The organism is Azohydromonas lata NBRC 102462, from assembly GCF_001571085.1.
GTDB classification, from domain to species: domain Bacteria; phylum Pseudomonadota; class Gammaproteobacteria; order Burkholderiales; family Burkholderiaceae_C; genus Azohydromonas; species Azohydromonas lata.
In genome coordinates, this window is the sequence record NZ_BCTC01000048.1 from 1 (window position 1) to 47,554 (window position 47,554).

Sequence of the window (47,554 nt, forward strand, 5' to 3'; positions counted from 1 at the left end):
GCGCCCGCTGCGCCGCGGCGCGCCTGGTGCTGGCGCCGCAGGCGCCGCGCCGCACCAACTCGTGCCCCGGGCGGTGATCTGGCTCAGCCGGGCCGGCACCAGCGCCTACTGCGCCGCGGCGTGCCTGGTGCTGGCGCCGCAGGCGCCAAGCTAGGTTAGCTCGTGCCCCAGGCGGTGGTCTAATTTCGCTAGGCCGGCGCTCGCGCGCTCGCTTCGATGTGGCGGGCGTGGTTCTGGCGCTGCAGGCGCCAAGCTGGACGCCGGATGGCGCGGGGCCGCTCTTTGCCCCGCTGGCGCTGGCGCTGGCGCTGGCGCCAGTTTCGTCTGCACACTGTCCTTATTGACAGGGTGACGGCCGTTTCAACGCGGTCAAACCACAACACCGGCTTCAGTCCGGGACTAATTTCAAAGATGTACCGTCACCTTCTTGCAATTACTGTTGCTGTCCTCGCTTCCAATTCAGCCTACGCCGATTTTCCAGGTTACTTAAAAGAACCAAGCGCCCTTGAAGGGCCGGTTACCGTAGAACGCTTGAAGTCAAAATTCGGCGCGCGACTGAAGGAAAGCAATTTCATCTGCACCTTGTCTCCGAATGCTGTATTGCGTCAGCCGCTCGAATGGGACTGCAAAACTTGGAGCGCAGAAAAGGTTCTGTTTGGAGACTTTATTCCGATGGACTCGGTTTCCTACAGAGCCCGTCCTGACGGCAAGATCGTGAGCAGCGCCTACGGTGTTAAAACTGATTGCGCCACTGCACTGAGCTATATGCTGACGGTGGGCGACACCGACCGCTACAAGAAAAGGTACAGTGCAGTCGGCTTGGAGTTTAATAAGGATTCACAGGTGCGCCAGGGCTTCATGAAGACCGACTCTGAAACCAAATTCGGCACCAACCATATTGAACTGGAACTCAACGACGGCAGGTGCGAGTTGTCAATCAGCTATGAGTCAAAATAGCTTTGCGTGAAGCAGCCCATGGCGCGCAGCGCCAGGCTGCTCTGCCCCACGATACCGGGATCAACGCTGTACGGCGTCAACCGTCTGATCCTGGTGCCGTTGATGTCCAACGGGAACACTGGGAGGCCGCCATGGCACCTGCGGAGTACACCCGGCTGCTTCGGCTGGCGCAGTTGATGGGCAATTACGGCGTCGGGTACGGCCGCGGCCTGCGGCGTCACTTTCTCGGCGAAGACGGCTTGCTCGTACCGCATACCCGCTGGATGACCTTGGCATCCAGCTCGAACCCTCGGTTCGCGGCTGCAGGCCGTGGCTACCGCGATGGCTTAGCCGGGAGCCTGCCGGCGCCGGGAGCAGATGAGGGGTCCTCGGAGACCTCGCGCGCGGCCGTGCCGCGGTGCCCCGTCCCAGACTGCCGTTGACGAGCGGCAGACCGGAGGGCTCACGGTCTCTACGACGCGGCGCGTGCTTGGTGCCGGCGCCGCAGGCGCTTCGCTAATTTGGGCCACAGCCGGTGGGCCGGTGCCCGCGCCCGCCTTCAACGCGGCGCGCCGGGTGCTGGTGCTGTAAGCGCCTCGCTGCGCCAACTCGCGCCCGGGCGGTGAACCGGCTTGGCCCACCGACGCCAATTCACCTTCCGGTGTTTTCATCGCCGAAGAGAAGCTGGTCTTGCCCGTCCATGGTTTGGTGTTCATGGCGTCGCCTGAGCCCGTCAACCAAGTCGCCGTGAAGTACGAAGCCGGGACAGTCCTTCAAGCGCTCCGCGCCGCCCCGGACGTATTCGCCGATGATCTCCGTGGTGACCCACGGCCTGCCGAGCTCTTCACAGACCGCCGCAGTAGTTTGCGAGCCCGCGCAGAAGTCGGCCACCGTGTCACCGGGCTTCGTCATGAACTCCACCAGGAAGCGAACCAGCGCCTCCGGGAAAGGTGCCCCGTGTGCACAGGCAGCCCCAACGCCCTGGCGGCCCGCTTGTACGCCTGCTGGCCAGCGCAGGCATGGCCGAAGCTCAGCACGTTGCGGGCGATGCGTCCTGGCGTGTCGTTGGCGAACGAACGGCCGGAGCGAAGCGTGTACGCGCCATCGCTGAAACTGCGCTGGCGCTGCTCACCCCCCGCGTCGATGAGCTGCTGCTGGCGCCGGGTGTGCTCGATCAGCACTCGCCTGTTGTCGGATTTGAGCCGGCGCGGGTCCGTCGTGAACCAGTAACACGGTTCCCAGCCGCTGTTGAGATGAGTGCGCTCAAGGCTCGCATAGCGCACCGGCCCAGGCGGCTTGGACAGGTTGACCCACGGCAGCCGGTCGACCAGGTGCAGTCCAAGCCGGTCCACCAGCGCAACCACCAGCCGCTCCAGGTAGATGGAGCGTGCGGGCATTTCAGGCTCGAAAACGTCGTTGCTCACGTTGAGCACCAGCGACCCGCCAGGCACGAGATGGCGCACGATCGGTTCCGTGAGCTTGCAGATGAAATCCACGTAGTCGCTCAACGGCGCGCGGCCGTAGGCCCGGCCCTTGGCAATCGGGTACGGCGGGGACGCCAGTGCAAGGCACAACGGCACGTCGATCACGGAGAAGGCGTCCTCGGCTGAAGCCCACAGGGCGATCCCGAGTTCTGTCGAGAAGCCCAGCAGGACCTTGCGGGGTGCTGGGCGCACGAACTGCCGCTTGCCCTCCCCGGTAAGGCGCCACACCCCGCGGCGCTGGGGATCACGCTCCAGCAGCCCGAGGTGCTTGAGCGTCTGTTGATGCCAACGCAGCTGGCGCTGCATGACGCTGTGCCGCCGCCCTGCTCGCCCCACTGGGCTTTTGCGCGCAAGCTCGTCCCGCGCAACAACCTGCTCATCGGCCAGCATCTCGAACAACGTCCGGTTGTTCATCGTACTGCTGTCGGCCTTTGCATAGGCCTTTGCCACAGCGTCCAGGAGCAATGACTTCATGACGGGCGTCCCTTCTGGAGATCGGCACACCCCTGTAATGTAGTGCAAAACTTCGCCATTGTGGGATTGTTTTGCAATACATTAGTGTTGCACTTTCCAAAGGAGTTGCCATGCCTACCTGCTCACAATGGGTCGATCCCGAAGTCTTCATGGAGCACGCCGGCGTCACGGTCTATCGGACGTATGTTGATGACGACACATCGCAGGGCCCTTCGACTTACAGCTTCACGCTTGACTGCCTCAGCGATGACAACCACTTCGACGTCCGCGATTTAGCGCTTCCATCGCGGCGAAAGCTTGACGAGCATCCGCCCTTCCTGGGCGAATCATTTGAGCATTACCGCCTTGCCAGTGCGCAGCAGCGCGAGGAATGGCGCAACGCCTGGACGGCGTGGCAGGCGCCCGGTGGCGGCCAGGACCAGGCCATCCAGGTGGTCTTGCGCGATGCCATTGACCGAGGATTGCTGGTGCGTCCGTCTCAGCCGTGACACGCGGCTGATTGAAAGCAGTATGCCGTTTGGTGGCCTGTAAGGTATTGCAAAACAAGACCATATAGCCCGTGTTTTGCAATACTATAAAGGCCACGGTCCACACCAGGAGCAGCAGATGAACGAAGCGGCACCCTTGAGCGCCGGGCAGTTGGAGCAGCACGCCGCCGACTGCATGCAGGCGATCTTCGACGCGTATTGCTCCGGCCCCGAAACGCTGGCTGGGCTGCAGCGAAGCATGCAGTCCCACACATCGGCCGGCATCGGCGTCCTGTTCGAGCTTGACGACGGATCGTGCATCGGCTGCGCAGACAAGCGGGGCAACAACGGGACGCTGGTGGAACGGGTCCGGCGCATCGGCTTTTGCCTGGGGCCTCAAGCGCCTGCGGTATCGGCCCGCTGGATGGACCTGGCCCGCCAGTCCTGCCCCGAGTCGGCGCTGATCGAATTCACCCGCCTCGTCAGCGATACCGCCACCAGCGCGCAGCGCTTGGCCGGTGATGTGCTGCGCGGCAATGACGCGACGGCGTGAAGTATCGACCCCAAGCGAAAGGGCACTGCGATGTGCGACGACTTCGACGCTTCTTCGCCACTGCTGGCGGTGTTGAACACGAACTGGACCCAGCCCGGTCACCGGGATGCGGCTCTGCGGGAAGGCTGGATCTTGAGCCCAGCTGACGGCAGCACGCATGGCGTGCTGCAGGTGCAGCGTGTCGACGACCCGCCGCTCATCGACCGGACCTGGGGCCTTCCCTTCACTGTCCCGGCGCTGGCATCCGACAGCGAGGCCTGGGCACTGGTGCGCGACGGCACGGCACCGCACCACCTGGCCGCGCATGCGTTGCTGGCGCAGTTCAACCCGGCGGAACTCGGCTGCATTGGCCTGGGCGCCCCGGCCGTCACCTGCCCTGCTCGCGCACCGGAGCAGCCGTGAGCTCCACGCCCTCCGCCGAAGCTCAGCGCGCAGCGTTGGTGCATGCCGCACGGGCTCATGCGGCAGACGCTGTCTGCCGCGCCGGGGCCACTGATCCCTTCTCGCCGGCGTGTGACGCTGCGGTGCTCGTGCTGCGGTACGAACTGCAACGCATCGAGCGCATGCCCTGCGAGCAGCTGGCGCACAGCGGCCCGCTCAAAACCGTCTGAAGCCTGCCCTCAGCCTTCTGAGCATGCCCGCTGTTCTGCATAGGCCTCAGCAGGACTGGTCGGCCGTCGCTCCATTGCCACCCCTTCCCAGGAGGACATGACCATGCCAGGGATTGCCATTTCGCCTTCCGCGGACGCGGCCGATCTGCTCGACAGCGAGCAGCTGACGGACACCGACTTCCACATCCTGTTGGACGCGCTCAACGCTCGCGACACCGGCGACGTCGAACGCTGGCGCCAAGCGCGCGACGGCTCTGCGCTGCAACGTCATCACGCCACTCGCGTGAAAGCCAGCGCCAGGCTGGCCGAGAAGCTGCGCCGCATGGCCAGCGCCCCCCGCAGCGTGTGATCAAGGGGCTTGCCATGCGTGAATTCACTGCGTGCGTTCGCACCGGCTGCGGCACTCAAGCCGTCGTGATCAACGCCTACGACGTGGATGACGCGCGCGAGCGGCTGCTGAAGTTGGGCTACCTGGAAGTGATCTGGGTTTTGTAAGGACCTGTCGATGCGCACCACCTACACCGTCACGGGCCGCTGGCCATTTCCTGCCGACATGCTGCGCTACGACGAAGCGCAGCCCGCAACGCCACACGATGCGGCGCTGATCGAAAGATTCTCGAATCCTTCCGAGTCCCCGTATCTGCCGGGCAGCAAGGAGGAGCGCGAGGTTTCGATCACGCTCGTTTCCGAGCGCCGCACCTTCTTCCTGCGTTCGAACTGTGCGCACCGCTGGCGTTCCTACGGTTGGCGCTCGTCGCTTGATGAAAGCCCTCAACCCGGGCCGCCGGCCGATGCATCCGGCCCGATGCTGCGCCGACGCTGCGTGCACCCGAGCGGCCGTGGCAGATACCGGGTTGTCGAAGTCGATGGCTCGACGCAAGGCCGGCTGCTCGCGGATGGGCTCAGCGCGCAGGCAGCTGCAGAGCTCGCCGCAGTCCCCGCGATGCTGGCGCTGCTGTCCTGTGCAACGGCGCCGGGCGGCATCGGCGCCCATGAGTTCAGCCGGCCAGGCGGCTGGCGTGAACAGGCCCTGCGCACCATGGGATTGGCCTGCCCCACCGAGTGAGAGCACTGCCATGTTTGTTCGCCGCAGTGCTGCGGGCGCTGCGCCAACGCTGCTCTGCGAAGCGCGCTATCGCCTGATGAGGCGCACGGCTTGAGGGGCCGCACGCGGGACGGTGCTCCCACACATGAAACGTATTGCAAAACCGACTTGGCCGCAGGTGTTTTGCAATACAATATAGGGCGTGGGCGAGAGGTTGTTTCTGTGCTTGCCCGCTGGCGTTTTACACGCCCATAGGAGGCTGTGATGGAGTTTCCAGAGAATCTTTCGGCGCAGGATATGTCGCTGCTGTGCGAGGGCATGGACAGCGTCATCGCGCGTTGCCGGGCAGCGTTTCACCTGTGCGTCAAGGCCCAGGACTGGAACAACGCTTTCCTGTGGCGCGAGCGTGCTGTTCGCGCGAGAACCTTGCAGCAGGTGGTGCGCGCGCGCTCCGCGCAGCCGCATCAACACGACTACCTTGAACCCGCCAGCCAGCAGGAGTTGCAGCGCGCGCGGGATCTGTACGCCTGCAGCGAGGCCCGGGGCATCGAGTTGGACGCGAATGCGCTGTCGGTGCGCTTACCGCAGGCCGTCTGGGTCCAGGCTTGGCTTCGACTGCCTGAGCAACGCTGAGGCACGGCATGTCCGCCCGTCGTGCTCGGCCTGCGTGGAGCAATGCTGCGGCGGGCCAGCCGGAGCCCGATCTCTTCAGCGACCAGGCGGAATGCAATCAGCGCGTGCTCGACATGCAAGAACTGCTGGCCGAGACACGGCGCTATGCGTCTGGCATGTCCCGGCTGCAGGACCTCGTGCGCGGTGGCCTTGCAGTTGGAGGCGCCGCGCTGGGCGGCATCGGCGTGGAAGTGGGCGAGCTTTCGCGTCCTGCCATCGCCGCGCTGGTGGACGCGGTGCTGCTGCACCATGCGGCCGTGTTCGTCGACTCGGGCGCGTTTGGGGCTTTCCGCCGGGGCGTCAAATCCGGTCGCTTCCAGCCGCTGGACTTCAACGCCATCCTGGCCGCGTATGACGGCCTGCTCGACGGCATCGACGACTTCAACAACTACGACCCGTACTTCGACCCTGCAGCCGAGACCGACGAAGAGGGTTTCACGGATCTGCACCTGCAGGACAGGTACGAGTCGCGCCGTGGCGTGCAACAGGAGGACTATCCGCGGCCCCTGCTTGTCATGCCTGACGTCGTGGGCGATCAGGCTCAATCGCTGGCGCTGGTGGAGCACCATCGGCGGTGGATCAGCGCCCAGCTCCAGTCAAATGCCGCGCGCATCGTCATACCTCTGCAGAAAGGCGCGCTGACCCTGGCTCAGGCCTACAGGCGCGCTGTGCGAGTGCTGGGCAACGACACCTTCATCAGCGGCATCCCTTCCAACGCCGCGGCGGTCTCCCGCAGTGAGCTGACCGCTTTCCTGCGCGAGGCCCGTCCGGCGGCGATCCACGTCCTCGGCGCGGCATCCGCGCGGCGACTCGTGCCCCGGCTGGGGTGCGTCATCGACGCCGGACTCGTTGGCCAAGTGCACGTCACTGCTGACGCCTCGCCGATGCGCTCGCACGTCCTGGGTGCAGTGCAGGACGGTGCCCGCCGCAGCGACGCCATCGCAGCCGTGCTGTACGACGACACGGACCCTAGTCATGCAGACCCGGCCGTGATGCCGCCACAAGCGAGGCTGGGTGGGCGAAGGGCATGGCAGCACGTCTGCGGCACCGCCGTGTCGCAACGCTGGCGGACCCGGGTCTTCTGCAAGCCGCCGCGCCCGTCTGGCATCACCCCTTGCCCGCCTCACGCTGCGGCTGGCTGCTGAGCCGCACTAACCGTCAACAGGAGAAGCCGCCATGCCGCGCGCACGCATCACAACGCTGTCTACTGAGGGCAGCACCCGTACCGCAAGGCTCACCTTCAGCGAAGGCTGCTACACGGTCGAGCTGTTTCTGAGCGACGCGCCTGCCCAGGATCCAGGGACAGAGCACTGCTGCACCGACCGCGCCGAGGCGGTTCGAGTCGCAGCGCGCTGGGTGTGGCCTGTCGTGGCACAGCACGGCATCGAAGCCGCACTGGGGCGGTTCGCCGCAAGACATGGCCGCGGCTGGATCGAGCAGCTGCAGGCGAACTGGCTGGCCGCGCACGCGCACGGCGATGACGGCGCCCGGCTGCAGATTCTGAGGAACAACTACGGCGTCGAGCTGCTGGCGCAGGCCGGCGCAGCGTTCAGGCCCTGACACCCTGTGCATTGTGGCCACGCTTCATCCCTCGGCCTACGACTTCAAGTCCACCTTCCCCGTGCCACGCGACGCGGATATGCGCCGCGCCGGTCGCCAAGGACTGCTGGACCAGAAAGAGTCGCGCGACGTGAGCGACGGCGACTGGGTGGCCTTCCAGCACCAGTGCTGGGCTGCGGAGATGCAGTCCTTGCACGGTGAGGTGCGCTATCTGAAATACGCCGCGGCCCGGGGCATTGATCCGGCCACGGGCCGCACGCTGCGCAATCCGCAGCACTGGCCACAACGGCTGCAACATCTGCAGCGAGAAATCCGCCGCATTGAGGCCCGGCTGCACGGCCTGCTCGGCGACTACTCGAACTACTTCGACTGGCGTGCTGCCGACGCCTTCGGCCAGTTCGTCATCGAGCAGAGCAGCGACGCCGCTGCCCTGCCGGCCCAGGCAGAGCTTTTCTGAGGACGCCAGCATTTCAGCGCCCGCCGCTGTGACATGCCTGGCCAGCGCGTAAGGTATTGCAAAAGCCAGGCGCAACAGATTTGTTTTGCGCTACTTTAGCCGGGACATCAAGGTTCAAGGAGACCGACATGACTGAGGATGACGTGGCCAAACTCAGCACGGCACGCCGAGCAGCTCGTAGCACTGAGGCGCTTCGCGAGGTTCTTCATTGCGGTCGCAACGGTGCGAGCGCGTTCTACAGGCATTTCGGCCGCTTGCGCTACAGCGATGGTGCCCGCGACGCTGCCCAGGCCAGCCAGAGCTACTGGTTGTTCGACCTGCTCGCCGCTGAAGTGGCACCGCTCATGATCCTCAAGATCAATGCCGGCGAGCTCGGCATCGCGGTCGTGAATGTCAACGTGTCGAACAGCAAGGCACTCGTGGAAGTGGTCTGCCACGCCGATTTACCGCCGCTGTGGCGCAAGGAAATCTCCTGGACGGACTTCCCGGAAGGCGAATGGTCGCTGTACGAGCTTGGCGCCCTGGAGTTCGATGGCGAAGCGTGCATCAGCATCGCTGCGGTGCTGCGCTCGGAGCAGTGATGCGACCGTACCGGGGCCGCCAATGCCCTTTGATGGCCGTGATTCACTTGCTGCTGCGCTGGCGTGTGCGGATCGCTTCTGGAGAGCGCGCCAACCCTCAACGTGGCCCGGTGTCGTACCGCCACCGGCCCAAGCGCTGAACATGCCGGGCACGCAGGTGCCGGCACCGCCGGTCCAAGATTTGGTTGCAACTGGTCGATGCAACGTGCAGGGAAGAAGGCACGCAACTGAAATGGTTATGCAATACATTCGTGGCGCAGTGCATTTGGAGAAACTTGTGCCCACGACGAAAACAACGGGAGCGAAGGCTGCGGCCACGCCGGCGGCAACCAGCGACGCCACACCGCGGCCGGCACACCGGCCGCCGAAGCATCCTGGTCAGGACATGGATTCGCTGCCAGTGCGGCTGCCTGTGGACTACAAGGAGCGCCTGCTGGCTTACTGCAACAGCCGCGATATTTCAGTGGGCGACTGGATTGAGAGCCAGATCGAACACAAACTCGAAGAAGAAATTCCAAAGGTTGATCGCCTTCCCCGAAACTCTGGCGTGTCGACCACGCTTTCGATGCGCCTTTCTACCTGGCACAAGGACCGACTGAACGAGCACTGTCAGGAGAAGGGGATTTCAATGGCTAACTGGGTTAAGGCTCGCATCAAGCGGGTTTTGAAAATCCAGTGATGAATAGTCAACCGGTTTTTTGAAAACACGCTGAACGGTTCGCTATTCAAGAATATTGCTATCGCGAGGAATTGCCTCGTGCGTTGCGCTTCGGCGGCGCAATCCAGTTCTCGCCGTTCCACACGCCTGGCCGCTCTTCGAGAGCGGGCTGCAACTCAGGAAATAGAAAACCGATGAAGTCGTCGTTTTTTGGATTGCGCATGTAGTAGTGCCGCTCGGGATCATCTTCTCTTGTCAAAAGAGCATGCACCTGCTGAGACCACTTCACCAGCCTTTCCCATTGATGCGGCTTGAGGGTGATTCGCGGCTTGAAATACTTTAGGCCCAGGATGTAAATGACATGCCAGCGCCTGCGTTCACCCTGCTCTCCCAGCACGGTATTCATGACCTCATAGGCTGATGTCAGCCGGTAGCCGACACAGACGTCCTGCTGTAGCGACAACAGCCTGTCCAACGGGCAGGCATGGCGTCGGAAAAGCTCTTCGTCTTCAGCCTGTGTCCAGCCATGGGCAGCCAGCGCGAATGCGGCTCGCCGCACCGCATCCAGCGCGCGCGCGGTTTGGTCGTCAGTGGCCTCCCCGGCCTCCCGAGCCGCACGCAAGTCCGAATGCTCGCGCACGGCGCTCAGGTACACGCCGCGCCAGTAGTCGGCGGGCTGGGCCAGCGCCTCACGGTGCTGTTGCGCGTGCTCGCTGAAGCGCTCCTCGCGCGGGCGCGCCTCCTCATTGAGCAGCGCCGCCAGCGCCGCGCGCGCCTGGACTTCGGCCGGGTGGTGTACCCACTTCTTGAAGCGTAGGTCCTTGATGACAAGATCGGCCAGCGCTTGGCGGTCGATGCGCCCGCCCAGGCTACTGAGGTCGATCTCCAACGTGGGCAGATTCACGGCCTGGATGCGCTGCAGCCGCTCGGCATCGAGATGGTTGGCCACCGTGACCTCAATGAGCAGCACATCCTCGACCGCAGGCTCTGGCGCGTTGGTGGCGTGCATGGGTGGCGGCACAGCTGGTGCATCGGCGCGAAGCGCCACCACGTCGGGCACGGTACGGCCCAGACGCTTTTCCAACTCCACCGACTTGAACCTTGCCCTCTCCGTGGGACGTGACCAATAGCGTTCCAGCACTGTGTCTTTCCCGTTCTCCACGCGGCGGCGCTGCGTGACGAACAGAGGCGGGAGCCAGATGCTGGCGGCGTCAGCCAGGATGCGCTTGACCACTAGATGCAGCAGGGACTCGTGGCGCAGGCGGCGCACCTCTTCCGCGGACAGGCCGGCCAGCTGCGGGTCCAGGGCACACAGCACGGCATCAGCTTCCGGTCCCAGCCATGCAATCGAGTCATCGGCCGCCAGGGCTTGCGCCTGCGCCTTATCAGCAGCTTGCCGCCTCAGCGTCTCGTCGTCCCAGTGGCCGCACCAGGCGGCGTCGGGTAGCAGCTCCAGCCGCTTCACGATTTCGGACGCGTCCATGATGGCAAACTCGCTGGGAACCACCACCGTGACCAAAGCGACCGGCAGGTTTCCCACAGCGGCACCGGCGTCTGCTGCCGCGGGGATCGGGCCTTTGGCACCCACGAGCTCCACGACCACGGTCCGGCCGTCGTCCAGGGTCAATACCGCCTTGGTGCTGTCCACGACCTGCGCGCGCCTCACGCGTGCGCGCCGCGCCGGCACCTCCACCCATGCGTCATAGGTCTTCCCGCTCAGACCTACGGCCCGGCCGCTGAAGCAGCGCCGTGGCAGCCAGATCTCGCCGGAGTCGATCAGGCAGGCCAGAGCGGCATGCCGCGCGGCGAGCACTACGCAGCCATCCCGGATCGAGCCGGCGGGGTGACGGAAGTGCGGGGTCACAGTGTGCTCGCCCTCCACCTTGGCGGCATTTACCGCCACCAGCGGGCTGTCGCAGTGCACGCACACGCAACCGCAGTCTGCGCCGCGCTCGCTGGCGTCCAGCGAGTGGATGTAGCGGATGTGGCCGCTGGCCGCGTGCCGGGCCCATTTCAACGGCGGCTGTTTTTTTGGCTCACGGGCAGTGACTGCGAGGGCCTTGCCAGTCGCTGTAACCCGCCAACTCGTGTTGTCTCCCATAACAACAATTGAATCATGGTCAGCCCCGTTGGCGCGGTCTGCATCGCTCTACCCGCAGCAGATCGCCCAGCAGGGCTGACGTACAAGGCTATGGTGTAGCAGGACAACACAATAGAAGCACGAAGCCGCTACTTGTGGCGGTAACGTGTATCTATGGTGCAAACTGGCGGTCTGATCTCACCAAGGAAAAGAACGATGGATTCACCTGTCCTAGAACCTGACATCACGCTCGCAACGGTGTTGGCACAAGCCGAACGGGCAGCGAACGTGGTGGCTCAGGTGCGCGGGGCCGTGCTGGCGCCGGAAGCCCGCAAGCAGCCGCCCCGGTTCACGACGGGCCAGGTCATGCAGGCTGTTGGCCTGACGAAGCCTCAGATGGACTACGCGTTGCGCAAGGGAGATCTGCCTTCTGGAGAGCTCACCGGTGCAGTGAAACGCCGCGAGTTCAGTCTTGGCGAGTACCAGGAGTGGGTGCGTGCCTATCATCCACAGGAGCAGCGGCCGCAAGGTGCGCAAGGCCTCGTGGTGTCGATCGCGAACTTCAAGGGGGGCGTGTCCAAGACCACGGTAGCCCTCACGCTCGCGCAGGGCCTGTCGCTGCGCGGCCACCGGGTGCTGGTCGTCGACACCGACCCACAAGGCTCCATCACCACGCTGTTCGGCATCCTGCCCGACACGGAAGTGCAGGACGAAGACACCGTGTTGCCGCTGGTGCAGGGCGCGCAGGCGTCAATCCGCTACGCGATCCGCCCAACCTACTGGAGCGGGATTGATCTGGTGGCTGCGGCGCCCCTGCTCTTCGGCGCAGAGTTCGCCTTGGCGGACCGAATGGCGGCTCAGCCCGGCTTCGAATACTGGCGGGTGCTGGAACGCGGCTTGGCCGACGTGCTCGGCGACTACGACGTGGTCCTGCTCGACACGCCACCGGCGCTCACCTACACCACGCTCAACGTGCTGATGGCCAGCGACGGGATCATCATGCCGCTGCCGCCCAACGCTCTAGATTTCGCCAGCTCCGCCCAGTTCTGGCGACTTTTCGGGGACATCGCCAGTGGGCTGCCGGGCGCCATGGACAAGCGCTTCAGCTTCATCAACGTGCTGCCCGCCAAGGTCGAAAGCACGGACGCCGCTGGCGCTGAGGTTCGGGCCTGGATGGGTGCTGCTTACGGCGAACGGCTCATGCCCGCTGAAGTGCCAAAGAGCGCCGCGACCAGCACGGCCAGCGCGAATTTCGGTACCGTCTACGACGCCTCGGTGGGCAGCAGCCGGACTGTCAAGCGCGCCACGGACGCTTTTGACCGGCTGGTGGACGCGGTACTGGTCCAGTGCGTGACTGCATGGCGCAAGCAGCTCGCGGAGGGCGCACGGTGAGCAAGGGTCTTTCCAAGGTCAGGAACATCCAGTTCGACATTCCGCCGGCTGATCAGGCCGCTGCGCCGACACCCTCCCCGGCCGCGGCGCCCGCGCCGGCGCGCGCGCCGTACACCGGCATCATGCGGCACTCCGCCAGCGTAGCCCAGGCGCAGCAGGCCCAGGCCCGCATCCAGCAGCTGGAGCAGGAGCGCGGCGCGCAGAAGGTTGATCCCAATACCATCCGGCCGAGCCGCTGGGCCAACCGACACGACACTGCTTTCCAAGCTGCCGCGTTCGAGTCGCTGAAAACCGAAATCGCCGACGCCGGCGGCAACGTCCAACCGATCAAGATTCGGCCGCTCGCAGAAGGGGCGGTCGATCGGGCGCGCTATGAAATCGTCTTTGGCCATCGCCGCCACCGGGCGTGCCTGGAACTCGGCTTACAGGTTCTGGCTGTCGTGCAGGAGATGGACGATCGCGAACTCTGGACCGAGATGGAGCGGGAGAACCGCAACCGCGAGGGCTTGTCAGCTTGGGAGCAGGGCATGATGTACCGGCGCGCGCTGGACGCCGGGCTGTTTCCGAGCTTGCGCATGCTCGCCTCGTCAATTGGTCGGGACTCAACGGCTGTTTCCGAAGCCGTTCGCATCGCAAGCTTGCCGGAGGAAGTGATTGCTGCATTCCCGTCGCCCAACGAGATCCAGTTTCGCTGGGCAGCGCCCCTTGCGGATGCATGCCGAGCCAATCCATCTGCCGTACGAAGCAAGGCCATCGAGATAGCGGGCACAGGCTTACCTACTGTGGAGGTCTTCAGTGCGCTGATCTCGGCTGGCAAGACCGGTGCAGGACGGTCCTGCACCGAGACTGCAGGACCGTCCTGCATCCTGCAGTTGGACCTGGGCCGTGGAGCAACCGCTCAGCTAAAGACCAAAGGCAAGCGGCTGGTATTGGAAATGGACGCCGACCTGCTCCCACCGGAACGGCGTGCCGAGCTGGCGCCGCTGCTACGTAAGCTGCTGAAGCGTTGACCCGACGCACAGCAAGGCAAACCGTCACCACGGGACAGGGGTGCAGGATATTTTTGCCTCCCACTATTTTGAAGCTGGACTGCACTGCGACTGCGCAGCCGACAACGAAGGAACAAGCGCAGTACAGGAGGTTCTGCGGGCAGCGTGCAGGACCGTCCTGCACTTCAGAGTCGCACCTGTGGCCCGGGGCGATAGTGCTGTCAGGAACCTTGAGCAGGCTCATGCCGCTGCCACTGACAAAGCGGCAGGCCGAGAGTCCACTCTCCAGCTGAATGGCGTGTTGGGCCCGCCATAAGATTGCGGCTCGATGTCAGGAACTGCATGAGCACGCCGAAGAAGGAAAAGAAGATCGCCAGACACCGCGCATCTGGGAACGCTGATGGCGATGTCAGCCAAGCCAAGCCGCCGTCTCCCAGGATGCGCGGGCAACAAAAGCATGTTGCCAGTGCCAAATCCACCGGGGCCCGTGGCGTCTCGTTCGAACACCGGGTTCAGGCTATGCGGCTCCTCGCCATGTGCCTGGAGGCGCCGTGTGCCGGCATTCCCGAGGAGTTCACGATTGTCAAGATCAGCTTCCAGGGCCGCGTTATGGGCCACAACACGGATGACCTGGTCCTGACGATCGCCTCGCCGACGGGCGATACCGGCACGGTGCGCATGCAAATGAAGCGTAAGCTGACGCCGACCGCCAAAAACAAGACGTTCGAAGAAGCGATCGGCTTGGCCTGGCTGGATTTCAAGGAGGCAACCTTCCGGCCCGGCGTCGACGCAACCTTGATCGTCTACCAGAGCGCCAGTGCCAACTCAATGGAAGCCGCTGTGGAGGTCGCGTCCATGGCCAGGACCACCAGCGCTGCGGCAGACTGGCACACGAAGGTCCATGCTGCTGCCTTCAGCAACGATCGCAACCGGGAAGCCTTTAAGGCCATCCAGGCGGCGGCCGAGTTGTACAACAAGACCGCAGTCCCGCTCGAGGATTTGCATCAGTTCGTTGTGCACCTCAGGTTTCTACAGCACGACCTCGATTCGGATAGTACGGCCGAGGTCACGGGGCAGAAGATGCTGCTCACGACGGCGATGGTGCCAAACGCACATACCGGCCGTGTCTGGGCGCACTTGGTGCAAGTGTGCGCGGACCTCAACAGCGTCGGTGGTGACGTCGACTTGGCGACCGTCGAGCGCCACATCGGCCGGCCGCTTGCGATCTCGTTCCAGGCGGCTCGCGTGATGCGCAAGCAGCTGGAGGCCGGCCAGATCGACTTTGCGCTTTACGCGGCGCAACCCCCAGCAGGCCACGGAGTCAGCCAGACGACCGAGTTCCTGGCGCTCAATCCCGGGCTGGGTGCAAGTCCTCAGGCCGGCCTCGGCTACCACGAGGTTGCGCCGGTCGCGCGAGCGACATCGCCTAACAAGGTCGTGTCCCGCCAGCTCAAGAGCATTGACGCGTTGAGAGAGGAGGGTCGGTTCGCCGATGCCCTTAGCCAGCTGAAGGTGCTTGGCCACGACATGAACGACTTCGACGTCCACCAACGGGCGCTGTGGTACTGGCTGCGCGGTATGGCTCGCTGGCACGTCGAGGAGGATGCCTCGGATGCGGCTGACGACCTGATCAAGGCCGCCGACCTTTGCGACGACGAGGACAAGCTAGCCGCGGCCCGAATCCGGGGGCTCTTACTCAAAGAGCAGCTCGACGAGGCAATCGCCGCGGGCAATGCGGCAATAGAGCGCTTCCCGGAGTCGTTCCTCGTCTGGGCCGCTACCGCGAACGCCAGGCTCATGGGCGGGCAGCCGCTGACACCAGCCGACATCCCCCGCGAGCACGCTAACAAGGCGGTGGCTTGGCAGTTGGTCGCGGCGTCGCAGGAGCGCGGCGGCGACCACGCCGGCGCCTTCGAGAGCGCAAAGATCGCTTTATCAAAGGGCGATGCGACCTTCTTCACCAGGGAAGCGCTGCTTCGCTACGCGCTGCGGCTGGTCTCCGAAGATGGGTTGACCCTTGGGTACCGGATGGTGCCGTCCGACCAGCGCGTACGCCTTGATGAGGCGATCGCAGCGTTCTCGGACCGCCCTAAGTCGCTGTGGTCTGTCCAGAGCCCTGCAGCCCAAGCTGCGGCCCTGACGCATCTGGGCTATGCCTTCCTCCTGACCCACTGTGCCGACAAGGCGTTGGCATTGATCGAAGAAGCGCGCGCCCGTGGGGCACCGTCCGATTCATCGCTGTTCCGCGTCGAGATGGAGGCATTGAGCGACTTGGGCCGTGCACCGGAGGTGCTCACCAAGTTCGAGTCGAAGCTACCCGAGCTGCCCGACGAGGCGTTGGTTTCGTACACGCAGGTGGCCGTTTCCGAGGGAGATTTCGCCCGCGTCGAGGCAGCTGGTGCTGAGGCCATGCGACGGACTGGCAAGCCGGGGGCCGAGCGGCTGCAAACGGCGTTGCGACTGCTGCGTTGGAACTTGCTTCTCATTCAGGGGCGTGCCGCAGATCTGCGCGCAGAAGCGGCCGCAGCTGGTGTCACGGCGGCCAGTTCGTCAATTCCGGACATGGTGTTTGCGGCCCGGGCGAACCTCGAGCCCGACGGAGACAAAGCGCTGGCCGAGCAGCTGATCGAGCGCGTTGCGGAGCTGTGTTCCGCGGGTGACCTGCCGAGCGAAGCACACGTGGGCGCAAAGCTGCTGTTCCACGCACAGCGCTATGCGGCCGCGGCTACGGTCTTCGCTCGCATCTTGGTGCCGACGTCGTTCTCGGAGCTGCACTTGGACCTGCTGTATTGCTACGTGAAAACGGGGCAACGCGCGAAGGGCCGCAAGCTGCTCGAGTCCATGTCGCCCGATTGGAAGCGCGACCAGCATGCTCGACACATGGCTATCGATCTGGCCCAACAGGCTGGCGACTGGACCATGGTGGCAGAGCTGGTCGAGCTCGAAGTTTCGGTGGAGCCCAAGCGCGCGACCGGATGGCTGCTACGCATCCTCGCCGCAGCGAATATGGAGTCGCCGGAACTCTCTGCGGTGATAGGAGGGGCGCCCTGCGACCTTCACGGGTCCATTCAGGAGATCACGCGGCTGGCCGCCGCTGAGATGCGCTACGGGCATGCAGAGAAGGGCCTGCAGCGGATCTATCGCCTCAGGCGTGAGCGCATGGGCGACGTGGAAGCGGCAGCTCTGCACTTGACGGCAGTGCTGCTTATGGAGACCGCGCTGCCTGAGATCGAGTTCGTCCCTCAGGTCGCTGGCCCTGGAACGAGCGTCGTGCTGATCGACGACGAGGGCAACCGTCGCCGGTTGACGATCGACCCTGAGGAAATGGATGGACTCGTGCCCAGCGATGAGTTCGTTTCTCCAAACGATGACTTTGCCCGGCGCTTGGCAGGCCTTGCCGTCGGCGCCACGATCGAGGTGCCGCGCCCGTTCCAGGAGCCGAAGACGTACCGGCTCGACCAGTTGCAGTCGGCGCACCGCAGCTTAATCGACGCATCGTACAAAGCTGTGGCCACGGCGTTGAACCCGCCCAGAAGCGTGGCCGCCATGTCGCTCCAGATGGAAGACGACGGGACGCCCGATTTGACCGAGATTCGGCGGCAGATCGAGAAGCGCACTGAGTTTGCGGTCGAGACGATGGATTTGTACAAGAAGCGCTCCGCCACCCTAAGTGTGGTCGCGCGGCGGCTGGGCCATGACGTGATTGACCTGGTGCGTAGTTGGCCGACCACCGGGCCGAAAATGGAGGTGGGATCCGGCAGCATTGAGGGACACGCCGAGTTGCAGCAATTGCTCGGGAACGAGGCGCCCTGGGTCGTCGACCTGACGATGCTCACTGAACTGGCCATGCTCGGGCACCTCGACGTGCTGCGCTACCTGCCGAAAGTCTTCGTAGCTTCTGCGACACGCGACGCCGTCGGCGCGAAGTTGGAAAGCACCGCAGCCTACCGGCACACTGGGACAATGTTCGCCCATGAAGGGCAGATCAGCTTCCGCGAGACCACTGAAGATGACTGGCGTCGGGAGCGGGAGGTTCTTCAGGCCATAGCGAAGGCGATCAAAGACCATTGCACCGTCTTGCCGGTTTGGGGGCCCGACGACATTGGTCCGTCCTTGGTCAGGGTCAGCAAAGTCTTGAGCGCTCAAGAGTACGCCTCTGTGCTGCTCTGCCAAGAACGCGGTGCGAGCTTGCTCACACTTGACGATCGCCTCAGAAAGATCGCGAGTCTCTTCGGCGTGAAGTCAGTCTGGCCGCAGGAACTACTCCTCCACATGGCTGCGGCGGGCAGGATTAAGGCCTTGGACTACTCGCTGGCCGTCATCAAGATGATGCTGTGGCGGCGCACGTTCGTAGCGCTTACGGTGGACGACCTGACCGCTCTGATGGACCAGGGCGAGCCGTGGGTGTCAGTGGGCATCAATGCGCTGCGGGAGTACCTTACCGATCCCGTTTTGAGATTCGACTCAAGCGTCAATGTGGTTGTGACGTTTCTCGGCTGGTTGTACGCGCGCGGCAACTGCGAGTTCGGCGTTGTGCTCGAGTTGATCGAATACTTGTTTGAGGCGCTCATGCGCCACAAGGACTGCCCCAAAGACTGGGCACCGCGTTGCACCATGCTGCTCTTTGCCGAATTTGTACCCGCCGAGCTGGGGCTGGCGGAAGAGAGGTGCATCGCCGAGTTCGTGCGACGCGCTGTCGAGCGGACCAAGCACCCGATGAAGCCAGTGACGGTAAAAGCCAAGGTGCTGCACATCGCGGAAATGCCGCGGTTTGTCTCCGGCGACATTCAGGATGCCGACCAAGTGGCGCGGGAACAGGTCGCCGAAGAAAATCGGGTGGCCGAGCCCAGTGAAACGTCGGCCACTGGGCCGACCGAAGGCCAGGAGCAGCCCCTACCAGCAATCTAGGCTGTGTCTGGAAAGGCATGCGGGTAGCTGCGGGGCTGGGCTTTGAGCATTCCTGGGAGGGAAGCCATGGCCCAGTACAGGCACAGCCTGTCAGATGAAGAGTGGGCACTGCTGATGCCGCTGCTGCCGCCACGCGAGACAAACGGCAGGCCGTACGGCGACCACCGTGCCATGCTCGACGCGATGTTCTACCGGCTGTGCACTGGCACGCCATGGCGTGATCTGCCGTGCCGCTTCGGCCCCTGGCAGAGCGTGTACTGGCGTTGGCGCCAGTGGTCCAAGTGCGGGCTGTGGGACCGGGTGCTGCAGACCCTTCAGGGCTGGCTGGAGGCCTGCGGCGCCATCGACTGGACGCTCATGTGCATCGACGGTACCAACGTACGCGCGCACCGCGCCGCCGCGGGTGCCAAGGACACCACAGCGTGCGGTGAGCCGGCCGATCATGCCTTGGGCCGCAGCCGCGGCGGCTGGGGTACCAAGGTCCATCTGGTGACGGACGGTGCGGGACTGGCACTGGTGGCTGCGCTCACACCTGGACAAGCTGGCGAAGCGCCCCAGGCCACTGCGCTGCTGGAGCGGATACGGGTATGCCGACCCACGGGCACGGTGCGTCAGCGGCCTGAGCGACTGGCTGGCGACAAGGCATATAGCCATCGCCATATCCGCACCTGGCTGCGCCGGCGCCATGTACGGGCCGTCATCCCAGAGCGACGTGATCAACTGGCGCGCCGCCGTGGCCGGCCACTCCATTTCGACGCTGCTCAATATCGCCGCCGCAACGTAGTGGAGCGCTGCGTAGGGCGCTTCAAGGAGTACCGCGCCGTGGCCACGCGGTTCGACAAGTTGGCGGTGCAGTTCCTGGCCACCATCAAGCTAGCCATGATCCGGCAGCACCTGAAAGCCTTTCCAGACACAGCCTAGGCGCGCCGTCTTGCGCGGCTGTACCCAGTCCATGAGCTGCTGCTGCCCGCCACGTTGAATGCTCAGGCGTAGGTCGGCCAGCGAGAGCAACCCGGCGCGGCGCAGCCGATAGGCAGTGGCGCAATTGCTTGTCGCGGCTCTATTCGCCAGCCCGCTGGCCCTACTTAGCCAACTTGCCTGCAGTTTTATTTATAGGAGATTATGAACGCTTATTTATGTTAAAAATGCCTGCCGCCGGGCTCCCGCGAGTCAGCGCAGCTACACCAACGGCACGGAGCGCTGCAGCCGGGCCGTGATGGCGCGGAAGCCACCTTCAAGCGGTGCCGCGTGGTGGTGGATCCATTTGGCCGCGGCCTCGCTGCACGGCAGGCCCCGATCTCGTCCAGGCGCTGCGGGTCGTTGGCGACGACGCTGAGGTGGTGGCCCACCGGCAGCACGCCGGCAGCCACCCTCACAGGGCGCGGTGTCCTGGCGATCCGCGGCACCAGCAGCGATGGCCGGGACAGGTCCAGCGTGTGAACGGGCTCCGGTTGAAGCCACGCCGGTCCACTGCCTCACGTCCCCAGCGGCACAATCCCTGCATCTCGTGCTGCAGCTGCTCCAGCAGCTTCGGCGGCGGCAATTTGTCGGGCTGCGTGCAGATGGCGTAGCCGCCGTTCAGAGAATGGGCCACAGCAGCGGAGCAGGCCGTTTGATGTAGGTTGCCCCATAAACAGGGGGGTGTTGCCTACACTGGTGCCATGGTCATAACGGCTTTCGATCCCGCCACTGGTGGCGCCATGGCGCTGGTAACGGTAGCAACGCGTGCCGGCGAGCTGCGCGCGCAGCTGCACTACCACGCGCACCAGTACTACGTGCTGGATGCGCCCGAAATTTCCGATGCCGAGTACGACCGGCTGTTCCGAGAGCTGCAGGGGCTCGAAGACGCGCACCCGGCCCTGCGCACGCCCGACTCGCCCACGCAGCGCGTCATCGGCCAGGTGCTGCCGGGCTTCATGCCGGTGCGGCACCAGGTGCCGATGCTCAGCATCCGCACCGAGACCGACACCACGGCCGAGGGCGCGCGCGCCTTTGACGCCCGCGTGCGCCGCGAGCTGGCGCTGACCGAAGCCGACCCGCCGGTGGCCTATGTCGCCGAGTTGAAGTTCGACGGCCTGGCCGTCAACCTGCGCTACGTGGACGGCGTGCTGGTGCAGGCCGCCACGCGCGGCGACGGCGAGACCGGCGAGGACGTGACGCAGAACATCCGCACCATCGGCCAGATCCCGCTGCGCCTCTCGGCCGACGCGCCGCCGCCGGTGCTGGAAGTGCGCGGTGAGGTGTACATGCGCCGCGACGCCTTCGAGCGCCTCAACGAGCGCCAGCGCGAGGCGGGCGACAAGACTTTCGTGAACCCGCGCAATGCCGCGGCCGGCGCGGTGCGGCAGCTGGACCCGGCGATTGCCGCAAAACGGCCGCTGAGCTTCTTCGCCTACGGCTGGGGCGAGGTACAGGGCTGGAGCGGCATGCCAGACACGCAGGCCGGCGTGCTGGAGGCATTCGAGCGGTTCGGGTTGCCGGTGAGCCGCGAGTGCGCGGTGGCGCAGGGTGCGGACGGGCTGATCGAGTTCCACGCCCGCATCGCGGCGGCGGGCGACGCGCTGCCCTTCAACATCGACGGCGTGGTCTACAAGGTCAACGACCTGGCGCTACAGCAGCGCCTGGGCTTCGTCACGCGCGAGCCGCGCTGGGCGGTGGCGCACAAATACCCGGCACAGGAGCAGGTGACGACGCTGCGCGACATCGATGTGCAGGTGGGCCGCACCGGAAAGCTCACGCCCGTGGCGCGGCTGGAGCCGGTGTTCGTGGGCGGCACCACCGTCACCAACGCCACGCTGCACAACGAGGACGAGACGCGGCGCAAGGACGTGCGCGTGGGCGACCGCGTGATCGTGCGCCGCGCGGGCGACGTGATCCCGGAGATCGTGGGCGTGGTGCCGCGCATGGCGCTGTCGGGTGAGCCGCTGGAAAGCGCCGCGGCCGATACGGTGCGCGACGCCGCGCTGGACGTGCTGGAGGCGCAGCCCGACCCGGCTGCGGTGGCGGAAGGCACGGCGGTAGACGCCGTACCCGCCGTCAACCCCAACGACTACCCCGGCCGCCCCGAGCCCTTCGACCTGTACAAGAAATTGGGCGGCCACTGCCCGGCCTGCGGCAGCGACATCGTGCGCGGGGAAGGTGAAGTGGACTGGCGCTGCTCGGGCGGCCTGTTCTGCCCGGCGCAGCGCAAGCAGGCGGTGCTGCACTTTGCCGGCCGGCGCGCCATGGACATAGAACGATTGAGTGACCGCATCGTCGAGCAGCTGGTGGGCGAGGGCGACGCGCCGCCGTTGGTGCGCACGCTGCCCGACCTCTACAAGCTCAGCTTCACCTCGCTGGTGGTGCTGGAGCGCATGGCGGAGAAGAGCGCGCAGAACCTGCTCAAGGCGCTCGACGACAGCAAGCGCACGACGCTGGCGCGCTTCATCTTCGCGCTGGGCATCCGGCACGTGGGCGAGCGCACGGCGCGCGACTTGGCGGCGCATTTCGGCTCGATGGACCGGGTGATTGCCGCAAGCGAGGAAGCGCTGCTGCAGGTGCACGACGTGGGGTCGGTGGTGGCGCAATCCATTCGCACCTTCTTCGACCAGGCGCACAACGTGGAGGTGGTGGAGCAGCTGCGCGCCGCCGGCGTCACCTGGGACGAACACGAGGGCCGGCAGGAAGCGCCGCCGAGGCCGCTGGCGGGCAAGACGGTGGTCGTGACCGGCACGCTGCCGACCCTGACGCGCGAGCAGGCCGAGGCGCTGATCGAGGCGGCCGGTGGCGAGGTAGGGACGTCGGTGTCGATGACGACGGCCTACGTGGTGGCTGGAGACGAGGCAGGCTCCGATCTCGCCAGGGCACAGGAATTAAACATTCCGGTGCTGGATGAAGAGGGTCTGCATGCACTGGTGCTCGGTACTGCGAACGAGCTGACCAACGACGTTGACTTTGCACATGCCGCCCGGTGGTTCCCTCACGAGACGGAAACCCCCTACGTGCTGATACGAGTGAGCGACGAGCATGCGAAGCTCTGGGCAACCCGTCTCGGCCTAGCAGTGCGGCGCTGTTACGTCAGCGACTCCATTGTCAACACACAGGCAGCCGCTCATGGCATCGACAAGGCCGAAATCATCGCCGCGTGCCTCCCTGACGCGGGCGCCACAATGGCGGGCGACTTTGGGGAGATCATTGTCTACTTCTACCAAGGCGCCCAAGCGCTTCCCACGTTAGCGCTCGGCCCGAAGAAGTGGCGACTGAAGCAGGATCGAACAAAGCCGGCACCTCACTCCGACGTCGTCCACTTTGTGTTGCCTGCTTGGCCACGGGCAAGCTCCAATGACGTGCTTCTCTGTGCTGAGGTTAAGACAAAGTCAACCAACGCCGACTCGAAGCCCATTCAAAACGCCATTACAGACTGCGAGAAGGATCGGACCAGTCGGCTTGGGCGCACGCTCGTTTGGCTTCGTGAGCGGGCGCTTAAGGGGTCGCTCGACGATGGTATTGAGATTGCGCATCTCAACCGCTTCATCAAAGCCACTGAACATCCACCAGCAACCAAGCGCTTTCGAGCGGTCGCTGTAGTTTGCCAGTCGCTGGTTGACGAAGAGTTGAACAACGCGCCTAACACTACGTCGCCCGACTACACGCTGGTCGTTATCGCTGTCCCCGAACTAAAAAATACCTACTCAATGGTCTTCGATGCTGCCATGAAGGCACTCCCGCCGGAGTCCAACAACGAGCCCACGCTGCTGCCACAGTTTGAGGTGGCAGCGAAATGATGGCGTCCCTTGAGCGATGGATAGGCGACGCTGACGCTCTTCGGCATCTCGAGCACTTTCAAGTGCGACAGTCAACGATCGACCATGCCCATATCCGGGAGCGAACCGACGACTACTACGTTGCGTTGGTGGGCGAGTTGTTTGAAAGGATGCACGACGCTTCTGGAGACGCTGCAGGCTGGGCGCGCTTGGGTAATGCGCTCGCGCAGCTGGCCGGCGACGAGGATGGCAACGGGCTTCAACGCATTGGCATCTCAAAGTCAGAGGCGACACTATTCGCTGCTGCCGCTTTCTACAGCGGAGGATTTCCGGCATCGGCGTACCTAACCATCCGCGCCGGGGCTCCGGAGCAAAGTGACGCTGATGTCTATAGAGCGTGCTTTGACCTTTTGGCACGCCCGAACAACATGAGCTCACAGGTCGGGCATACGCTCCTCAACGCCCTTCGACGTGGCGATATGACGACTCTTGCCAAGATCGGCGAGGATGCCACGGCGCAGTCGGCATTATCACTGCGAGTAGGACCCGACGCGTGGATTCCCGCGCGGCTGTTCGAGCAGCTCATCAAGCGATTTCTGGCCACCAACGTTCGTGCCGTGCTACCAAACGGCGAAACCGAGTTTTGGACTCCTTTCGTTGGTTCGCTGCTCAACCGGCGGCCGGCGTCGTGGGAATTCTTTCCTTCTCAAATCACTGCCATTCAACGCGGTCTTCTCAGCCGCAACGAAACGTTCTCGCTTCAGATGCCAACTGGCGCAGGAAAGACGACCTTGTGCGAGACGCTCCTCTACTGGCACGCCAACACCACGGAGCACGACGTAGCAGTCCTGCTCGTGCCATACCGTTCCCTCGCTTCAGAGTTGCGTAGCAGCATGGTGCGGCGACTTAACGCGCTCGGCATAAATGCTCGATGTGCCTACGGTGGAACCATTCCCACGGGTAACGAAGTGCGAGACCTTAATGAGACGCGTGTTGTCGTGGCAACGCCAGAGGCGATCTCCGGCCTTCTTGCGGCAAACCAGGGTTTTTACAGCCGGATCTCGTTGGTTATATGTGACGAGGGCCACCTTCTGGATGGTGTTGGGCGCGGTGTGGGTCTTGAGTTGCTCTTAGCAAGGATGCGCGCTCGCGAAGGCGGATCACCTCGCTTCGTTTTCGTTTCAGCGATCGTGCCGAACATCGAAGAGATCAACGCTTGGCTTGGAGGCTCTGCGGATAGCGTCGTACGAAGCGACTATCGACCGGCACTCGCTGAATACTCGGTACTGCGGCCTACTGGCAATGGTACCAGGACAAGCATTGCGCTCGATATGCATCCGCATGAGCCGAGTCCAACTCGGTACCAGATTGAGGCCTTTCTCTCTCAATCCGACTTCGAGTTCGTGAACTCACAAACGCGCCGCCGAAATACTTATGGCTTTGACTCGGTAAAGACGCAAGCCATAGCGGCCGGGCGCAAGGCGCTATCAATGGGAACAGTTGCCGTTTTTGCCGCAAATAAACGCGGCGATCAGGGCGCTATAGGCCTCGCCGAGGAACTCGTTAGGCAGCTTGGGCGCCCGCTCACAATGCCAGCGCCAAATGACTTCATCAACAGGGAAAAGCTAGCTCCTGTCATCCAGTATCTTGCCTTGGAGTACGGGGCAAACTGGCTGGGCACGCGTGTCGTTGCAGCGGGTGCCGTCCTCCATCATGGAGATATACCACAAGAAACCCGTGAAATTCTCGAAACTCAGTTGCGCGAAGAAAATATCCGCTTTGTTATTTGCACGACCACGCTGGCCGAGGGTGTGAATTTACCGATTCGAACGCTGGTTCTTTACTCGGTGCAGCGTCGGCAAAGGAACGGTTCCCCGGAAAATCTTCTTACTCGCGACATTAAAAACTTAGTCGGGCGTGCAGGCCGCGCAGGCGCGACGACGAAGGGGTTGGTGATATGCGCAAACCAACAACAGTGGGGGTTGGTAGCTCAGGTGGCCCGCCAGTCGCCTGGCGAGCCGGTACGCGGTGCACTGCGGTTGCTTGTTGAAAGATTACGTCAAGCTCTTGTCAGGCGTGATGCGCCATTAACGAATGCCGACATTGAAGCAGTACCCGCGCTTCACACGCTGGTAGACGGCATCGACGCAACACTTGTAGATCTCGCTGCCGAAGAAGTCGGTGAGGACCTCCTTGTAGCAGAGGCTGTACGTCTCGCCGACCAGACCTTCGCATCGCAGCAGGCCGACGCAATCTCCAGACAGGTTCTCCGAACCATCTTCGAACTCCGCGCCCAACGTGTAATTGGCATTCGGGCAGCCGGACGACTCAACTGGATTCGCGAAACAGGCGCGCGCCTTCGCATGCTTGATGCTGTTGAGACAGGCCTCCTCGCGCAGAGGGCCACATGGGATGATGTTTCAGATCCTCTCGATCCAAGCGTCGTTAGCGTCTTTCTTGAATGGGCATGGGGACAAGTTGATTTTCAGAAGGCGTTACGTAAAGCATACCGGCGGGCCGAAGACGAGGACATAACCGGACTGCAGCAACCCTTTTTCGATACCGTAAACGCATGGCTCATGGGCTCGCGCTTCCTACACATCGTGGAGGTGTCAGGTCTGAACCTTGATGATCTCTTAAGCGTTCATAGCCACGTCGTGACATACGTTCTTCAAACGTTGGTTGAACAAGGCGTCGCGCTTCTTGCAAAGCTCCTTGAAGGGCAAGGACGCACTTTGGCGCCGGCTGTTCTCGCGTTCCCGGAACACCTCCGTTTCGGGGTACCTACAACAATCGCACGCGTCCTAATGGCCGGCGGAATCCGCCACCGCAGCGGTGCAGTAGAAATTGGCAACGCACTGATGCGTACCGGAGTTTCTGGAGAAAACCGACACGCTGTTTTTGAGTCCGCACGGCTGTCGCTTAACCAGTATACGCAAGCATGGCGCGAGCACCTCGGTACGCTGGTGCTGGAAAACACAGCATCAGACCTACAGACCGCGACTTGATTTAAGCCTCGCCACTTGCCGTTTTCTCAGTGACATGACGCCGCCCGCACAAATCTAGAACCAGAACGAGCCGCCATGCCGACTGGGTACTGAGCCATCGCAAATCGGGAAGTTGCTTGTCGGAGGACGACTCGCAGTCCAGCGTATGCTGCGTACTACGTTGCCAAGTTGACCACGTATGGCCGAAATAAGTTTTGCGCCCACCCCATAAACAAACTGAAGTTATGAAAGGAGAACAATAATGCTTAACGAGGAATCTTTCCGTAGCTTTGTCAAAGCGGCGCAAGCTTTAGAGGTCGATCAAGCAATCGGTTGCGAAAACATTACAGAAAGAGTTGATTTCTCTAACGACAATAGACGCTTACCTACTCAACAAAAGATTATCGATTACTGCGAGACACAGATAAAAGAAGCCTTGCGATGTGACGGATTTGATGCCACGCGCTTACTAAGACTTAAGAAGCAATTCACCATCCTATCGTTTATAGCAGCAGATAAAGACACAGAATACTGCCAAAGAATATTGCAGGTAATATGCAGGTGCACGAAGGATTTCTCGTCCCTCCCGTTGGCGAAAGAACCTTGGGTTAACGCGATAAGTTTCTCCATCGCATGCATCCGAGCTGGAGCGCATACACTCGGAATAACCAAAGATTACTATGCCCAAGAGCATTCCATCGCACAGGCGTACAAGAGGATGGCTAAGCGAGGATATAAGATCGAAATTGTAGATGGGTACACCAACATATCCACTGAGACTCAAAACAAAATTGCTGCCGCCATTGACACAAGAATTAAACAATTCGGCCAAGGCGCTGCGTTTCAGATATACGAAAGCATAGCAAAAAACTTCAACTCAGCATATAAAAGATATTCCTTCAAAAGGATTAGCCGGGAACCACTGATTCCATGGGGTTACATCCACAATCTATCAATAAAAAATCTTCGCTATTCTGCGCCAAAAAAAATTGGTTTAAAGAAAGCGTGGAGTGAAGCATTAAGCTTGGCAACCGACTATTGTACGCTGCTTGATGTGCAAGAATACTCCAATATGGAGATAATATTTCCGCCGAAAAATATGGATATATTAAGCCACCTAAAGCGAATGGTTTTAATAGACCAAATTTACCAGATCAAACAATACAATGAAGATGATATACTAGATTTAGTGCAAGGCGTTTATGGCGCAGTAAATACGGAGAAATATTCACTGCCTTGGTCCACAGAAGATTATCTTGTTGTAGCAAGATGCATTATTGATTTATCACGCAAATCAGGATTACAAACGATATCAAAGGACCATATTTTTGCGGGCATTGGCCACGCGCTGCCGAAAGAAAAAACTCTCGAAATTCTTTCCTGTCTGCACCATGAGCCTGAACAAGTCAACTCTGGATATTTATACCCAGTCGACGCTGAAAAAGAGAACTATCACTATAAGCCATTGGTAAAACTCAATGAAAACACCTTTTATGTAGGGAACTTGTCATTCAGTTGCTTCGGCTTCTTGGAGGTTATAGCATCGAAGTATCGTCACTTAGGAGTTACAGAATCAACTGTCGGCGATCTTCTTGAGGACTATGTAGGGCAGAAGCTTGCTGCAACTGGCGCCAAATACATGGCAAATGAAAAATATAAAATAAATGCACAGCAGCGCGAAGAGTTGGACTTGAAAAGCCTTGAGGGAGAATGCGACTTCATTATTGAGACGGATGACAATATAATCTTTATTGAACTAAAGAAAAAGATACTCGGTCGAAAAGCTCAAGGGGGCGATGTACTGCGTCTGGCTTTTGATCTATCTCAAAGTTTCTTGCTTTCCCAAGTGCAAGCCAACTGGCATGAAATCATATTGAAACGCTACAAGAGAATATATTTCAATTCAGGAAAAATATTGGAGTTAAATGGCAAGACAATTGAAAAACTGTCATTATCTATGCTCGACTTTTTTAGTTTGCATGACAGGCTTGTAGCCCAAAAGCTTCTTGAAGAGTTTTCAAGGAGACGACTGCATGTGGAATCCAACAAAAAAAGCATTACGACTGACGTTTCGAAGGTAAATAAATTGCTTGACGAGCTTAACAAGCAAATCAAAATGCCTGAACTTTCTCACCATCGGAACGGCATATTCAAATTTGCCACGTGTCAGTTTCTCAACCTATCCCAATTCACCTCAATGCTACGAAATTGCAATAGCCCTGAAGACATCCATAGGCACCTGACATCCCACAAGCATATAACCACTGGAGAAAAAGACCGCCACAGCGAAAATATATATTTCAACCACAATCTCAAGCGGCCAGATATTTATGACGATAGGTAAAATTGATTTTACGAAGAAAGAATACCGACTGTTCGCGCCGCACACACAAGCGAACTTGTTAAAACACGCATCACAGGCGCAAACGATGGTGCATTGATGTTCGGGCAATGCGCCAAACGTCTAGTTTGACGCTGCCCGCGATAAATGAGTGCGTTCATTTACTTTTCAAACGTTGAACACTCGCTGCTCCCCGGTCAATCTAGCGGCTAGAATACGCACTTCACTGATTCGTCATTACGCCGGGAAGCGCTGACTGCATCTGCCATGCTTGAGGATTTGGAGGACGCAAAAGCTGACCTTTTGCGCATTCAAGACATCTGGGCTAATTACTCTGGGAACAACCCGGATAAGTATGTAGCGCAGTTGCGCGCCGCGCGTAGTCGAGTTCGCCATCTCACCAGTGCCTGCAAGACCGCGGGCTTCATTGAGCGTACGCCGCAGGAGGCGCTCGACGCCCGGATCGACGCAGCTTTTCCTCGTGCCGAGTTGAAGGCGCCGTTGGATGGGCCCGATCTGCCCTGCACGGTGCCTGTGGGTTCGCTCCAGAGGCGCACGCCGTAGCAGCCCGACCCCTCCTGTCCACACGGCACTATCAGGTAGTCGCGCAACACGCCGTCCTGCACTGCCAGTCGGTTGAGGCTGCGCCAATCGCTGCCGGCCTGGACGAAGGCGAGGCGGACCCACGTCTTCCAGGCGAGATTGGGAACGCGGTGCATCGGGCCCGCGGCCGGATCGCCCGGCAGCGCTAGGTGCTGCAGCACGTCGCCCACGGCGCGCAGGCGCCGGCGCGGCGGCTCGTACAGCATCGCGGGCACCTTGCCCATGTGCCGCGCCACGATCAGGCAGCGCCGGCGCGTCTGGGCCAGGCCGCCCAGCTCGCCGCAGTCGTGCACCGACTCGGCCACCGCGTAGCCGTAGGCGCGCAGCAGCGCCGTGATCTGGTCCACCAACGGCCGGCCACGCGTGAGCAGGCCCGGCACGTTCTCCAGCACCATCAGCTCTGGCGGGTCGTCGCCCCAGGCTTCGAGCATCAGCCACACGCCACGCAGCGTCAGCTCGTTGAGCGCGATGTACTTGGCCGCCTGACTTTTGCTGGCCGACAGCAGGCCGCTCAGGCCCTTGCAGGGGCTGCTGAGGAACACGATGTGCGGTCGCTCGCCGCCGGCAGCGCGCTGGATGTCCTGAGGCGTGGCCTCGCGCCAGCCCGCAGGCGGCGCCTTGCCGTGGAAGGCTGTGTACTGCTCGCGGCTGAAGGCGTCGAGCACCGTGCCGGCCACGCCCGTCATGCGCTGGAAGTTGCGCACCGAGGCCGGGTTGACGTCGAAGCCGCCGATGCAGCGCGGCTTTGCCAGCAAGTTGCCCACGCGGGCCTGGCCGCGGTTGAAGCCCTTGCCACCGCCGCCACTGCCGTGGAAGCCGTGGAAGTGCCGGATCTCCTGTCCATCGAGCCGAAGCGTCACTGCGTCGCGCTTCATGCGGCTCTCCCGGCCAGAGGCTCAACGCGCTGCAGTCCCAGTGGGTTGAAGCACCAGGGCATGCCGTTGATCTCGACGGCCACAAGCCCCTGCAGCGCGCAGTCGTCGTCGTGCACCACGGCGCCTTCCCGGCCGGTGACTTGCACGGCGTCGTAGACCTTGAAAGGCCGCCGGGGCTGCAGCTGCAGCTGCTGCACCGTGGCCACCACCCGAACCCGCTCACCGGGCCGGAAGCTGGGCGAAACGACCTTCGTTCGCTCACCGGCCGCGGCGCCGCGGCTGGCGGCCGCAGCAACGTCTCGCTGCCGGGCAGGACAACGCCCGGCGAACGGGCAAGCCTTGTTGGTGCAGGCAGGAGAGGATGGATCGTCACTGGCCTCGCGCCGGCACTGCCGCAAGTGCCAGGTGACGAACGCCTCGACCAGGGCCAGCCCAACTGCAACGGCGGGCTGCTGCTGGCGCAACATGTGCGCTGCGCTTTGGTGCTCGGTACAGCTCATGGTTGCGCCCCTCAGCTCAGCAGCCCGGTGGCCCGCGCCATGGCCAGCTTCGCTGCCGGCACGTGTGACTGGAGCTCGTTGCGCAGTTGCTCGGCATGCATCTCGTCGGCGCGCTCAGCCAGCAGCGCGACCGCCTTGACCACGGCAAAGAGGTCGGGCGCCGCCTTAAAAAGGTGGGCCGTGGCCCTGTACGGCAGCAGTGCCACTTGGTCAGCGACGCTGCGAATGGCAATACCTATGGGCAGTACCTGGCCTTGAATCTCAGCACGAATAACTTGTGTGTTGTCGCTGACCAGATAAGGGCCGGGGACAAAAGCTGCTTCGAATATCGAGGCGCTGGCGCTGATGTCGAATCCCGCGCCAGGTATCAGCAAGCGGATAATGGCAGCCATCACGCCATCTCCGCCATGCGATATACAAAACCACCGGCAAAAGCGAGCAAATTACTCGGCAGTGACCAGCTCAATTTATGAGCTGGCAATGCAGCGGCCACACCAATGCATTTCATGGCTAAATCTCCGGGGCGCTGAGTAATCACGCCATGGAGTCAATCTAGCAAGTTGCTAGACCTATTTCAAGCAAGTTGTCATTGAACTAGGGACACGGCACGGCGCCTCCTCGCCCGCCAAGAACGAGAAGAAGTGCGACGGCTTGGCAGCCGCTTTGAACCGGGTACCCTGCGGGGACTGCAGCGGGCGCCGGCTACCCTTCAGCCAAGGGCAAGGGACTCAACCGGCGGACGTCGCTCGCTGCCCTTGCCTGAACAAGGGCCAGAGCCTGCGAAACACGGCAGCGACCTCCGCATCCGTGGAGTCATCGCTGATCAGGTCCAGGGCTGCATCAACCAGGACCAGAAACGCTGCCGGCGGAACCGTGACACCGGTCTCTTCGCAGTGCGCCGCAATGCGGGCAGCCACCCTGCGCCACCGGGCGAGGGCAGGGCTGCCGCTGGCGCCGTCCGCCACCGTATCGTTGTCCATCCAGCCACGCTCCAGGCCGAAACCCGCTTCGATCGCGCGAGCCATCTCGGTTCCCACGTGGCGCGGCACCCGGCTGCCGTCCTGGCGCCTGGGCCCCAGAGTGCCGGCAAGGATTTGTTTGATGTACTCCGCTGACGCATTGCCACAGCGCGCAACGACGTCAACGCCGTACGTCCCGCACAGCTCCTCCAGCTTGGCCTTCCGTCTTTCTTCTGCTGTCTGCATGCCGGCATTGTGGCCGTGCAGCCTGTATGTCGGCGTGCGCCTCAACACGTGGGGAGACGCTACCTGTGCCACAGTCTAGCAAGTTGCTATGCTTTGAACATGAGCAGCACTTTTTCCCCTGCTGATCGGCAGCGGTTTCACGAGCGAATCGGCCACAGCGAGCAGTACCTTTACCAGTGCCTGACTGGGCGGCACGATATAGGAACAGCCGCAGCTGCCCGTGTGGAAAAAATACTTGACGGTGAAGTCCGGCGATGGAATCTCTGCCAAAAGACATGGTGGCAGCGCTGGCCTGAATTGGTCGGTACAGAAGGGGCGCCGAAAATCCCAGAGCAGTCGTAGACCTGAGATGGATTCCGATAACCCAGCTGGTCTGGACTCCATCGCTCGATTCGGTACCAGCTTGACGCACGCGGGTGCGCCGTTCGGGCCTCAAGCTCTTTCCGCCAACGAGCCAAGGCCCTTGGGGCTGGGGCCGCAATGCCAATGCCAACTGGCCTACGACGCGTGCGTAGGCTCACAATGAGAGTGCCGAACCCTTTGGACTTTTGCAATGACCTACCGCGTCTATGTGCGCTGGCCAGACCAGCGCACCAGTGACAAGACCACGACCGAAGACCGCGAGGTGGCGGAATTCGCGTTCGCGAAGCTCACCCGCACGCCTGATCTTCCTTACAACGGGGCCTTGGGAATTGCCTTTACCCACAATGGTTCTCAAATCGACTACGTGGCCTTCGTACAGGAAAAGAAATAGCAGCGGTCGCTGCGCTTGGATGCCACAGCGTCGTCACGAGCGAAATGCAGCGGAAGCTTCCGCAATAAATCGATTATATTGGAAACACAGACCCATTAAGAATAAGCCGAACCACTGCACCAATAAATCAATTTTGAACTTATAAACAGAATACATCTTGCGCCAATATAACCATTATTGGGTCAGCATTACTACCCCTGTACCCATCCACAGTGATATATTAGCTCCATGGCCTGGAAGTAATTCCAAGTCTGCGTACCGGGCGGCTTCCCGGTCCTTCATTGGTTGGAGCCTAAAATGGATTTATCCGAACAGCTTCAGGTCGCGCAAGCCGCCGCAAAGGTGGCCGGGCAGGAAATCACCATCCCGCTCAAGCATATTTATCGCGATGCCCTTAATGTCCGCAAAAAGAAATCCAAGCAGAGCATCAAGGAGCTTGCTGCGCTCATTTATTCGCAAGGCCTTCTGCAAAATCTCGTAATTCGCGCGGAACTCAAGGGCGTCAAAGGCAAGAAGGAGCGTGTGCCCACGGGACGCTACGGCGTGGTGGCCGGTGGGCGGCGACTGGAGGCGCTGCACCTGCTGTTCACCGAAGGCAAGATTGCTGCGGACTACCCCGTGCGCTGCCTGCTGGTGTCGCAGCAGGACGCCGTGTCGGTATCGTGCGCCGAGAACTGCGGTCGTGAGCCGCTGCATGGCAGCGACCTGTACGACGCATTCCGCGCCATGGCCGATGAAGGCAGGACGGCGGCGCAGATCGCAGACGCCTGGGGCGTGAGCACGCTCACCGTGGAGCGCCGGCTCAAGCTTGCCGATGTAAGCCCTAAGCTCATGGCGCTGTACCGTGAGGACGGCATTGAGCTTGAGCAATTGATGGTACTGACCCTTGTCGATGATCACGCAACTCAAGAGGCATTGTGGTTTCATGCGCCGCAGCATGAACGCTCGGCGTACACGCTGCGCAGCAAAATTACCGGGGGCAATGTGCCGCCCACGCACCCGCTGGTGCAGTACGTGGGCTTTGCAGCCTATGAAGCGGCGGGCGGCGCCGTGCTGCGCGATCTGTTCTCCAACGACGAGGCCGCGCCCGGCTACGTGACGGATCGCCCCTTGTTGGAGCGGCTGGCGCTGGAGGCCCTGGAACGCGAGGTGGAAGTCCTGCGCGCCGAAGGCTGGAGCTGGGTTCAGGCGCGCACCAGCTTCACCTACAGCGACCGCCAAGCTTTCGATCAATGCCGCATGGTCTATGTCGAGCCCAGCGAGGAACAACAGCAGCGGCTCGACGCGCTGGAAGCGCGCCTTTCCGAATTGGATGCCCAGCTTGAAGACCTGGCCCCCGAGGCACCGGAAATTGCCGAGCTTGAAGCGCAGCAGGAGCAGGCCAACAGCGAACGCGAAGCGGTGGAGCAGAGCTTGCGGCACATCGACCCGCGCGACTTGCCCGTGGCGGGGGCTGTCGTGTACGTGGACTCCAGCGGCAAGGTGGCCGTCACCCGCGAGCTGGTCCGCATCGAAGACCGCAAGGCCCAGGCCGCGCAGAACTCAGCCACGGCGTCGGCATCCGGTGGTCAGCACGGGGACACGGGCTCGGCACCCGCCAAGCAGCCCAGGCCTGAGTTTTCGGAAAAGCTGCTGCGCCAGTTGACGGCGCATCGCACGGCGGCACTGCGTGCCATGCTCGCCAACAACCCGGCTGTGGCGCTGCGCGTGCTGGCATGGCAACTGGCGCTGCGAACCGGCCTGGGCTCCGAGTTGAGCCGCGACGACGCGCCGGTGGAGATTCGCGCGGACGTGGTGGACGTGCGCAAGGAAGGGCCCGATCTGGCTGCGTGCCGCGCACAGCAGGAAATGGACGCCCACAGGGAGCGTTGGAGCGGGGCGCTGCCGCGCGAAGCACAGTCGCTGCTGGCGTGGGTGCTGAAGGCTGACGATGTGCACGTGCTCGACCTGCTGGCTGTTTGCACCGCGAGCACGCTCAACACGGTGCAGGGCAGGGAGTCGCCGCAACCCATTGCCGACGCCATCGCTACCGCCGTGGGCCTGGACATGGCCGATTTCTGGCAGCCCTCGGTAGAGGGCTACTTGGCTGCCGTGCCCAAGGCCAAGGTGCTGGACGCCGTGAGCGAAGCCGTGTCGCCTGAAGCCGCTCGCAAGCTCGACGGCCTGAAGAAGGACGCGCTGGTGGCCCAGGCTCAGCAGCAACTCGACGGCAAGCGCTGGCTGCCGTCTGTCCTGCGAGCTAGGAACTGAACCAGCTTCTCGTCAGTCCCCGAGCCTGTACCGGGGGCTGGCGGTTGAGGCTGGGCAGGCGGGGGGCTGGGCACCGTCGCCGCAGGGCGGCTGGCCTGCCGGCGCTGCTGTCCTGGCCGACGCCGCTGGCGCCCACCCCAGCCGCCGAAAACGGCACCGTGCACCGCTGACGGCTGGTCAACGGCACTGCGCAAGGTGTTGCCGGGCAGCTTGGCGGGCTGGCGCGAGGTCATCAAGGACCCGAGACATGGAAAACCTGCTGACACAGTCGCAGCGAGATGCGTTGCGCCGCGCGCTCGATGGCCGGCTGCTGGCGCTGTGTTTCGGCGCCGGCGTGGACTCCACCGCCATGATCGCGGCGCTGCATGCCGCAGGCATCGAGCCCGATGTGATGACGTTCGCAAACACCGGCGGGGAAAAGCCCCTGAGCCTGCAGCACCTGGAGCGGGTGAACGCGGTCTTGCGCGGCTGGGGCTGGCGCGAGATTCACGAGGTGCAGCTCAAGCCAAAAGCGCAAACCGGCTATTCGACGCTGGAAGGCAACTGCCTCAAGAACGAAACGCTGCCCAGCCTCGCGTTTGGCATGAAGTCCTGCAGCATCAAGTGGAAGCAGCAGCCCCAGGACAACTTCCTGAAGGGCGTCACGCGAGGCCCCAATGCGTGCGCGCCCCACCCGCTGTGGTTGCGCGCGCAGGCCAGCGGGCAGCGCATTGTCAAGCTCATCGGCTACGACGCTGGCAAGGCGGACTTGAGGCGCACGGCAAGCCTTGCAGACAGCGATGGCACCTTCGACTTCATCTACCCGCTGCAGTTCCTGGGCTGGACCCGCCTGGACTGCGTGCGCGCCATCGCGCGGTACCTGGGCTCGCACCTTGTGCCGATCAAGAGCGCGTGCTGGTTCTGTCCGGCCAGCAAGGAGTGGGAGTTGTGGTGGCTTGCCGCCGAGCTGCCCGAGTTGCTGGAGCGCGCCCTGTTCATGGAACGACGCGCTCTCACGGGCAAGCACAGTCGCTTTGACGAAGTGGAGTTCGGCGCGAGCTGGGAATGGGGTAGACGGACTCCAAGTGCAGAAAGGTGCGCCTGCAGTTGCACCCGGTTGCAGGCAATCGAATTAGGGTTGCTACTTATTCAACAACCTCCAGACGACAGTAGCTGGGCGATGGCAGCACCCACTTTCACCCGGTAGAGTCGGCGGCCCACTTTCTGCGCCGAGGCAGCCATGTCCGCCTTTGCCGACCGCTTCGTTGGATGCGACTGCCTGCCAGGGCGGCTGAGCGAGTTCGACCGGGAGCACTTCTTCACGCTCACCAAGGTGGACGTCGATGCCCTGAAAGATCAGTTTCGCGAAGGGCATCAGCTGGCCGCGGCTTTGATGGTGCTGTTCATGCGCGTGGCCGGGCGCACCCTGGATGGCTTCACGGTCATACCGCGCAACCTGCTGCGCTACGTGGCCGGCACTCTCGGCGTGGCGGCCCCGTCCATCGCCAGCCTGAGGTCGATCTACGGCCGCAAGCAGACGCTCTTCGCCCACCAGCGCTGGGCCAAGGAATACCTCGGCCTGACCGAGCTCGATTCCGAGCAGGAACGAAGCCTCATGTCAGCGCTGGAAGTGCAGGCGCAGGATGCCGCACACACCGACGATCTGGTACAGGCGGCCAGGCACTGGCTGTTCACGCGCCGCATCCTGATTCCTTCGACCCGCCGGCTGCTGGACTGGGCGCGGGACGCCTTTGCCAAGATTGAGGCGCAGATCGTGATCTGCGTGGCCGACGCCGTGGGCCGCGAGAAGGCCGCAAAGCTGCTGCTGGCCGTCCATGCTCCACGGCCCGGCACGGACGTCAACCGCATCGAGTGGCTCAAGACGCCGCCCAGGCGCCACAGCCCCACCACACTGGCCGAGACGCTGGAGAAGGTGCGCTACCTCAAGACGCTGGGCGCGCATGAATGGGACCTTTCCGGCGTGGTGCTGGCGCGGCAGCAGGCTTACGCTCGCCAGATACAGGCCCGGCGACCCTACAGGTCCCGCGATATCAAGCTCGTCGCGCAACTCGTCGAGGTGGTGTGCTTCCTGCGCGTGACGCTGCTGGAGCTCACCGACACGGCGCTGCATCTGGCCAGCCGGCGCACGCAGCAGCTCGTGCGCTCGGCAGCCGAGCGTGCCCGCACCCGGCACGCCCAGGAAAGCGCGAGCCAGCTGCGGCAGGCCGCGCTGGCCAAGGCGGTGCTGCACGACGCTACGAAATCCTGGGAGGAGCGGGTCCTCAAGGCGCAGGAACTGCTGACCGCGGTCGGCGATGCCGTGCCGGTCAGTTTTGCGTCGCGCGTGCGAAAGGCGCTCGCTGAGGACGCGACCCGGGTCCATGCCTGCCTCGATGTTCTTTCAGGGCTGGAGTTCCACGGGCGGGCCAAGGACGCCGGCCTTGAGCAATGGCAGGCCTGGACCACACTGCGTTCCCGGTTCGGCCGCGAGGGCATCGGGCGTGACGAGATCCCAGATGTAGGGGCGGCCTGGCGGAGCCTGGTGCAGCAGTCGGATCGCAAGGCAGGCTGGCGTGCCTTCGAGGCCAGCACGATGCTGGCATTGCGGCGCAGCCTGCGCCGCGGCTCGGTGTGGATCGACCATTCCTTGAGCTTCCAGGGCCAAGAGCAGTTGCTCATTCCGCCACAGCAGTGGGCGTTGGAGCAACGCGAGCACGTGGAGCTGCTGGGCGTACCGGGATCGTTCGACGCGCTGCTGATGCCGTTGGTGGCCGCCATCCACGCGGGCATGCAGGCCCTGGTGGAGGCGCTGCGCGTGGGCAAGGTGGAAATCGGCACGGATCGCATGCTGCACCTGCCCGCCTTGACGGCGCTGCCCGACGATGGCGAACCGGTGCGCACGCGCGAGGCCATCTACCGGCGCATCGGCGACGTCCAGCTGCCTGACCTCATCCTTGAGGTGGACGCCGCAACCAACTTCAGCGATGCGCTGCTGGGGCACCGGGCAGCTTCCTCGCAGGAGCTCATCGCGGTGTACGGTGCGCTGCTGGCGCACGGCACGGACCTCGATGCTCGGGGCGTGGCGCACATGATTCCAGGGCTGGATGCCGCTCAGATCCTGGTGGCCATGCGCGCCATCGAGGGCAGCGGCCGGCTGCGCCGAGCCAACGAGCGCGTGGCCGAGTTCCAGGGCCGCATCCCGCTGGCCGCACTCTGGGGCGACGGCGACAAGGCGTCGAGCGACATGCTCGCCCTCGACGCGTCACGGCACCTGTGGAACGCGCGCGTCGATCCGCGCCGGCGCACCTACGCCGCGGGCATCTACACCCACCTGCGCGACCGCTGGGGCATCGTCTACGACCAGCCCATCGTGCTGGGCGAGCGCCAGGCCGGCGCCGCCATCGAGGGCGTGGAGCAGCACAACCGCGTCGAGGACCGCATCCGGCTGTCACTGGTTGCGTGCGATACCCACGGCTGGACGGACGCCGCGATGGGCATTGCGAAGCTCCTGGGGTTCGACCTGTGTCCGCGCCTGCGAGACTTGGCGGAACGCAAGCTTTTTCTGCCCAGGCCTACCTGATTCCCGACGAGCTGGATGCCGTGACGGAGCGACGCGTTTCCCTCAAGGCCATCGAGCGTGGCTGGCCGGAGCTGCTGCGCCTGGCCGCGTCCATCCGCAGCGGCCGGGTGTCGGCAGCACAGGTGATGCAGCGCTTCGGTTCGGCGGCGAGGGGCGATCCCGTGCACCGGGCCGCGGAGCATCTGGGACGGCTGCTCAGAACCGTATTCCTGTGCGATTACTTGGCCGTGGCGGACTTCCGGCGCGAGATCCACACGCTGCTCTCGCGAGGGGAATCCGTGCACCAACTCCAGCGCGCGGTCTACAGCGGCCGGATCGCGCCCGAGCGTGGTCGGCGTCCTGACGAACTGCGGGCAATCTCGGGTGCTCACGCACTGATCGCGAATTGCGTCATCGCGTGGAATTCCAGCAGGATGCACAAGGTGGTCCTTGCACTGCGCGACAGCGGCATGCGCATCGAAGACGAGTGGCTGCGGCACATCGGACCGGCGCATTTCGGGCACATCAATTTCCGAGGCACGATGCGTTTTGGCGTCGAGCGGTTTGCACAGTCGTTGATCGACGACAGCGGCGGCGCGGCTCGCCAGTCTCGACTGATCTGAACAGATGCTTCCGCCTTGCCTGGAAAGTCCTGCTGCGGCACGAGCCGCGTGTCAGCAGCGCCCACGATGGAAGGGTGGACCAATGCGTGTCGTCGCCTGCGGCCCAGTGAACAGCGGTGGTTCATCACAATGGCGCGATGAGAACCTTTGCGTTGTTCGTGGCCACGGCGCTGGCCGAGATTCTGGGCTGCTACCTGCCATACCTGTGGCTCAAGCAGGGCCGCTCAATGCTGTTGCTGATCCCCGCGGCCGTGAGCCTGGCGCTGTTCGCGTGGCTGCTGACGCTGCACGAAACGGCTGCCGGACGGGTCTATGCGGCCTATGGCGGCGTCTACATCGGCGTGGCACTGCTGTGGTTGTGGGCCGTCGATCAAATTCGTCCGACGGCCTGGGACGTGGCCGGCGCAGCCGTGGCGATGGCTGGCATGGGCATCATCATGTTCCAGCCCGCGAGATAGGCCCCTTCCACGCTGATTCTCTTCGGCACTGCAATGGCCGCCGCAGGCAGGGCACAGGTGCAGTGCGTCGCAGTCGGCCGGAGCCGGCATCAGCGCTGGCGATCTTCAGCGCTCGCCACCGTTACCGAGGCGGGCAGTCGCAGGCCTATGCTGGTCCGGCCGGAACGCGAGTCCGCGAACGCCTGCCCCTCGTGCATTCGCGCAATGGCGGCCACGATGGCCAGTCCCAGGCCGTGATTGAGGTCGCTGTGCTCGCGCGAGGCTTCCGCCCTGTAGAAGCGATCGAAGAGGCGCGGCAAGTGCTCGGGCCCGATGTCCTCGCCCTGGTTGCTCACGACCAGCTGCAGCACATCAGGCGAAGGCATCGCGATTTTCACCTCCACGGCGGTGCCCGGGCTGGCGTAGCGGGTGGCGTTGGCCAGCAGGTTGGACAGGGCGCGGCGCAACAGGGCCGCGTCGAAGGCGCCCGAGGCGTCGCCGGTCACGCGTGACTGCAAGCCGGCGTCCTGCAACGCCGCGTCGTGAAACTCCACGACCTCGTTGACGAGCTCGGCGACGCTGGCCATGGGGACGCGGCGAGCCCTGGCCCCGCGATCCGCCTTGGACAGGAAGAGCATGTCGTTGACGATCCCCGAAAGCCGCCGCAGGTCATCGAGGTTGGTGCCGATGACTTCCTGCAATTCCTGCACGGAGCGAGGCCGGCTCAGGGCGATTTCGCTGTGGCCGATGAGCGCCGTTAGGGGCGTGCGCAGCTCATGGGCGACGTCGGCGTTGAACGCTTCGAGTTGCGCATAGGCCCGCTCCAGCCTTTGCAGCAGTCCATTGAACTGCTCCACGACGGGTTGCATCTCCTCCGGTTGGCCGGTGCCGTCAAGCCGGCTGTGCAGACCCGCAGGCTCGATGGAGCGGATCTGGCGCGACAGCGCCAACACGGGCATGAGGCTGCGGCGCACGAGCACGGAGCCGGTCAGCGAAATCAGCGTCGCCCCGGCCAGGGCGCTGACCAGCAGGATGGCCGCCAGGCGATCCAGCAAGCTGTCGTCCAGGGCCGTGTCCAGCGTCAGCGCACCACGGATCGAGCCCTGGGGATCCAGGGGCCAAGGCCGCTTGAATGTGGCTTTCCGCGTGTGGTCCTGGCTGCCTTGCATCGCGTGCTCGTACAGCGGCTTGCCGTCAGGCAGTTCCAGGCGCAGCCCAATGCCCGGCGTGCCGACGAAGAAGTCGTCAAGCTTGTGGCGCAACGTCGCTGGATCGGCATTGGCGGCAGCTTCCTCGATCAGATGCTCGACCACGGCCTGGCGCTGCTCCAGCGTTTCCTGCTCCCGGATGGAAAGGCTCCAGGCCGTGGCAAGGTAGACCCCCATCGCCACCAGCGCCAGTCCCATCAGGCTTTGGATCGCCGACCAGACCGACAGGCGCCATACCAGCGACCGTGCCGGCGTCCCCCTCACGGTGCATGGTCCTCGAGCACGTAGCCCATGCCGCGCACGGTGTGCAGCAGCTTCGTCTCGAAGGGATCATCGAGCTTGCTGCGCAAGCGCCTGACGGCGACGTCCACCACGTTGGTGTCGCTGTCGAAGTTCATGTCCCAGACCTGCTCGGCAATGACGGTGCGCGAGAGCACTTCGCCCCGGCGGCGAAGCAGCAGGGTCAGTAGCAGGAATTCCTTGGCCGTGAGGTTCAGGCGCTGCCCCGCCCGGGTGGCGCGCCGGCGCACCAGGTCCAGCTCCAGGTCCGCCAGGCGCAGCCGGTTGGCGTCCAGTTCCGCGTGCTGCGGCTGTTGCGCGCCGCGGCGCAGCAGCGCCTGCACGCGGGCCAGCAACTCTGAGAATGCGAACGGTTTGACGAGGTAATCGTCGGCACCTTGCTGCAGGCCGTGCACACGGTCGTCCACCGCATCGCGGGCCGTGAGCATCAGTACCGGCGTGGCAAGCACGGCCCGCAAGGCGCGCAACACGGCGAAGCCGTCGATGCCCGGCAACATCACGTCCAGCAGCACCAGGTCGTAGCTGCCCTCAAGCGCCAGATGCAGGCCGTCCGGACCGTTGTGAGCCAGGTCCACGGCGTAGCCGTTTTCCGTCAGTCCCTTGTGCAGGTATTCGGCGACCCGCTTCTCATCCTCGACCACCAGTATTCGCATCGCGCGATTGTCGCCATTTCAGTCGCTGGGGAAGATGACGAATTTGTCATGTTGCCGTTCGCCGGGCGTCGCTCCCGGGTGCCTACAGTGCCGACATGGCCGCTGCCTTTACAGCCCTGGTCGGCATGCAGCGATCTCAGCAATCAGCGGCAGCTTCGAATTCAAGCACCTTGAGAAACAAGGAATCCGGAACATGGGAATCTTCGATCGCATCTTCGACGGACATCACGGCAGCAATCAACATGGTGGCGGCCACCACGGCGGCAGCCGTCACGGCAACAGCAGCCACCACGGCAGCTACGGCACATTCCCTGACAGTGGCCAGCGCTACGTTCCTCCCCCGCCCGTGGTGCCGCAGGCCACTGCGGGCGCAACCTGCCCGAAGTGCTGCGCGATCACTCCCGTCGGCAGCAAGTTTTGTCCTCAGTGCGGTACGTCGATGGCTTTCGCCTGCACGCAATGCGGCGCGGGCTTGCAAACAGGCAGCCGCTTCTGCGGCCAGTGTGGCAAACCGGCACCCTGACCGGCGCACAGGCTCTGGAATCCGCGCCAATGGGATTGGGGCCTTTCTCCAAGGCCTGTTTCAAGGCATTGAAGCATTCGACAGCCGCGGGGCATGACTTCAACCGTCGGTGACTGCAGTCGCCGACGTGCGGCGTGCACGGCTCCATAGCCCACAACGGCCAGCCGGCGCTCTTGAGATGTCGCGGTGTCAACCGTCCCGTGGCGTTTTGCAACGGCGCGCGGTGCGGCTGCATTGAAGCGCGCATGCCGCGCACCCCCTGAGCAGCCGCCCGCGGGCTGCCCAGGGAAGGTCAGCTGCGTTCCATGTCGTTGGTTGCGACGTGAATGCGCAGCGGCTTGTTGGCAAATCCCGCTGGAGCAATGCTTTGCAAGTCCACCGCACGGTGGCCGATCACGTCGAACTTCCACGCGAAGGCCTTGTCCGCGTTGCGGAACACAACGACGTCGCCGCACGACACGTTCACGTAGCCGGTCGTGGCAACGTTCACTTCCTTGGTCGCGGCCCTGGCATCGACGGGCACTCCGTACATCGACTTGCCGTTGGGCAGTCGCGCGTCATTCGCTGCCATCGCCGTACCGGCGATCAACGCCATGGCGCCCACCAGCGTGATGGTCCTGAAAGATTGAAAGTTCATAGTGTTCTCCTGATTGCATGGGATGCCCCGGCTGGGGTTTCGTCCGTTGGTCATCCCGGTATCCACTTTGAACGGCGGGGGGTTACGAGAGCCGGGCAGGCTGATGACGGTTTTGCAATCCAGAAGGCGACACGGCCGCGGCACACCGAGCGCAAAAGGCGCTGGTGCCAGATCGACGCAGCCTGGTCCCGTGCGAGGGCCAAGATGACGAAATTGTCATCTGCGTGACGCCGTCGCGTTTCGGATGGGTTTCTACAGTGCTTCCACGGTCGCTGATGCAGCGGCCACCCAACCGAAAGGAAGCACCTGATGAAGACCCGCAATTTCTCCGCTGTCGTGGCCCTGTCCGCGGTGCTCTTGGCGCCGGCTGTTTCCATGGCTGATTCGCCCTGGGTGCCGGCCAACAACAACCAGGGCTACCGCTACCAGCCCGACCACGGCAGCACGGGGGCCGCGGGCCGCAGTGCCCCGGGCGCCACCACGCCGGACACGGCTTTGCGCGAGAGCGCGCCGCCGAGCACCGCGGGCGCCACAACGGGCAAGACGCGCGAGCAGGTCCGCAACGAGTACCTGAACATGTCCGCCGAGGAAAGAAAGCGCCTGCAGGAGCTGTTTCGCGGCTCCTGACTACGCCAAATTTTTGATGCCCACGCAACCTTTTCACTTTTCGAGAACCCCATGAGCTTGATGAAAGCCCGCTCCCATTGCACCGGCCTGCTGGTGACCGCAGCGCTGCTGGCCCCGGCCCTGTCCATGGCCAACACGGTGTGGCACCAGGAGAACACGGACCAGGGCCTGAGCTACCACCCTGAGCATGTCCCAAGCACGTTGACCCGTGCGCAGGTGCAGGCCGAGGCACGTTCGGCCGCCCCGAGCCTGATCGTTCGCGAAGGCCCCCCGCTGGACACGTTCCCTGCGGCCGCGCGGGCCCAGAGCCGCGATCAGGTGCGCCAAGACGCGCTGAGCCTTTCCCCCGAGGAAAAGCAGCGCCTGCACGCGGCCGCACAGGGCCGTTGATCTTCGAGTCGGCCTGCCATAGATATGCATGGGAGGCAGACAAAATGGTGTTGATACACTTGCCCCATGCGCCGCTTCGTGCTTGTCCTGTTGATCGCTTTGCTGCCGTTCCAGGCCATCTGGGCGGCGGCGGCGAACGCTTGCGGACATGAGCACGCAGGCGGCAGCAAGGCGCACTTTGGTCACCATGAGCACGTGCACAAAGCCGCGGCTGCTGCGGATCGTGACGCATCCGACGAGGGCGGCACCGCGGACTGGTCTTGCGGCGCCGAATGCTCGACATGCCAGGGCCATGGATGGTCCGCGGCCTTGCTGGACTGGTCCACGTCGTTGACCCAATCCGGGCCGGGCTTCGTGCCCACGGCCTACCAGCGCTTCCTCCCGCAGCGCGATCCCGACAATCCGCTGCGTCCCCCTCTCGCGCAACCGATCTGATATCCGGACGGAAGAGGCCGGCCCTGACCGGCTGACGTGCCGCCTGCGCGGCCCGTTGCACCGTCCCGCCTGACCGATCACGTGGGCCGACGGCCCGCATCGCTTGCGAGAGACTTCATGACATTCGGACCCTGGGGCCGGGGTGCGGGCCGAGCCGCATCCGCCCTGGCATGGGCCTGCCTGCTGGCCATTGCGCCGGGCGCTCATGCCCAAGACGCCACCGGCGCCTCCATCACGTTGCGGCAGGTGTTCGACAGCGCCTGGCAACGGCAACCCGAGGCGCGCGGCGCTGCGGCGCGACGCGACGCGACCGACGCCCGGCTCGATGCTGCACGCAGCTGGACCCCCGAGCCGGCCGCACTGGAGCTGTCGGGCCGCAGTGACCGCCTGGTGCGCAACAACGGCCAGCGCGAGTACGTTGCTGGCGTGGCCGTGCCGCTGTGGCTGCCCGGCGAGCGCTCGCGCACGCAGGCCGTGGCCGAGGCAGAACGCCAGGCCGTCGACAGCCGCGTGCTGGCCGCGCAGTTGCGACTCGCCGGCCAGGTCCGGGACGCCTGGTGGACGGCACACCGTGCCCGGATTGAGGCCGCCATGGCGCAGGCCCGGCTGGACAACACGCAGCAACTCGCCACCGACGTCGCACGCCGCGTGAGCGCGGGCGATCTCTCCCGGGCCGACCTGCTCCAGGCCGAGGGCGCGGCAGCAGCGGCACGGGCCGCACTGGCTGAAGCTGCCGCCGTGCAGGCGCAGGCCGTGCAAGCGCTCCAGGCGCTTGCGGGCATCGACTTGTCCCAACCGCTGCCCGATACAGCCGAGGCGGTGCCAGCCACAGAAATTACCGCCTCCCATCCCTTGCTGGTCGAGCTGCAGGATCGCGCCGAAGTGGCGCGGCGCAGCCAGGCGCTGGCTGGCGTGCAGCGGCGCGCCAATCCCGAGATTGCCTTGGCCACCACGCGCGAGCGCGACGTGCGGGGCGAGGCCTACGGCCAGTCGATCAGCGTTGGCGTGCGCATTCCCTTCGGCTCGGACAGCCGTTATCGCGCCCGTGTGGCGGCTGCCGGCGCAGAACAGATTGAGGCCGAGAGCGCTCTGGCCGTGGAGCAGCAGCGCCTGCGAGGCGAACTCACCGCAGCCCAGGCCCGCATGGAAGGAGCCCGCCAGGTCGCCGAGGCGGCCGCGCAGCGCGCGGCGCTGGCCGAGCAGACACGCGGCTTCATCGACAAGGCCTTCCGGCTCGGTGAGGCGGACCTGCCAACGCGGCTGCGCGTGGAACTGGAGGCCTTCGAGGCCGAGCGGCTGCAGGCGCGCGCCCGCGTCGAGCTGGCACAGGCACTTTCGCAATGGCGCCAGGCCATGGGCCTGCTGCCCGAGTGAGGCACCGCCGCATGAACCCGTCACCGTATTCCCTCACCCCCATGCATTTCCCGCAACGACATCCCGCGACTCCCGTCATGTACGCCCCTCGAATCCACAAGTCCGCGGCTGTTCTCGCGGCAGCCCTGGCGCTGCTGGCTGTGCCGGCCGCGCAGGCCGGCGACGGCCACGACCATGGCGATGCACTGCCTGCGGTCACCGGTCCTGCCTTGCCGCGCTTTGCCGCGGTTTCCGAAGATTTCGAGCTGGTGGGCGTGGTCAACGGCACGCAGCTGACCCTCTACCTGGACCACGCCGACAGCAACAGCCCGGTGAAGGACGCCCAGCTGGAAGTCGAGATCGGCGGCCAGAAGATCAAGGCGCAGCCCCATGCCGAGGGCGAGTTCGAGGCAACCCTGGCGCAGCCGCTGCAGCCTGGCGCCACGCCGGTGACGGCCACCATTACGGCGGGTGCCGTGACGGACCTGCTCGCTGGCGAGCTGGACCTGCACGCCGACGAGCATGCCGAGCAGGGCGATGCCGGCCACGGGCAGCGCGCCGTCGCATGGGCGGCCGGGGCGCTGGGCGCCCTGGGCGCCGTGGCCTGGGGCTGGCGGCGTTACGCCACTGGCCGCCGCAACCGTACCGGAGCCACCGCATGAAGCGCATCACCCGCACTCACTGGGCACTGGCGCTGCTGTCTCTGGCGCTGGCCGCGTCACCGGCACGGGCCGGTGATGGACACGATCACGGCGACGCCGCCCCCGCCACCAACACCAACGGTCCCCAGCGCCTCCCCGACGGCAGCGTCTTCCTGCCCAAGCCCGCGCAACGCCAGATGTCCGTGCGCACGTCGGCCGCTCAGGCCGGGCAACTGCCCCGTGCCCTGGAGCTGGCCGGCCGTGTGCAGATGGACCCCAATGCCGGCGGCAAGGTGCAGGCCCTGGTGGCCGGGCGGCTGGAGCCCGGCCCGCGCGGGTTGCCCTCCGTGGGGCAGCCGGTGCGCAAGGGCGACGTGCTGGCCTACGTCGTGCCCTCGGCCGGCGCCATCGAGCGCTCCAACCAGGCCGCGCAGCTGGCCGAGCTGCGGGCCAGCCGCGACCTGGCGGCCAAGCGCCTGGCACGTCTGAAAGAGCTTGCCGACACCGTGCCGCGCAAGGAGATCGAGGCGGCGGAAAGCGAGGTGGCCAGCCTGGGCGCGCGCATGGCGGCCATCGGCGGTGGCCTCTCCGGGCGCGATGCGCTGCTGGCACCCGTGGCGGGCGTGATCGCCTCGGCCAATGCCGTGAGCGGCCAGGTGGTGGACGCGCGCGAGCTGGTGTTCGAGGTGGTGGACCCATCACGGTTGCGTGTGGAAGCCCTGGCCTTCGATGCCGCCGTGGCCGCGGACGTGGACACGGCCTTCGTCGTGGCCGGCGGCAAGAAGGTGCCGCTGACGTTCATCGGCGCGTCGCGCTCGCTGCGCGAGCAGGCGCTGCCGCTGATGTTCCGCGCCGAGGGGCCAGAACTGTCCGCGCTGGCGGTCGGCCAGCCGGTGCAGGTGGTTGTGCAGACCCGCAGCCGTGTCCAGGGCGTGAGCGTGCCCGCGGACGCGCTGGTCAAGAACCCGTCGAACCAGAACATCGTCTGGGTCAAGGCGGCGCCCGAGCGCTTCGAGCCCCGGGTGGTGACGGTGCAGCCGCTGGACGGCGCGACGCTGGCGGCCA

Annotated in this window: 41 protein-coding genes and 3 pseudogenes; 34 read left to right on the forward strand and 10 right to left on the reverse strand. The window is 63.8% G+C overall.

Annotation, left to right across the window (positions count from 1 at the left end):
- Positions 1-264 precede the first annotated feature (264 nt).
- Positions 265-957 carry a hypothetical protein gene (locus ALA01S_RS33125; RefSeq protein WP_169805947.1) on the forward strand — a complete coding sequence of 231 codons (693 nt, stop codon included), beginning with the start codon at positions 265-267 and terminating at the stop codon, positions 955-957.
- 630 nt (positions 958-1,587) lie between these two features.
- Here the strand turns inward: ALA01S_RS33125 and ALA01S_RS17080 are convergent.
- Positions 1,588-1,848 (reverse strand): DNA methyltransferase, encoded by a 261-nt coding sequence (locus ALA01S_RS17080; RefSeq protein ID WP_066338596.1) that lies wholly within the window; start codon positions 1,846-1,848, stop codon positions 1,588-1,590.
- Complete coding sequence (locus tag ALA01S_RS17085; protein WP_084267661.1) at positions 1,845-2,894, reverse strand: winged helix-turn-helix domain-containing protein; 1,050 nt, start codon at positions 2,892-2,894, stop codon at positions 1,845-1,847. Before ALA01S_RS17085 ends, ALA01S_RS17080 begins: the two co-directional genes overlap by 4 nt.
- A 110-nt stretch (positions 2,895-3,004) precedes the next feature.
- Here ALA01S_RS17085 and ALA01S_RS17090 point away from each other — a divergent pair, with 110 nt between their 5' ends.
- From ALA01S_RS17090 to ALA01S_RS33135, 13 genes are all read left to right on the forward strand, one after another.
- Complete coding sequence (locus tag ALA01S_RS17090) at positions 3,005-3,382, forward strand: hypothetical protein (RefSeq protein WP_066338601.1); 378 nt, start codon at positions 3,005-3,007, stop codon at positions 3,380-3,382.
- Between the two features lie 118 nt (positions 3,383-3,500).
- Positions 3,501-3,914, forward strand: a complete 414-nt coding sequence (locus tag ALA01S_RS17095; protein WP_066338603.1) for a hypothetical protein — start codon at positions 3,501-3,503, stop codon at positions 3,912-3,914.
- A gap of 132 nt (positions 3,915-4,046) precedes the next feature.
- Positions 4,047-4,316, forward strand: a complete 270-nt coding sequence (locus ALA01S_RS17100) for a hypothetical protein (RefSeq protein ID WP_157119074.1) — start codon at positions 4,047-4,049, stop codon at positions 4,314-4,316.
- Entirely contained in the window at positions 4,313-4,525 is a 213-nt protein-coding gene (locus tag ALA01S_RS33130; RefSeq protein WP_157119075.1) for a hypothetical protein, read from the forward strand. The genes ALA01S_RS17100 and ALA01S_RS33130 overlap by 4 nt, the downstream gene beginning before the upstream one ends.
- Before the next feature lie 97 nt (positions 4,526-4,622).
- Complete coding sequence (locus ALA01S_RS17105; protein WP_066338609.1) at positions 4,623-4,874, forward strand: hypothetical protein; 252 nt, start codon at positions 4,623-4,625, stop codon at positions 4,872-4,874.
- 14 nt (positions 4,875-4,888) lie between these two features.
- Positions 4,889-5,020: a hypothetical protein gene (locus ALA01S_RS35225; RefSeq protein ID WP_259375527.1), complete on the forward strand. Its 132-nt coding sequence runs from the start codon at positions 4,889-4,891 to the stop codon at positions 5,018-5,020.
- Between the two features lie 10 nt (positions 5,021-5,030).
- Positions 5,031-5,591 (forward strand): hypothetical protein, encoded by a 561-nt coding sequence (locus ALA01S_RS17110; RefSeq protein ID WP_066338612.1) that lies wholly within the window; start codon positions 5,031-5,033, stop codon positions 5,589-5,591.
- A gap of 243 nt (positions 5,592-5,834) precedes the next feature.
- Positions 5,835-6,203, forward strand: coding sequence for a hypothetical protein (locus ALA01S_RS17115; RefSeq protein WP_066338615.1), 369 nt, complete (start codon positions 5,835-5,837; stop codon positions 6,201-6,203).
- Positions 6,204-6,211: 8 nt separating this feature from the next.
- Positions 6,212-7,387 (forward strand): hypothetical protein, encoded by a 1,176-nt coding sequence (locus tag ALA01S_RS17120; RefSeq protein WP_157119076.1) that lies wholly within the window; start codon positions 6,212-6,214, stop codon positions 7,385-7,387.
- Between the two features lie 31 nt (positions 7,388-7,418).
- Positions 7,419-7,802: a hypothetical protein gene (locus ALA01S_RS17125; RefSeq protein WP_066338619.1), complete on the forward strand. Its 384-nt coding sequence runs from the start codon at positions 7,419-7,421 to the stop codon at positions 7,800-7,802.
- A gap of 130 nt (positions 7,803-7,932) precedes the next feature.
- Positions 7,933-8,259: a hypothetical protein gene (locus ALA01S_RS17130; protein ID WP_157119077.1), complete on the forward strand. Its 327-nt coding sequence runs from the start codon at positions 7,933-7,935 to the stop codon at positions 8,257-8,259.
- A 128-nt stretch (positions 8,260-8,387) separates the two neighbouring features.
- Positions 8,388-8,840, forward strand: coding sequence for a DUF6876 family protein (locus ALA01S_RS17135; protein WP_157119078.1), 453 nt, complete (start codon positions 8,388-8,390; stop codon positions 8,838-8,840).
- 142 nt (positions 8,841-8,982) lie between these two features.
- Positions 8,983-9,519, forward strand: coding sequence for a hypothetical protein (locus ALA01S_RS33135; RefSeq protein WP_169805948.1), 537 nt, complete (start codon positions 8,983-8,985; stop codon positions 9,517-9,519).
- 58 nt (positions 9,520-9,577) lie between these two features.
- On the opposite strand, the gene ALA01S_RS17140 is transcribed toward ALA01S_RS33135, so the two are convergent.
- Positions 9,578-11,599, reverse strand: coding sequence for a hypothetical protein (locus tag ALA01S_RS17140; protein WP_157119080.1), 2,022 nt, complete (start codon positions 11,597-11,599; stop codon positions 9,578-9,580).
- Positions 11,600-11,794: 195 nt separating this feature from the next.
- Between ALA01S_RS17140 and ALA01S_RS17145 the strand changes: the two genes are divergently transcribed.
- The 8 genes and pseudogenes from ALA01S_RS17145 (at position 11,795) to ALA01S_RS33140 (ending at position 28,940) form a co-directional block, all read left to right on the forward strand.
- The gene (locus ALA01S_RS17145) at positions 11,795-12,970 is read left to right on the forward strand and encodes a ParA family protein (protein WP_066338627.1); all 1,176 of its coding nucleotides are present in this window, start codon (positions 11,795-11,797) and stop codon (positions 12,968-12,970) included.
- Entirely contained in the window at positions 12,967-13,980 is a 1,014-nt protein-coding gene (locus tag ALA01S_RS17150) for a ParB/RepB/Spo0J family partition protein (RefSeq protein WP_066338629.1), read from the forward strand. Before ALA01S_RS17145 ends, ALA01S_RS17150 begins: the two co-directional genes overlap by 4 nt.
- A gap of 321 nt (positions 13,981-14,301) precedes the next feature.
- Positions 14,302-18,867 carry a PIN domain-containing protein gene (locus ALA01S_RS17155; protein ID WP_157119081.1) on the forward strand — a complete coding sequence of 1,522 codons (4,566 nt, stop codon included), beginning with the start codon at positions 14,302-14,304 and terminating at the stop codon, positions 18,865-18,867.
- Positions 18,868-18,933: 66 nt separating this feature from the next.
- Positions 18,934-19,788 (forward strand): IS5 family transposase, encoded by an 855-nt coding sequence (locus ALA01S_RS17160; RefSeq protein ID WP_066338634.1) that lies wholly within the window; start codon positions 18,934-18,936, stop codon positions 19,786-19,788.
- A gap of 779 nt (positions 19,789-20,567) precedes the next feature.
- A pseudogene (ligA, locus tag ALA01S_RS17165) lies at positions 20,568-22,772 on the forward strand (NAD-dependent DNA ligase LigA); the annotation flags it as partial.
- 201 nt (positions 22,773-22,973) lie between these two features.
- Positions 22,974-23,630: pseudogene (locus ALA01S_RS34825) on the forward strand (Hachiman antiphage defense system protein HamA); the annotation flags it as partial.
- Positions 23,631-23,692: 62 nt separating this feature from the next.
- Entirely contained in the window at positions 23,693-26,617 is a 2,925-nt protein-coding gene (locus ALA01S_RS31955) for a DEAD/DEAH box helicase (RefSeq protein WP_218011487.1), read from the forward strand.
- Between the two features lie 241 nt (positions 26,618-26,858).
- Complete coding sequence (locus ALA01S_RS33140) at positions 26,859-28,940, forward strand: hypothetical protein (protein WP_157119082.1); 2,082 nt, start codon at positions 26,859-26,861, stop codon at positions 28,938-28,940.
- 326 nt (positions 28,941-29,266) lie between these two features.
- Here ALA01S_RS33140 and ALA01S_RS17175 read toward each other — a convergent pair whose 3' ends face one another.
- The 4 genes from ALA01S_RS17175 to ALA01S_RS17190 all read right to left on the reverse strand — a co-directional run bounded on the left by ALA01S_RS17175 (position 29,267) and on the right by ALA01S_RS17190 (position 32,120).
- Positions 29,267-30,415: a DNA cytosine methyltransferase gene (locus tag ALA01S_RS17175; RefSeq protein WP_066338643.1), complete on the reverse strand. Its 1,149-nt coding sequence runs from the start codon at positions 30,413-30,415 to the stop codon at positions 29,267-29,269.
- Positions 30,412-30,882: a hypothetical protein gene (locus ALA01S_RS33145; protein WP_157119083.1), complete on the reverse strand. Its 471-nt coding sequence runs from the start codon at positions 30,880-30,882 to the stop codon at positions 30,412-30,414. Before ALA01S_RS33145 ends, ALA01S_RS17175 begins: the two co-directional genes overlap by 4 nt.
- A 44-nt stretch (positions 30,883-30,926) precedes the next feature.
- The gene (locus tag ALA01S_RS17185; RefSeq protein WP_066338648.1) at positions 30,927-31,307 is read right to left on the reverse strand and encodes a hypothetical protein; all 381 of its coding nucleotides are present in this window, start codon (positions 31,305-31,307) and stop codon (positions 30,927-30,929) included.
- A gap of 336 nt (positions 31,308-31,643) precedes the next feature.
- Positions 31,644-32,120: a hypothetical protein gene (locus ALA01S_RS17190; protein ID WP_066338650.1), complete on the reverse strand. Its 477-nt coding sequence runs from the start codon at positions 32,118-32,120 to the stop codon at positions 31,644-31,646.
- A 553-nt stretch (positions 32,121-32,673) separates the two neighbouring features.
- Between ALA01S_RS17190 and ALA01S_RS17195 the strand changes: the two genes are divergently transcribed.
- The 5 genes and pseudogenes from ALA01S_RS17195 to ALA01S_RS17220 all read left to right on the forward strand — a co-directional run bounded on the left by ALA01S_RS17195 (position 32,674) and on the right by ALA01S_RS17220 (position 39,743).
- Entirely contained in the window at positions 32,674-32,874 is a 201-nt protein-coding gene (locus ALA01S_RS17195; RefSeq protein WP_066338651.1) for a hypothetical protein, read from the forward strand.
- A gap of 297 nt (positions 32,875-33,171) precedes the next feature.
- Positions 33,172-35,124, forward strand: a complete 1,953-nt coding sequence (locus ALA01S_RS17205; protein ID WP_084267665.1) for a ParB/RepB/Spo0J family partition protein — start codon at positions 33,172-33,174, stop codon at positions 35,122-35,124.
- A 247-nt stretch (positions 35,125-35,371) separates the two neighbouring features.
- A complete protein-coding gene (locus ALA01S_RS17210; protein ID WP_066338654.1) occupies positions 35,372-36,310 on the forward strand; it encodes a hypothetical protein in 939 nt (312 codons plus the stop codon).
- 33 nt (positions 36,311-36,343) lie between these two features.
- Positions 36,344-39,285, forward strand: a pseudogene (locus tag ALA01S_RS17215) (Tn3 family transposase).
- Positions 39,286-39,422: 137 nt separating this feature from the next.
- Complete coding sequence (locus ALA01S_RS17220; protein ID WP_066338655.1) at positions 39,423-39,743, forward strand: YnfA family protein; 321 nt, start codon at positions 39,423-39,425, stop codon at positions 39,741-39,743.
- An 89-nt stretch (positions 39,744-39,832) separates the two neighbouring features.
- On the opposite strand, the gene ALA01S_RS17225 is transcribed toward ALA01S_RS17220, so the two are convergent.
- Positions 39,833-41,194 (reverse strand): heavy metal sensor histidine kinase, encoded by a 1,362-nt coding sequence (locus ALA01S_RS17225; protein ID WP_084267666.1) that lies wholly within the window; start codon positions 41,192-41,194, stop codon positions 39,833-39,835.
- Positions 41,191-41,883: a heavy metal response regulator transcription factor gene (locus tag ALA01S_RS17230; protein WP_066338658.1), complete on the reverse strand. Its 693-nt coding sequence runs from the start codon at positions 41,881-41,883 to the stop codon at positions 41,191-41,193. Before ALA01S_RS17230 ends, ALA01S_RS17225 begins: the two co-directional genes overlap by 4 nt.
- Positions 41,884-42,076: 193 nt before the next feature.
- Here ALA01S_RS17230 and ALA01S_RS31960 point away from each other — a divergent pair, with 193 nt between their 5' ends.
- The gene (locus ALA01S_RS31960) at positions 42,077-42,406 is read left to right on the forward strand and encodes a zinc ribbon domain-containing protein (protein WP_084267667.1); all 330 of its coding nucleotides are present in this window, start codon (positions 42,077-42,079) and stop codon (positions 42,404-42,406) included.
- A 292-nt stretch (positions 42,407-42,698) separates the two neighbouring features.
- Here the strand turns inward: ALA01S_RS31960 and ALA01S_RS33150 are convergent, their stop codons facing one another.
- Positions 42,699-43,043, reverse strand: coding sequence for a CzcE family metal-binding protein (locus ALA01S_RS33150; protein ID WP_066338660.1), 345 nt, complete (start codon positions 43,041-43,043; stop codon positions 42,699-42,701).
- 309 nt (positions 43,044-43,352) lie between these two features.
- On the opposite strand from ALA01S_RS33150, the gene ALA01S_RS17240 reads away from it, so the two are divergent.
- The 6 genes from ALA01S_RS17240 to ALA01S_RS17265 form a co-directional block, all read left to right on the forward strand.
- Positions 43,353-43,670 (forward strand): hypothetical protein, encoded by a 318-nt coding sequence (locus ALA01S_RS17240; RefSeq protein ID WP_066338663.1) that lies wholly within the window; start codon positions 43,353-43,355, stop codon positions 43,668-43,670.
- A 51-nt stretch (positions 43,671-43,721) separates the two neighbouring features.
- Positions 43,722-44,060: a DUF4148 domain-containing protein gene (locus tag ALA01S_RS17245; RefSeq protein WP_084267668.1), complete on the forward strand. Its 339-nt coding sequence runs from the start codon at positions 43,722-43,724 to the stop codon at positions 44,058-44,060.
- A gap of 66 nt (positions 44,061-44,126) precedes the next feature.
- Positions 44,127-44,495 carry a hypothetical protein gene (locus ALA01S_RS17250; RefSeq protein WP_066338667.1) on the forward strand — a complete coding sequence of 123 codons (369 nt, stop codon included), beginning with the start codon at positions 44,127-44,129 and terminating at the stop codon, positions 44,493-44,495.
- Positions 44,496-44,612: 117 nt separating this feature from the next.
- The gene (locus ALA01S_RS17255; protein WP_066338669.1) at positions 44,613-45,869 is read left to right on the forward strand and encodes a TolC family protein; all 1,257 of its coding nucleotides are present in this window, start codon (positions 44,613-44,615) and stop codon (positions 45,867-45,869) included.
- A 77-nt stretch (positions 45,870-45,946) separates the two neighbouring features.
- Positions 45,947-46,510: a hypothetical protein gene (locus ALA01S_RS17260; protein WP_066338671.1), complete on the forward strand. Its 564-nt coding sequence runs from the start codon at positions 45,947-45,949 to the stop codon at positions 46,508-46,510.
- Positions 46,507-47,554 (forward strand): efflux RND transporter periplasmic adaptor subunit (locus ALA01S_RS17265; RefSeq protein WP_066338674.1); only part of this gene is annotated, 1,048 nt, incomplete at its 3' end. The genes ALA01S_RS17260 and ALA01S_RS17265, both read left to right, overlap by 4 nt.

What these genes read in the sequence shown, in the direction of transcription:
- ALA01S_RS17080 (WP_066338596.1), bottom strand. Translation starts at nt 1,848, where the DNA reads ATGACGAAGCCCGGTGACACGGTGGCCGACTTCTGCGCGGGCTCGCAA.
- ALA01S_RS17190 (WP_066338650.1), bottom strand. Translation starts at nt 32,120, where the DNA reads ATGCAGACAGCAGAAGAAAGACGGAAGGCCAAGCTGGAGGAGCTGTGC.
- ALA01S_RS17245 (WP_084267668.1), top strand. Translation starts at nt 43,722, where the DNA reads ATGAGCTTGATGAAAGCCCGCTCCCATTGCACCGGCCTGCTGGTGACC.
- ALA01S_RS33145 (WP_157119083.1), bottom strand. Translation starts at nt 30,882, where the DNA reads ATGTTGCGCCAGCAGCAGCCCGCCGTTGCAGTTGGGCTGGCCCTGGTC.
- ALA01S_RS17240 (WP_066338663.1), top strand. Translation starts at nt 43,353, where the DNA reads ATGAAGACCCGCAATTTCTCCGCTGTCGTGGCCCTGTCCGCGGTGCTC.
- ALA01S_RS17105 (WP_066338609.1), top strand. Translation starts at nt 4,623, where the DNA reads ATGACCATGCCAGGGATTGCCATTTCGCCTTCCGCGGACGCGGCCGAT.
- ALA01S_RS33150 (WP_066338660.1), bottom strand. Translation starts at nt 43,043, where the DNA reads ATGAACTTTCAATCTTTCAGGACCATCACGCTGGTGGGCGCCATGGCG.
- ALA01S_RS17160 (WP_066338634.1), top strand. Translation starts at nt 18,934, where the DNA reads ATGGCCCAGTACAGGCACAGCCTGTCAGATGAAGAGTGGGCACTGCTG.
- ALA01S_RS17120 (WP_157119076.1), top strand. Translation starts at nt 6,212, where the DNA reads ATGTCCGCCCGTCGTGCTCGGCCTGCGTGGAGCAATGCTGCGGCGGGC.
- ALA01S_RS17185 (WP_066338648.1), bottom strand. Translation starts at nt 31,307, where the DNA reads ATGGCTGCCATTATCCGCTTGCTGATACCTGGCGCGGGATTCGACATC.
- ALA01S_RS17175 (WP_066338643.1), bottom strand. Translation starts at nt 30,415, where the DNA reads ATGAAGCGCGACGCAGTGACGCTTCGGCTCGATGGACAGGAGATCCGG.
- ALA01S_RS17260 (WP_066338671.1), top strand. Translation starts at nt 45,947, where the DNA reads ATGTACGCCCCTCGAATCCACAAGTCCGCGGCTGTTCTCGCGGCAGCC.
- ALA01S_RS17230 (WP_066338658.1), bottom strand. Translation starts at nt 41,883, where the DNA reads ATGCGAATACTGGTGGTCGAGGATGAGAAGCGGGTCGCCGAATACCTG.
- ALA01S_RS35225 (WP_259375527.1), top strand. Translation starts at nt 4,889, where the DNA reads ATGCGTGAATTCACTGCGTGCGTTCGCACCGGCTGCGGCACTCAAGCC.
- ALA01S_RS17155 (WP_157119081.1), top strand. Translation starts at nt 14,302, where the DNA reads ATGAGCACGCCGAAGAAGGAAAAGAAGATCGCCAGACACCGCGCATCT.
- ALA01S_RS17205 (WP_084267665.1), top strand. Translation starts at nt 33,172, where the DNA reads ATGGATTTATCCGAACAGCTTCAGGTCGCGCAAGCCGCCGCAAAGGTG.
- ALA01S_RS33140 (WP_157119082.1), top strand. Translation starts at nt 26,859, where the DNA reads ATGCTTAACGAGGAATCTTTCCGTAGCTTTGTCAAAGCGGCGCAAGCT.
- ALA01S_RS17195 (WP_066338651.1), top strand. Translation starts at nt 32,674, where the DNA reads ATGACCTACCGCGTCTATGTGCGCTGGCCAGACCAGCGCACCAGTGAC.
- ALA01S_RS17250 (WP_066338667.1), top strand. Translation starts at nt 44,127, where the DNA reads ATGCGCCGCTTCGTGCTTGTCCTGTTGATCGCTTTGCTGCCGTTCCAG.
- ALA01S_RS17220 (WP_066338655.1), top strand. Translation starts at nt 39,423, where the DNA reads ATGAGAACCTTTGCGTTGTTCGTGGCCACGGCGCTGGCCGAGATTCTG.
- ALA01S_RS33125 (WP_169805947.1), top strand. Translation starts at nt 265, where the DNA reads ATGGCGCGGGGCCGCTCTTTGCCCCGCTGGCGCTGGCGCTGGCGCTGG.
- ALA01S_RS17125 (WP_066338619.1), top strand. Translation starts at nt 7,419, where the DNA reads ATGCCGCGCGCACGCATCACAACGCTGTCTACTGAGGGCAGCACCCGT.
- ALA01S_RS17090 (WP_066338601.1), top strand. Translation starts at nt 3,005, where the DNA reads ATGCCTACCTGCTCACAATGGGTCGATCCCGAAGTCTTCATGGAGCAC.
- ALA01S_RS17210 (WP_066338654.1), top strand. Translation starts at nt 35,372, where the DNA reads ATGGAAAACCTGCTGACACAGTCGCAGCGAGATGCGTTGCGCCGCGCG.
- ALA01S_RS17095 (WP_066338603.1), top strand. Translation starts at nt 3,501, where the DNA reads ATGAACGAAGCGGCACCCTTGAGCGCCGGGCAGTTGGAGCAGCACGCC.
- ALA01S_RS17135 (WP_157119078.1), top strand. Translation starts at nt 8,388, where the DNA reads ATGACTGAGGATGACGTGGCCAAACTCAGCACGGCACGCCGAGCAGCT.
- ALA01S_RS17145 (WP_066338627.1), top strand. Translation starts at nt 11,795, where the DNA reads ATGGATTCACCTGTCCTAGAACCTGACATCACGCTCGCAACGGTGTTG.
- ALA01S_RS31960 (WP_084267667.1), top strand. Translation starts at nt 42,077, where the DNA reads ATGGGAATCTTCGATCGCATCTTCGACGGACATCACGGCAGCAATCAA.
- ALA01S_RS17115 (WP_066338615.1), top strand. Translation starts at nt 5,835, where the DNA reads ATGGAGTTTCCAGAGAATCTTTCGGCGCAGGATATGTCGCTGCTGTGC.
- ALA01S_RS33135 (WP_169805948.1), top strand. Translation starts at nt 8,983, where the DNA reads ATGCCGGGCACGCAGGTGCCGGCACCGCCGGTCCAAGATTTGGTTGCA.
- ALA01S_RS17140 (WP_157119080.1), bottom strand. Translation starts at nt 11,599, where the DNA reads ATGGGAGACAACACGAGTTGGCGGGTTACAGCGACTGGCAAGGCCCTC.
- ALA01S_RS17085 (WP_084267661.1), bottom strand. Translation starts at nt 2,894, where the DNA reads ATGAAGTCATTGCTCCTGGACGCTGTGGCAAAGGCCTATGCAAAGGCC.
- ALA01S_RS17255 (WP_066338669.1), top strand. Translation starts at nt 44,613, where the DNA reads ATGACATTCGGACCCTGGGGCCGGGGTGCGGGCCGAGCCGCATCCGCC.
- ALA01S_RS17110 (WP_066338612.1), top strand. Translation starts at nt 5,031, where the DNA reads ATGCGCACCACCTACACCGTCACGGGCCGCTGGCCATTTCCTGCCGAC.